The organism is Cereibacter sediminicola, assembly GCF_007668225.1.
Classification (GTDB): domain Bacteria; phylum Pseudomonadota; class Alphaproteobacteria; order Rhodobacterales; family Rhodobacteraceae; genus Cereibacter_A; species Cereibacter_A azotoformans.
This window is the reverse complement of the sequence record NZ_VDEK01000012.1, coordinates 1-55598: the sequence shown is the minus strand read 5'-3', so window position 1 is coordinate 55598 and position 55598 is coordinate 1. Positions and strand designations below refer to the sequence as shown.

Genomic DNA, 55598 nt, shown 5'->3' with positions numbered 1-55598 from the left:
GCCCGCGTCGCTGAGGAAGGCGGTGCCGCCCCGCAGGATCTGCGCATCCGCTGTCGGCACATGGGTGTGCGTTCCCACGACGAGGCTCGCCCGTCCGTCGCACCAGTGGCCCATCGCCATCTTCTCGCTGGTGGCCTCGCAGTGGATGTCGAGGATCGTGGCCTGCACCGCGCCGCCCAGCGGCGAGCCCTTCAGCACCCCGTCCACGGCCGAGAAGGGATCGTCGAAGGGCCGCTTCATGAAGACCTGACCCAGCGCCTGCAGCACCAGCACCTTGCGCCCGCCGACGGTGAAGATCCGCGCGCCCTTGCCCGGCGCTGTCCGGGCGTAGTTCAGCGGCCGCACGATGCGCGGCTCGGTCTCGATGAACTGGAGCATTTCCTTCTGGTCGAAGGCATGGTCGCCCAGCGTGACGCAGTCCGCCCCGGATGCCAGCAGCTTCTTCGCATGGTCGGCGGTGATGCCCGCCCCGCTGGAGGCGTTCTCGCCGTTGACGACGACGAAATCGAGCCCCCATTCCGTGCGCAGCGCCGGCAGCCGTTCCGCCACCGCCGAGCGCCCCGCACGCCCCATCACATCGCCAAGAAAGAGAAGCCTCATGGCGGCAGCGTTAGGGCGCGGGCGTGCCAAGAGCAAGAGGATTCCGCCCCTTCCCGCCCCCGCCCCTGCGCCCTATCCTTTGCGCATGAGCCTCCTGCCGCCGTTCCTTGCGCCCTTTTTCGCCGCCCGTGGCTGGACGCTGCATCCGCATCAGGAAGAGATGCTGGCCGGCGCGGACGCGCCCGCGCTGCTCCTTGTGGCGCCCACCGGCGGGGGCAAGACGCTCGCCGGTTTCCTGCCGACGCTGGCCGAACTGGGCCCGCGGCCCGCGCCGGGCCTGCACACGCTCTACATTTCGCCGCTGAAGGCGCTGGCGGCCGACATCCGCCGCAACCTGCGCGCCCCGATCGAGGGGGCGGGCCTTGCGATCCGGGTCGAGGACCGCACCGGCGACACGGGCAGCCACGTCCGCCGCCGGCAGCGGGCCGATCCGCCCCATATCCTGCTGACCACGCCCGAGAGCCTCGCGCTCTTGCTGTCCTACGAGGATGCGCCGCGGATCTTCGCGGGTCTGCAACGGGTGATCGTGGACGAAATCCACGCGCTGGCCGAATCCAAGCGCGGCGACCAGCTCATGCTGTGCCTTGCCCGGCTCCAGCGCCTCGCGCCTGGCCTGCGCCGCGTGGGCCTGTCGGCCACGGTCGAGGACCCGCCGGCGCTGGCGCGCTTCCTTGCCGCCCATCCCGGCCCCTGCCGCGTGCTGATGGCCGATCCCGGCCCCGATCCCGACATCGCCATGCTCGAGACCGAGGCGCCGCCCCCCTGGGCAGGGGGCGGGGGGCGGCACGCGATTCCCGAGGTGCTGGTCGAGATCCGCCGCCACCGCACGACGCTGGTCTTTCACAACACTCGCGCGCAGGCCGAGCTGTTCTTCCACGCGCTCTGGCTTGCCAACGAGGACGACCTGCCCATCGGCATCCACCACGGCTCGCTCTCGCGCGAGCAGCGCGAGCGGGTCGAGGCGGCGATGGTCGCGGGCGAATTGCGGGCCATCGTCTGCACCGGCTCGCTCGATCTGGGCATCGACTGGGGCGACGTGGATCTCGTGATCCAGGTGGGTGCGCCGAAGAACGTCAAGCGCCTCGTCCAGCGCATCGGACGGGCGAACCACCGCTATAACGCGCCCTCCAAGGCGCTTCTGGTGCCGGCCAACCGCTTCGAGGTGGTCGAATGCCTCGCCGCGCTGGAAGCCGTGCGCGACCATGCGCTCGACGGCGAGCCGCGGGGGCCAGGTCCGCGCGACGTCCTCTGCCAGCACATTCTCATCACCGCGGCGGCCGGGCCCTTCGCGGCCGACGCGCTCTATCAGGAAGTGAAGAGCGCCGGGCCCTACGCCCGCCTCTCGCGCGCGGACTTCGACGCCTGCCTCGATTTCGTGGCAACGGGCGGCTACGCGCTGCGCGCCTATGACCGCTGGCAGCGGATCATGCTGCGGGGCGGCCTCTGGCAACTGCGCGACCCGCGCACGGCCCAGGTGATCCGCATGAACATCGGCACGATCATCGACACCGAGGTGCTCAAGGTGCGGATGCGCGGCCGGGGCGGCGCGCCGCTGGGCGAGATCGAGGAAGGCTTCGCCGCCACCCTCACCCCCGGCGATACCTTCCTGATGGCGGGCCAGGTCGTGCGCTACGAGGGGCTGCACGAGATGACCGTCGAGGTCACGCGAAACCCCGGCCGCGATCCGCGGGTGGCCACCTTCAACGGCACCAAGTTCGCCACCTCCACCCTTCTCACCCACCGGATCCTCGAGCTGTTCCGGCAACCCGGCTGGCCCGGCCTGCCACGCCACACCGCCGACTGGCTGGCCCTCCAGCGCAAGGTCTCGCGCCTGCCCGAGGCCGACCGGCTGCTGGTCGAGAGCTTTCCCCACGACGGGCGCGAGCATCTCTGCCTCTACGGCTTTGCCGGGCGCAACGCGCAGCAGACGCTGGGCCTTCTGCTCACCAAGCGCATGGAGGAAGAGCGCCTCTCACCCCTCGGCTTCGTCGCGACCGACTATGCCACGCTGATCTGGGGGCTGGAGGCCGTGACCGATCCCGCCCCGCTTTTCGAGGCCGAACGGCTGCGCGAGGGGCTCGAGAGCTGGCTCGCCGGCAACGCGGTGATGAAGCGGACCTTCCGCAACTCGGCGATCATCGCGGGCCTGATCGAGCGCACCCACATGGGCCGGCGGCGCACGGGCAGGCAGGCGACCTTCTCCTCGGACATCCTGTACGACACGCTCCTGCGGCACGATCCGGGCCACCTGCTGCTGCGCATCACGCGCGAAGAGGCCGAGCGTGGCCTCGTGGACTTCGGCCGGATCGAGGAGATGCTGGCCCGCACCCACGGCCGCGTGGATTGCCTGCGGCTGGACCGCGTGACCCCGCTCGCGGCGCCGCTCTTCCTCGAGATGGGCCGCATCCCCGTCGAAGGCGCGGGACGCCAGCGGCTGATGGAGGAGCAGGCCGCGGCCCTCATGGCCGCCGCGGGACTGAGCTGACAGCGAAACTCGGCAAGGGCACGCACCGTGCCGAGCCTCTCGCCGGATCCACAAGCCTGCGCTTGCGTGGCGCGCGCGGATGAGACAGGAGCGGGCCATGAACGGCCATACCTTTTTCCTTGCCGATGCGCGGCTGGTGGCGCTGCCCTCAGGGGCCCTCTGGTGGCCCGAGGAGCGGCTGCTCTGCGTCTCGGACCTGCATCTGGGCAAAGCCGAGCGGATGGCGCGGCGCGGCGGCACGCTGCTGCCGCCCTACGAGACGCAGGCCACCCTCACCCGGCTGACCAGCGATCTCGAGGCCACGGGCGCGGCCCGGGTGCTCTGCCTTGGCGATTCGTTCGACGATGCCGAGGCGGCGGGCGCGCTGGCCGGGGCCCAGCGGCTCTGGCTCATGCGGCTGATGGCCGGGCGCGAGTGGATCTGGATCCTCGGCAACCACGACCCGGCCCCCACCGACTGCGGCGGCAGCTACCGGGCCGAGATCACGCTCGGGCCGCTCACCTTCCGCCACATCGCGGCGGGCGAGGCCGAGGTCTCGGGCCATTACCATCCGAAATGCACGCTCGCGGGCCGGGCGAGGCCCTGTTTCCTCACCGACGGCCGACGCCTGATCCTGCCCGCCTACGGCGCCTATACCGGCGGGCTCTGGTGCCACGATCCGGCGCTGGTGGCGCTGATGCGGCCGGGCGCGCTCGCGATCCTCACCGGCACCAAGGCCATCCCGGTGCCCATGCCGCGCCGGGCCCCTCACATCAGGCCGCGCTCTTCCAGCTTTGCGCGGTGAGCGCGGCTGACGGGAATGCGGCTGCCGTCCTTCAGCAACAGGAACAGCTTGCCTGGCTCGCGCTCGACCGCGGTCACGGCCGACCAGGCCACCCAGTGCGAGCGGTGGACCTGCGCCCCCGGCACGCCCTCGGTCTCATCCATTGCGTCCGAAAAGCGCAGCAAGAGGCTCACGAGGCCCGCGCTCGTCATCACATCCACATAATGATCGCGGACCGAGATCGAGATCAGCTCGCCGCGCTGGCCCGGCTCCATCCGCTGCAGAAGGCGCGGGGTGCCGTCCCGGAAGGGCTGCGGCCGCGTGCCCACCCTGATGGCCGAGAGACCCAGCGCCGCACAGAAGAGTGCGGGCGCCACCTCGACCGCGCTTGGCGCCTCGGGGCCGAAGGCGAGGCGCATGAGCCACCAGATCGGCAGCGTGAGGAGCGCCGCCACGGCAAGCGCCAGCCCGGCCCCGCGCCTCAGCTCGCGCAGGCCCGCCGCGGCGAACCAGATCCGAAGGACAAGCCCCAGCCCGAGCGTGATGGCGACCAGCGCGCTCCACAGCAGCAGACGTTCGGGCAGGGCCACGGTCTGATAGCTGCCGAACGGGCCCGAGACGGCGAGACTGACAGAAAGGGCCGCCCAGACGATCCAGGGCAGCGGAGCGGCAAGACATTCGGAATAAAGGCGCGAGAAGGACAAGGAAGCCTCCGCCAAGACCTGAACGAATGACTCGTCGCTACAGGGCCGGCGGGGGCCGATCAACTCCGCCGTGTGACGCAGGCGCGGGGCCGCTCCCCAAGGGCGCGGCATCCGGCCCGGTCCGGCGGGCGCGATGTCAGGCGGTCAGGCCCTGCGGCTCGGGCAGGCCGTTCGCGCGGCAGCAGGCGGTCAGCGTGTTGGCCAGCAGGCAGGCGATCGTCATCGGGCCCACCCCGCCCGGAACCGGCGTGATGGCCCCGGCCACCTCGGCCGCCGAGGCATAGTCCACATCGCCCACGAGCTTCGTCTTGCCGTCGCGCTCGATCCGGTTGATCCCCACGTCGATGACGGTGGCACCCGGCTTCACGAAGTCGCCGGTGATCATCTCGGGCCGGCCCACGGCCGCCACGAGGATGTCCGCACCGCGGCATACAGCGGCCAGATCCTTCGTGCGCGAATGGGCGATGGTGACCGTGCAGCTTTCGCCCAGCAGCAGTTGCGCCATCGGCTTGCCGACGATGTTCGAGCGCCCCACCACCACGGCGTTCAGCCCCGAGAGATTGCCTAGGTGATCGCGCAGCATCATCAGGCAGCCGAGGGGCGTGCAGGGCACCATGCTCTTCTGCCCCGTCCCGAGACGGCCCACGTTCGAGATGTGGAAGCCGTCCACGTCCTTGGCCGGGTCCAGCGCGTTGATCACGAGGTCCGAATTCAGATGCGGCGGCAGCGGCAGTTGCACCAGAATGCCGTGCACCTGCGGATCGCGGTTCAGCCGGTCGATCAGCGCCAGCAGCTCGGCCTCGGAGGTCTCGGCGGACAGGCGATGCTCGAACGAGGCCATGCCCACCTCGACCGTCTGCTTGCCCTTGGCGCCGACATAGACCTGGCTCGCCGGATCCTCGCCCACGAGAACGACAGCGAGGCCCGGCACGAGGCCGTGATCGGCCTTCAGCCGCGCCACATGGTCCGCCACCTGCGCGCGCACGCCCGCCGCAAAGGCCTTGCCGTCGATCCGCTTCGCCGTCATTCCGTCCCCTCCTGCGGGGCGTCGGGCCCCAGAACCTCTTCCTCGCGCGCGATCGACCAGTCGATCAGGATCCGCCAGAGCGTCTCGATCAGCGCCGGATCCAGCCCTTCGGCCATGGCGCGCACACGCACGTTGCGCACCACCTCCTCGACGCGCGACTCGATGCGCGCGGGCAGGCCGATGTCGGTCTTGATCTCGGCGGCACGGTCGATGTAGCCCGCGCGCTGCGCCATGAGCCCGACGATCTGGGCGTCGAGCGCGTCGATCATCGCGCGCAGGTCTTCCATCGAATGGCAATCTTCCGGGGCTCGCACCTTGGTCCTCGCTTCTGGGTCCGGTCCCCGTTTCAGATACGGGGCATCCGAGGTCAAGGGGGCGAAACGCGCTGTCAGAAGAGCCCCTCGATCCGGCCCTCGCCGTTCAGGCGGATCACTTCGGCGGCGGGCTCGCGCGGCAGGCCCGGCATCGTGCGGATCTCGCCGCAGATGGCCACCACGAACCCGGCCCCGGCCGACAGCCTCACCTCGCGGATCGGCACCGAATGGCCCTCGGGGGCACCGCGGATCGCGGCGTCGGTGGTGAAGCTGTATTGCGTCTTGGCCATGCATACCGGCAGCGCCCCGTAACCCGCTTCCTCCCAGGCCCGCAGCTGATCGCGGATCACATGGTCGGCAATCACGTCATGTGCGTGATAGATGCGCCGTGCGACGGTCTCCATCTTCTCGAAAAGCGGCATCTCGTCGGGGTAGAGCGGCGCGAACATCGAAGGCGTCTCGGCCAACTGCACGACCTTGCGCGCCAGATCCTCGATCCCGGCCGAACCCTCGGCCCAGTGACGGCAGAGGATCGCCTCGGCCCCCTGCCCCGCCGCATAGGCGCGGACGGCCTCGATCTCGGCCTCGGTGTCGGTGGTGAAGTGGTTGATCGCCACCACGACCGGCACGCCGAAGCCCTTCACATTGGCGATATGGCGGCCGAGGTTCGCGCAGCCGCGCTTCAGCGCCTCGACATCCTCGCGCCCCAGATCCTCGCGCGCGACCCCGCCGTTCATCTTGAGCGCGCGCACCGTTGCGACCACCACCGCGGCCGAGGGCTTCAGCCCCGCCTTGCGGCACTTGATGTCGAAGAACTTCTCGGCCCCGAGATCGGCCCCGAACCCTGCCTCGGTCACCACATAGTCACCGAGCTTCAGCGCCGTCCGCGTGGCGATGACGGAGTTGCAGCCGTGGGCGATGTTGGCAAAGGGTCCGCCGTGGACGAAGGCCGGATTGTTCTCGATCGTCTGCACGAGGTTCGGTTGCATCGCATCCTTGAGCAGCACCGCCATCGCCCCGTCCGCCTTCAGGTCGCGGCAGAAGACCGGGCTGCGGTCGCGTCGGTAGCCCACCACGATGTCGCCCAGCCGCCGTTCGAGATCCTCGAGATCCTCGGCAAGGCAGAGGATCGCCATGACCTCCGAGGCCACCGTGATGTCGAACCCCGTCTGACGTGGAAAGCCGTTCGAGACCCCGCCGAGGTTCACCACCATGTCGCGCAGCGCCCGGTCGTTCATGTCCATCACCCGCCGCCAGGTGATGCGCCGGGCATCGAGGCCCAGATCGTTGCCCCAGTAGATGTGGTTGTCGATCATGGCCGACAGCAGGTTGTGCGCCGAGGTGATCGCGTGGAAATCCCCGGTGAAATGAAGGTTCATGTCCTCCATCGGCACCACCTGCGCGCGCCCGCCGCCCGCCGCTCCGCCCTTCATGCCGAAGTTCGGGCCGAGCGAGGCCTCGCGGATGCAGATGATCGCCCGCTTGCCGATCCGGTTCAGCCCGTCGCCGAGGCCGACCGTCGTCGTGGTCTTGCCCTCACCCGCGGGTGTCGGATTGATCGCGGTGACGAGGATCAGCTTGCCGTCGGGCCGGTCGGCAATCCCGCGGATGAAGCCCTGCGAGACCTTGGCCTTGTCGTGGCCATAGGGGATCAGATCCCCCGACGGAATGCCGAGGCGCGCCCCGATCTCCTGGATCGGCAGCTTGTTCGCCGCGCGGGCGATCTCGATATCGCTCTGGAATGTCATGCTCTCTCCCTCATGCCCTGCCGGACCTCTCCCCTCCCTTTCATCTAGCGCCCGTCAGGATGAAGGTCGAGGCGGCCGGCGCTAGGCCGTTCGTCGGAGATGGGCGATGGCCTGGATGAGGCAAAGCGCGAAGGCAAGCTCGAGCACCTCCTCGATCCGGCCGGCCCGCAGGCCGATCTCGCGCGGCACGTCGATGCCGAACGGGGCGAGCTTGCGGTCGAGCCCGTCGATCGATTTGGCCAAGGTCACGAGCGCAAGGCCCACGAAAAGCCAGAGGGCGCCGGCCTCGAGCCGGAAGAGCCGCGACAGCCAGTCCGTCAGGTTGTGGCGCAGGAACCGCCACAGGACCACAAGGATCAGCAGGAGAACGAGGCCCCCCACCAGCTTGTCCTCCCATCCGCCGGGGCTGGTGTAGGTCCTGAGCTTCAGGAGCCCCTGGTCAGTCAGACGCTTGTCGAAGTCCAGCTCGCGCGCCGCCATCAGGAGAAGCACCACGGGCACATGCCAGCCGCCAAGGCCGCGGCCCAGTCCCTGCTTGCCGAACCACAGCAGGATGGCCGAGAAGAACAGCACCACCGTCAGCCGCTCGACGCCCTGCCCTTCCTTGAAGAAGAGACCGAGGTCGTCGAGAAAGATCAGATCCCCGAGCAGCAAGGCAAGCGTGAGGGTGACGCTGGCGGCGAAGACGGGAACCGGCTGGAAGGTCATGATGTCGGCTGTGCCACTGAAGAGACGCAAGAAAGACCGCACGGGTCGGGAAATACGGGCCTCCTGTGAAGCACGGAACCCGGCAAAGAACAACCCGGGGATGGCCCCCGCTCGGTGTCAGGCCGGGCGGGTCAGGACGAAGAAGCAGCGCCGGAAGGGAAAGAGCACGCTGCCGTCGGGCCGCAGCGGATAGGCGGCCGCAAGCGCGCTTTCATAGGCCGCGACGAAGGCCAGCGTCTCGTCCGCCGCCAGCCGGGCGATAAAGGGGCGCATGGCGGTGGATTCCGTGAAGCGCCGGACGGGATGGGCGCCGGGGGTAGGCTCGAGGTGCTGCACGAACTCCGTCTCCCAGGCCTGCACCTCGCCCAAGGGGCAGAGCATCTCCCAGTAGTGCAGCGCCGGCGCCACGGGGTGGGCATCCTCCAGCGTGAAGCGGTCGGGGAACATGGCCGCCGCGATGTCGCGCAGGAACCGATGCGAGGGCGCGCCATACTGGCGGGGCATCTGCACCGCAAGCGAACCGCCGGGTGCGATCAGGCCAGCGAGGCGCGGCATCAGCCGGTCGTGGTCGCCCAGCCACTGGAGGGCCGCGTTCGAGAAGATCAGGGCCGGCGTCTCGTCCGGCTGCCACTCGGCGATATCGGCCCGGATCAGCGCGCCATAGGCGCCCGTGCGCCCGGCCTCCGCCATCATCGCGGGAGAGGCATCCACCCCGACAATCCGCCGGTCCGGGAAACGCGAGGCCAGCGCCGGACCGACCGCCCCATCCCCACAGCCGAGATCCACCACGCAGCCCGAAGGCAAGGCCGGGATCCGCGCCAGCAGGTCCAGCGCGGGCCTCAGACGCAAACCCCGAAACCTGGCGTAGGTTTCGGGGTTCCAGTCGCTTATGCCGTTCGCCTCAGACAGAGGGCTCGAGGCCGCCGTCGGCCTTGATGACCTTGGGTCGGGTCTTGGGGATCGCGGCGATCGAGCCGCCGCCCACCGGACGGTCGGCATCATCATCCGAGTCGATCGACTCACCCGCGATGACGCGGCGGATCTGGTCGCCGGTCAGGGTCTCATACTCCAGAAGGCCCTTGGCCAGACGTTCGAACTCTTCCGACTTCTCGGTGAGAATCCGGTAGGCGGTCTGGTAACCCTCGTCGATCAGACGCTTCACCTCGGCCTCGATCATCTTCTTGGTCTCGGCAGAGACCGAGAAGCCGGCGGTGTTGCCCTGATAGCCCTCATGCGCCTCGGCGTAGTCGATGTTGCCCACGACGTCCGACATGCCCCAGCGCATCACCATCGCGCGGGCGAGAGCCGATGCCTGCTGGATGTCGCCCGCCGGACCCGAGGACACGGCCTCCTCGCCGTATTTCAGGATCTCGGCCGCCTTGCCCGCCATGGTCATGGCGATCTTCTGCTTGCCCTCGTCCTTGTGCATGTTCAGCCGGTCCATCTCGGGCAGGCTGACCACCATGCCGAGCGCACCGCCCCGCGGGATGATCGTGGCCTTGTAGACCGGATCGCACTTGGGAAGGTTCAGGCCGACGATCGCGTGACCGGCCTCGTGATAGGCGGTCTTCTCCTTCTGGTCGGCCGTCAGCACCATCGAGCGGCGCTCGGCCCCCATCATCACCTTGTCCTTGGCGTTCTCGAAATCGTCCATCGTGACGAAGCGGCGGCCGACACGGGCGGCCAGCAGCGCCGCCTCGTTCACCAGGTTCATCAGGTCAGCGCCCGAGAAGCCCGGCGTGCCGCGCGCGATCAGGCGCAGGTCCACGTTCGGGCCCAGCGGCACCTTGCGGGCGTGGACGCCCAGGATCTTCTCGCGGCCCTTGATGTCGGGATTCGGCACATGGATCGTGCGGTCGAAGCGGCCCGGGCGCAGCAGCGCCGGGTCGAGCACGTCCTTGCGGTTGGTCGCCGCAACGATGATCACGCCCTCGTTGGCCTCGAACCCGTCCATCTCGACCAGAAGCTGGTTCAGCGTCTGCTCGCGCTCGTCGTTGCCGCCGCCGATGCCCACGCCGCGCGCACGGCCCACGGCGTCGATCTCGTCGATGAAGACGATGCAGGGCGCGTTCTTCTTGGCCTGCTCGAACATGTCACGGACGCGGGAGGCACCCACACCCACGAACATCTCGACGAAGTCCGAACCCGAGATGGTGAAGAACGGCACGCCCGCCTCGCCCGCGATGGCGCGCGCAAGCAGCGTCTTGCCGGTGCCGGGCGGGCCCACGAGCAGCGCGCCCTTGGGGATCTTGCCGCCGAGACGGCTGAACTTCTGCGGGTTGCGCAGGAATTCGACGATCTCTTCCAGCTCTTCCTTGGCCTCGTCGATGCCGGCCACGTCGTCGAAGGTGACGCGGCCCTGCTTTTCGGTCAGAAGCTTGGCCCGGCTCTTGCCGAAGCCCATGGCGCCGCCGCGCCCGCCGCCCTGCATCCGGTTCATGAAGAAGATCCAGATGCCGATCAGCACCAGGAACGGCAGCCAGAGCGAGATCAGCGAGAAGAATCCCGACTGCTCCTGCGCCTCGGCGCGGACTTCCACGCCCTGATTGATCAGACGGTCGGTGACTTCCTCGCCCTGAGGCTTGATCGTCACATATTGCGTGCCGTCCTTGCCGCGCACCATTACCCGTTCGCCATCGAGCGTGACCGAGGAAACCTCGCCGCCATCCACCCGGGCGATGAAATCGGAATAGGAGATGGTGCGCGAACTGCTGGTGGTCTGGCCGCCGCTGAACAGGTTGAACAGCGCCAGGATCAGCAGGAACAGGACCACCCAGAAAGCGATATTTCGCGCGTTGCCCACAAATGTCTCCTTGCAGAGTCTCTCCGCGGGCCCGCCCGCAGGTCATTGCGGCTTAAGATAGACATAAGCGCGGACCGTTCAATGCGATAGTAGTGAAAGAAAATCGCCATTTTGCAGGGGATCGGTCACGGCCACCCATCCGTTTGGCCGGGCCGCAAGCGGGGCTGCCAGCAGATCCTGCCCCCGCCACACCCCCGGCGAGGCGAGCAGGCTGGCCCGCGGCATGTCCGCCGCCCGCCAGTCGGGGCAGCGGTCAAGGCCAGAGATGCCCAGGGCGCGGATCTCAAGCGGCTGAACGGAAATGTCTTCCTGCGGCGGCCCTTGCAGCCTCCAGCGCCCGTCCCACGGCCTGGACACCGGGGCCACGAGATCCCTCACCGCCTGCCACTCGCGCCCGATCCGCAGCCCGTCGCGTCGCCACACCAGCCGGCAGCCGTGGAGCGTCCGCCCCTTCCCCTGCCGCAGGTCGCGCATGAGCCGCGCCAGCGCCGGCCCGCGCGGGCCATATTCCGCCGATGCCACCCACTGAACGGCCGCGCGCAGCAGCCTCCGCAGGATCTCGTCGGGCAGATCGAGAACGCCGGGCGCCATCAGCACGTCGCCGCGGTCCACCCGCACGAGACGCCCTGCCGCCTCGTGCAGTTGCGCATCGAGCGCCGCACGCACCTCGGCCAGATGCCCCGCCACTGCGGCCAGACGGTCGGGACCAAGGCCCAGACCGGCAAGCCCCTGCATCGCCTGCCGCACCCGAACCCGGTCGAAGGCGCGATTCTCGTTGGACGGATCCTCGAACCAGCCCGCGCCCCGGCGGCGCAGATCCTCGCGCAATTCCTCGCGCCCGATCTCCAGCAGGGGCCGCAGCCAGAGCATCCCCTCGGCCCGCCGCTCGGCGCGCATGGCGGCAAGACCGTCCACCCCCGCCCCGCGCGCCAGCCGCATGAGGAAGGTCTCGGCCACGTCGTCGCGCGTGTGACCCAGCGCCACCGCATCGAGGCCCGCCCCTCTGGCCCAGTCCGCCATCAGCCGCAGCCGCGCGCGTCGCGCCTGGTCCATCAGGTTGCCGCGGCCGTCCCAGCCCTCCCAGCGGAGGATGTCGTGCGGCACACCGAGGCGCGCGCAGACGCGGCCCACCTCGAGCGCCTCACCGGCGGCCTCGGGGCGAAGCCCGTGATCCACCGTCACCGCGCGGGCCGCGATGCCCGCCTCGGCCGCAAGATGGAGAAGCGCCATGGAATCGCCCCCCCCGGAAACGGCGAGGCCCAGGGCGCGCACCTCGCGCAGCCCCGGGCCCCTCAGGAACCGTTCGAGAAGCGGCATCAGTTGCAGCCAAGCCCCTGCATCGCCGTGGCCGCCTCGGCCGCCGAGGGGTTGCCGGGGAAGCGGGTGCCGACCTCGGCCAGCGTCACGCAGGCCTCGGGCGTCTGGCGCAGGTCGCCGAGCGCCCGGCCGAGCTTCAGCAGCGCCTCGGGGGCGCGCGGCCCGTTCGGGTCGCCTGAAAAGCTCTCGAGATAGGCGCGGGCAGCGTTCGCGGTCTCGCCCAGCTGCCTCAGGGCCTCGCCCCGCAGATAGTGCGCCTCGTAGGTCAGTTGGCCGCCCGTATAGGTCTCGGCAAAGGTCTTAAAGAGGTCCGAGGCGGTGCGAAAGTCACCTTGACCGAGCACCTCCCGGGCCCGGTCGAAGTCGGCTTTCTCGTTGACGGCGAAGGTTCCGGCAGGATTGGCCGACGGGGCCGGCGCAGGGGTGGCCGCGGGCGCAGCCGAGGCCTGCCCGCCCAGGGGCGCGGTCTCTCCGAGAGCGCCGATGTCACAGCCGTCCTCAAGCTCGCAGACGCGGAACTCGAGATCGCCCACCCGGTTCGTGCCGTCGCTGACCACGCGGTTGATCTTCAGCTCGAGCGCCTCGGCCTTGGCGGTGACCTGCGAAAGCGCGGCCTCCATCGCATCCATGCGCTGAAGCGCCGAGCCGCCGGCCGCCCCCGAGGTCGCGGCGCCGGTCGAGACCAGCTCGCGCTTGAGGTCGTTGAACTGGGCCTGAAGCGTGGACAGCTCGGCCTTGATGTCGGCCAGCGTCTGCGCGCGATCCTGCGCCGCCGCCGGAAGCGGCGCAAGCGCAAGCGCGGCGGCCAGGATCAGGTGGCGCATCGGATCAGACCCCCGCGCCCATCGAGAGAACCGTCACCGCGCGGCGGTTCTTCGAGTAGCACTCCTCGGTCGAGCAGACCTCGACCGGACGCTCCTTGCCGTAGGAGACCGTCTTCATCCGCGAGGGCGCGATGCCCTTAGAGATCAGGTAGTCCTGAACCGCCGAGGCCCGCCGGGCGCCGAGCGCGAGGTTGTATTCCCGCGTGCCCTGCTCGTCGGCGTGGCCCTCGATGATGATGGCGTAGTCGGCGTTGGTCATCAGCCACTGCGACTGCGTGTCGAGCGTGGCGCGCGCCGTGTCGGACAGGGTGCTCTGGTCCACCAGGAAGAACACGCGGTCGCCCAGGGTCTGCTGGAAATAGGCGATGGAGCGCGGATCGCTCGCGCCTCCGAGGCCCTGGCTGTCGATCCCGCCCGCGCCGTAGCCGCCACCGGCACCGTAGCCGCCTGCGCCGCCGGCTCCTCCGGCCCCGCCCGCGCCGTAACGGTCCGGGTTGTTGCAGGCGGCAAGGCCGAGCGCCGCCAGGAGAATCAGGGCCTTCGGAAGATGGGTCATGGAAATGTCCTTCGCAGATCGGGCGCAGTGCGGCCGAAGGTAACAGGTTTGGCCGCCGCGGGAAACGGCGGCCGGCATGTCATGTCACGGCAGAAGCGGCGACCAGGCCGGGTCCGAGGCCGGAACGCTGAGCGGCACCTTCTTGAGGTTCCGCCCCGAGATATCCACCGAATAGAGCGCCGGCTGCCCGCCCGCCCCCGCGCCCTCGCGGGTGAACATCAGCACGCGGCCGTTCGGCGCCCAGGTCGGGCCCTCGTCGAGGAACGAGGCCGTGAGCAGCCGTTCCTCGGAGCCGTCGGTCCGCATCACGCCGATGTGGAAGCGGCCCTGGTGCTGCTTGGTAAAGGCGATGAGGTCGCCGCGCGGGGACCAGACCGGGGTGCCGTAGCGGCCCGCGCCGTTCGAGATCCGCCGCGGCTCGCCCCCGCCCGCCGGCATGATGTAGAGTTGCTGGCCGCCCGAGCGGTCGCTCTCGAACACGATCTGGCTGCCGTCCGGCGAATAGGAGGGCGCGGTCTCGATCGAGGGGGAGTTGGTCAGCTGGCGGCGCGTGCCGCTCGCGGTGTCGAGCGTGTAGATGTCGGTGTTGCCGCCCTGTTCGAGCGAGAAGGCAACCGTCCGGCCGTCGGGCGCAAAGCGGGGCGCGAAGGTCATCGTGCCGGGCTGCTCGGCAAGGCTGCGGGTCGAGAGCGAGCCCACATCCATCAGGTAGATCCGAGGAAAGCCCGTCGAATAGGAGGTGAAGAGGATGCGGTCGCCGGTGGGCGAGAAGCGCGGCGCGAGCACGATCGAGGACGAGTCCGTCAGATACTGCACGTTCGCGCCATCGTAATCCATCACCGCCAGGCGCTTGGCGCGGGCGTTCTTGGGCCCCGATTCCGAGACGAAGACCACGCGGCTGTCGAAATAGCCGCCCTCGCCGGTGATCCGGCTGTAGGCCACGTCGGCCACCTTGTGCGCCATGCGCCGCCAGCCCGAGGCCGAGCCCGCGAACTGCAGCCCCTCGCCGAGCGGCTGGTCGGAGAAGACGTCGTGCAGGCGGAACTTCACCACCACCCGGTCGCCCGAAGCCGAGACCGAGCCGGTGATCAGCGCCTGCGCGTTGATCGCCTTCCAGTCGTTGTAGGCGATCGGCGCGTCAAAGCTGGTCACGCGGCTGATGTGGGCCGAGGCCGGGATCTCGCGGAAGAGCCCGGTGCCCGACAGGTCGGCCGCGATCACGCGGGCCATGTCCTGCGCCAGCTGCGAGGCGCCCGAGGTCTCGGCCACGAAGTTCGGCACGGCGAAGGGCAAGGGCTCGATCACGCCTTCGGTGATCTGGATGCGCAGCGGCCCCTGCTGGGCCAGGGCGGGGGCCGCCGCCGGCAGAAGCAGGGCCAGGGCAAGGCCCATCGGGGCGAGGGATCTGAACAGGTTCATGGAGTCCTCATGCTCTCCGGGTTCCGTTGAACCGGGCCCGAGGCCCGGATACACGCGCGCTGTATCGTCATTTCATCCGCATCCCGTTGGGATCGAACTCCATCTCGACCTCGCGCCACTGGTCATACTTCTCGGGCGGCAGCGGGAAGCCCCGCGCGCCGCAGCGGATGATGGCGCGCCGTGCGGCCTCGAACGCCTGCCGTGCGCCGGCGTCCGTCCCGCCGCGCGATTCGATCATGCGGATCGAGCCGGCATCGGGCTTGCCATCCTGCGCCATGGTCATGGCCACCGTCACCGTCGTGGCCAGCGCCTCGGTCGAAAGCGCGCCCACGTTCCAGCATTGCTGCACGGCGATGCGGAAGGCGTCCTTCTCGCCGCTGGTGACGGGCGGGCCCGAGCGGACGGGCGCCGAGGGCCGCTCGGACGCGGGCTCGGTGCCGCCGCCAAGCGCCTCGGCCAGCGCATCCTCGACCGCGCGGCTGTCGTTCTGGCGCGGGGTCTCGGCCGCGGGCCGCTCGGGGCGCTCGGCCGGCGTCTCGGCGGGGCGCGCCGCGGCGGGCTCGGTGCGGCTGGTCGAGGCCGGGCGCGGCTCTTCGGCCGCCGGTTCCGGCGCACGGGCGCGCTGCGGGCGCACCTTGGGCCGGGCCGAGCTGGTGGGGGCAAGCTGCGCCACCTCCTCGGTCTCGGTCGCCTCGGTCACGATCTCGGTCGTGGCCTCCTCGGGCGCGGCCGGGGGCTGCTCCTCGACCACCTCGGGCGCCGGCGTCTGCGGATCGGGCGCCACCGGCGGGGTCGGCACCTCGGCCACCTCGGCCTCGGGCGGCGGCGCGGGGGCCGGGGTCGGCGCCACGCGCGGCGCGGGCTTGGGCTTGGGGCGCGGCGAGCTTTGCGGCACGAGGATCGGCTGCTCGACCTCGGCCACCGGGGCCAGCGGCTCGGGCGCCTCGGCGATCTCGGGCTCGGGCACCGGCGCGATCTCGGGCGCGGTGGGGGCGGCGTCCGGCTGGGGGGCGGGTTCGGGCCGCGGCTCGGGCGCGGGCGGCGGCGGCGCCTCGGCCACCGGGGCGGGGGCCGGCGCAGGCGCGGCTTCCTCGGGGGGCGGCGCCGGCTGTTCCGGCTCGGCCGAGGGCGTCGGGCGCTGCTCGGAGGGCTGAGTCGCGGCCGAGGTCATGGCGTCGAACTCGGCGCTCGTCATCAGCGAGACCGAGGTCACGGCAACTTCAGGCGCGTGCTGCGGCTGGAAGAACCAGTCGCCGAACAAGAGCCAGAGGATCAGGCTGAAGTGCCCGATGCCGGAGATGATGACCCCCTTGTCCATGCCGGATGGCCTAGCCGCCGCTTCCGCCGAACGTCGGGCCGCCGACATCCGTCACCAGACCGATGTCCTGGAAACCACCCCGGTTGAGCGCCCCCATCACCTGCGCCACGCGCTCGTAGGGGATCGCGCCGTCGGCGCGCAGGAAGACCTTCTTCGAGGTCCGCTCGGCCGCGATGGCCGAGAGCTTGGGGATCAGCTCGGCCTCGGGCGTCTCGGTGGTCTGGATCGTCAGCCGCCCGTCGGCGGCGATCGTGATCGTGAGAGGCTCTTCCTGCTCGGTCGGCAGGGCGTTGGCCGCCGTCTCGGGCAGCTTCACCGGCACGCCCACCGTCAGAAGCGGGGCTGCCACCATGAAGATGATGAGCAGCACGAGCATCACGTCCACGAAGGGCGTGACGTTGATCTCGGACATGGCGGCCGACTGGCCGCGACGCCGCCCGCGGCGTCCTCCGCCGGACTTCTTGATGACCCCCGCCCCCATGGTTCAGGCCGCGTCCAGCTGGCGCGAGAGGATGGTCGCGAACTCGTCCGAGAAGGCCTCGTAGCCGCCGATGATCCGCTCGGAGTCGGCGTTGAGCTTGTTGTAGAAGACCACGGCCGGGATGGCGGCCACGAGACCGAACGCGGTGGCCAGGAGCGCCTCGGCGATGCCCGGTGCCACCACGGCGAGGTTGGTGTTCTGCGAGATCGCGATCTGCTCGAAGGCGTGCTTGATGCCCCAGACCGTGCCGAAAAGGCCGATGAAGGGCGCCGTCGAGCCGGTGGTGGCCAGGAACGAGAGGCCCGCGTTCAGAGTCTCGCTTTCCTTGTCGATGGCCACGCCCATCGAGCGGTCGATGCGCGACTGCGCCCCCGCGATCAGGCCGCCGTCGGTCCGGTGGCTGCGGCGCCACTCGAGCATCCCGGCCGCGAAGATCTTTTCCGAGGCGCCCTCGGGCTGCGGCCCGAGACGCTCGAACAGCTCGTCGAGCGGCTCGCCCGACCAGAAGGCGCGATCGAAGATCGCCGCCTCGCGCCGCGCCCGCCGGAACAGGAGGTGCTTGCGGATGATGATGGCCCACGACCAGAAGGACATGACGATCAGCAGGATCATCACCACCTTCACCGTGAGCGTCGCGCGCGCGAAGAGGGCGAGCATGGAGAAATCAATCTCCTGCGCCATCGCAAGGGTTTCCGTTTCCATCTGCCTGCTCTCTGGTGGCCGTTCTGCGGGCCGTTCTTACTGGTGATTCTATCTCGGTTTTAGAGGGATTGCCAACACATCTGCGTCAAGTGGCAAAGCGGCGCCAACAGGGCCGATCGCGCCGGATCCGGGCCCTCAGCGCAGACGCTGGCGGACTTCCGCCGGAAGGCGGGCCGCCCGCCCCTCGGGTCCGAGGCAGACGAGCACCACGCGGGCGCCAAACAGCGTCTCGGACCCGCGCAGCACATCCTGCTCGAGCACGATCCGCGCGCCCCCCGTCTCGACGAGCCGCGTCTCGACCTCGAGGAGGTCGTCGAAGAGCGCCGGGCGCAGGTAGTCGGCCTCGAGGCGGCGCACGGCGAAGACGATGCCGGATTCGGCCTTCAGGCGCACCTGATCCACGCCCAGCGCCCGTACCCATTCGCTCCGGGCGCGCTCGATGAACTTGAGATAGTTGGCGTAGTAGACGATTCCCGCGAGATCGGTGTCCTCGTAGTAAACGCGCAGGGCGAAACGGTGCAGCATGGGGCGCCTCGGAGGGGGAATCGATCTGGGCCGCGGCCTAGCCCGAAGCGGACGCCCCCGCAAGCAAGATGCGGAAATTGCAGCCGAAATGGGCGCACCTTGGCCCATTTGCCATGCGGTGCGAGTGTATGCCGCACCTTTCGTTGCGCGTTTCTGCGTGAGGAAGCCGCGGCGCATGCTAACTTCGGGACCGCAGGTGCATCCGCATCATCCCGAGGCGTGTTGCGCGTCTGATCATGAGTTCTAATGCCCGTTAGAGGAGAGCACTATGTCTGATATGGAAAAGGCGATGTCGCAGATGCTGACCGACATGACGCCGAAGAAACTGCCCACCAACGAAGAGATCTTCGGCAAGGGCGCCCAGCTTGGCGACGCGAAGGCGATGGGCTTCACCGACATCCTCGATTCCATGACGCCGAAGAAGCTGCCGACCAACGAAGAGATCTTCGGCCAACTCGCCGAACTCGACACGACGGCCTTCGACGCGCTGCTCGAGCTCTTCACCCCGAAGAAGCTGATGAGCTACGATGAGCTCGGGAAGAACCTCGGCCTCAAGTTCTGATCGAGTGAGAGGACGCTGACCCTTCGGGGCCCGAGCGGCCGGCCACAGGGCCGGCCACGTCATTTTCAGCGGGTTCGCCACGGCGGCGGCGGGGACGCAGGCGACCCGGACCGCAATCCGCTGCAAGCCGCGCACGAGGGTTGCAATCGCCCCGGCGCCCGTCCTACCTCCGCTGTGCGTGGCTCCGGCCTCGCATCTCCAGCCGAGAGGAAGCGATGGCGCAGCCCGCGCAGGACGAGATCCCGGAACCCGACCGCGTCGAAGGCGCGCCGCACCCGCGCGAGACGCTGGCGCTCTTCGGGCATGAACGGGCCGAGGACGAGTTCCTCGCCGCCTTCACCATCGGCCGCCTGCATCACGGCTGGCTGATCACGGGGCCGCTGGGGGTGGGCAAGGCCACCCTCGCCTGGCGCATCGCCCGGTTCCTTCTGGCAACACCCGAGGGCGGCGGGCTCTTCGCCGCCCCGCCCCCCGCCTCGCTCGAGGTGCCGGCGGATCACCCCGTCGCGCGGCGCATGGCGGCGCTGTCGGAGGGAAGGTTCTTCCTGCTCCGCCGCGCCTGGGACGAGAAGGCCAAACGGCTCAAGACCCAGATCACGGTCGAGGAGGTGCGGCGGATGAAGGCCTTCTTCGCCCTCTCGGCCGCGGATGGCGGGCGGAGGGTGGCCATCGTCGATCCCGCCGACGAGATGAACGTCTCTGCCGCCAACGCGCTGCTCAAGCTGCTCGAGGAGCCGCCCGAAGGGGTGACGATCCTCCTCGTCTGCCACCAGCCCTCGCGGCTGCTGCCCACGCTCCGCTCGCGCTGCCGCGAGTTGCGCCTGTCCGCGCTTTCGCCCGAGGACATGGCCCGCGCCCTCACCGCGGCGGGGGTCGAGGCGGGCGATCCGCAGGCCCTGGCCGAGCTGGCCGGCGGCTCGGCGGGCGAGGCGATCCGGGTGGCGAACCTCGAGGGGGTGAAGCTCTATGCGGCGCTGGTGGGGCTGCTTTCGACCCTCCCGCGGCTCGACCGGGCCAGGCTCGTGGCGCTGGCGGATGCCGCATCCGGCAAGGGGGCCGAGCCGCAGTTCGAGCTGATGCTCACGCTGATCGACCTCTTCCTCGCGCGGGTGGCGCGGGCGGGCACGCTGCGGCTTCTGCCGCCCGAGGCGGTTCCCGGCGAGGGCGACCTGATCGCGCGGCTCGCTCCCGACGCGCGGGCGGCGCGGCTCTGGGCCGATCTGGCGCAGACGCTCGGCAACCGGGCACGGCGCGGGCGGGCGGTCAACCTTGACCCTGCCGCGCTTCTCATGGATATGGTTCTTCGGATTGACGAGACGGCGGCCCAGCTCGCCTGAAGGTAAGCCTGATGACGCCCGAAACGCCCCCGCAGATCGTCGACAGCCATTGCCACCTGGATTTCCCCGACTTCGACGGCGAACATGCGGCGCTGATCGAACGGGCGCGGTCGGCCGGGGTCACGCGGATGGTCACGATCTGCACCCGCCTGCGCCACGAGCCGCGGGTGCGCGCCATCGCCGAGGCGCATGAGGGGGTCTTCTACGCCGCGGGCACCCATCCGATGAGCGCCGCAGAAGAGCCCATGGCCACCGTCGAGGAGCTGGTGGCGCTGGCCGCCCATCCGAAGTTCGTGGGCATCGGGGAAAGCGGGCTCGACTACCACTACACGCCCGAAAGCGCGCCGGTTCAGCAGGAAAGCCTGCGCATCCACATCGAGGCCGCCCGGCGCACGGGCCTGCCGCTCATCATCCATGCCCGCGATGCCGACGAGGACATGGCCCGCATCCTGACGCAAGAGCATCGCGCCGGCGCCTACACCTGCGTGATGCATTGCTTTTCATCCGGGGCGGCGCTGGCGCAGGCCGCGCTGGATCTGGGCTTCTACCTCTCGATGTCCGGGATCGCGGCCTTCCCGAAATCGGCCGAGCTGCGCGCGATCTTCGCCGCGGCCCCGCTCGACCGCATTCTGCTGGAAACCGACAGCCCCTATCTCGCCCCCCCGCCCTACCGCGGCAAGCGCAACGAGCCCGCCTACACCGCCCACACGGCCGCGAAGGGCGCCGAGGTCTTCGGCCTGAGCCTGTCCGACTTCGCCGCCGCCACCTCGGCCAACTTCGACCGGCTGTTCGCGAAGGCCGCCGCCTGATGGCCCGGCTGCACTGCACCATCCTGGGCTGCGGCTCGTCGGGGGGCGTGCCGCGCCTGGGTGGGCTCTGGGGCGAGTGCGACCCGACCGACCCGAGAAACCGCCGCCGCCGCTGCTCGCTGCTGATCGAGCGGGTCACGGCGGACGGCACGACGCGGGTGCTGATCGACACGACGCCCGACATGCACCCGCAGCTTCTGGATGCGGGCGTGGGAGAGCTGGACGCCGTGGCCTGGACCCACGCCCACGCCGATCATGTCCACGGCATCGACGACCTGCGCCAGATCGTCTTCAACATGCAGAAGCGCCTGCCGGTCTGGGCCGACGCCGATACGCAGCAGGCGCTGCTCACGCGCTTCGGCTACGCCTTTGCGCAGCCCGAAGGCTCGCTCTACCCGCCGATCCTCGACCTCAACATGATCGAGGGCCCGTTCGAGATCACGGGCGCGGGCGGCACGGTCCGGCTCGAGCCCTTCCGCGTCAGCCACGGCCCCACCGAGGCGCTCGGCTTTCGGGTCGGCGCCATGGCCTATCTGCCGGATGTGGTGGCCATCCCCGAAGAAGCCTGGCCCCGGCTCGAGGGGCTCGAGATGTGGGTGCTCGACGCGCTGCGCCGCAAGCCGCACCCGACGCACGCCCATCTCGCGCTCGCGCTGGAATGGATCGCGCGGGCGCGTCCCCGGCGGGCGATCCTGACCAACATGCATATCGACCTCGACTACGCGACGCTGGCGGCCGAGCTTCCGGCGCATGTCGTTCCCGCCTACGATGGGCTGACGTTCGACCTCGCCGCATGAGCGCGCTGATCGACGTCATCCTGCCCGTCTTCCTCGTCATCGGATTCGGATATGCCGCGGCGCGTGCGGGCCTCGTGTCCGAGCTTGCCGTGGATGCGGTGATGCGGTTCGCGCAGAACTTCGCGGTGCCCTGCCTGCTCTTTTCGTCGATCGCGCGGCTCGACCTTGCGGCGAACTACGACCTCGGTCTGTTCGCGGCCTTCTATGTCGGCGCCTTCACGGGTTTCGGCCTCGGCTTTGCCGGCGCGCGCTATCTGGCCCGCCGCCCGGTCGAGGATTGCGTGGCCATCGGCTTTGCCTGCCTCTTCTCGAACTCGCTGCTGCTGGGCCTGCCCATCACCGAACGCGCCTATGGCCCCGAGGCGCTGGCCTCGAACTACGCGATCATCTCGATCCACTCGCCGCTCCTCTACGGCTTTGGCATCACGGTGATGGAGCTTGTCCGTTCGCGCGGGATGGGCTTGTCGAAGGCGCGGCTCGGGCGGCAGGTCGTGACGGCGATCTTCCGGCAGCCGCTGGTGATCGGGATCTCGCTGGGCTTCGTCGTGAACCTCACGGGGCTGGCCCTGCCCGGCGCGCTCTCGGCCGCGGTCGAGATGATGAGCCGCGCGGCGCTTCCCACCGCGCTCTTCGGTCTGGGGGGCGTGCTGCTGCGCTACCGGCCCGAGGGCGACATGAAGCTGATCGGGATGGTCACGATGATCTCGCTGATCGTGCATCCGGGGATCGTCTGGCTTCTGGGCCGGCATGTCGCAAGCCTTGATACGGCGCAGATCCGTTCGGCCGTGGTCACGGCGGCGATGGCGCCGGGGGTCAACGCCTATCTCTTCTCCAACGTCTATGGCGTGGCGAAGCGGGTCACCGCCTCGGCCGTGCTGATCGCGACGGGGGCCTCGATCCTCACCACCTGGTTCTGGCTGCAACTGCTGCCCTGACGCAGCCGTCAGGGACGCTTGCGCTCGGTGACATAGGCCAGCGCGAGCGGCAGCGCGTTCAACTCGCGCGAGGCGGGCCGCGCGAGGCGCAGGGCGGCGGCGGCGGGCGCGATCATGGCCAGCAGCATCGCCATCCGGCGGACCGCCCTCCAGGTTCCTTCGGGCGCATGGTCGAGATAGGCGTTCAGCGCCACCCCCAGAACATCATGCGCGGTCCGGTCGGCGCAGAGGCACGAGTGAATGAAGATCATCACGTCGAGCGCGAAATGCCGCCGTCTCCGCCGCCGGTCGGACCAGTGCGAGAGGCTGATGAAACGCGCCGAGGCGCCGTCCCAGCAGATCGCCCGGACCGTGGGCCGACCGTGGGTAACGCCCGCGCTGTGGAGCAGGGCAAGCGCCTTGCCCGCGGCCGCGAAGGCCGCCGTCCGCTCGCGCGTCCGCACATCGGACGAACGCAGGAGGTGGCGAAGGTTCGCACCCGCATCGCGCGTCACCAGCCAGTCGCCGTGGCCGCCCACCATCGTGCCGACGGGAAGGCCCGCCGCGGCCATCCGCTCGAACGCCTCGCGCTCCCGCCGGAGCAGGCGGCGCATGTCGCCCTTGCGCTGCCAGGAACGGTGGGTCAGATCCTCGATGCGCTTCAGCCAGAGCTGATCGCCGTCCGGCAGAGGCAGGGGCCGGACCCGCACCGGCGGCTCGCAGAGCGCGGCCCGGATCACCTCGGCGAGGGGATCGGCGGAGGAAGAGGCTGCATCGACCTGGGACATGAGGAACACCCCGGCGGCACCGTGCCGTCATGATCCGAGGTTAGCAGCGGATTCCGGCCGGCCGAGAGCGCCTGTTGACGCACCCACGAAAGATTATGTCCCCACCGGGTCTCGAGCGTCCGTGGCCGCCCTTCAGGGTGCCGCGCGACACGCAAAGGGGCGGCCCGAAGGCCGCCCCCGTCACTCCTGCCCGCCGGGCTCAGCGCCAGCTGAAGAAGTCGGCCGGCGCCCGGCCGAGAAGTTCCGAGGCAAGCTCGGCCCCCAGTGCCGCGGCCTCCGGGATGCCGCCCCGGATCTCGCCCGAGATCGACTCGGACCCGTCAGGGCGCAGGATCTCGCCGCGCAGCCAGATCTGGTCGCCTTCCAGCACCGCAAGGCCCGCGATCGGCGTCTCGCACGAGCCGTCGAGCTTCAGCAGGAAGCTCCGCTCGGCCGCGAGCCGGTGGCCGGTCGGCACGTCATGGATCGCGGCCAGCATCTCCTGCGTGCGCGGATCGTCGATCCGCCGCTCGATCCCGATGGCCCCCTGCGCGACGGCCGAGAGCATCTCCTCGGGCTCGATCGCCACACGCGGCACGTCGTCCATCTTCAGCCGGTTCAGCCCGGCCATTGCGAGGAACGTGCCCCGCGCCACCCCGTCATTGAGCTTCTTGAGACGGGTCTGAAGGTTCCCGCGGAACTCGACCACCTGAAGGTCCGGCCGCTTGTTGAGCAGTTGCGCGCGGCGGCGCAGGCTCGACGAGCCCACGGTGGCGCCCTGCGGCAAATCAGCCAACCCGCCCTCGGCGTAGGTGATGAAGGCGTCCCGCGTATCCTCGCGCGGCAGATAGGTGTCGAGGATCAGCCCCTCGGGCTGAAGCGTCGGCATGTCCTTCATGGAATGGACGGCGATGTCGATTCCCCCGTCCAGCAGGGCCTCCTCGATCTCGCGCGTGAACAGGCCCTTGCCGCCGATCTCCTTCAGAGGGCGGTCCAAGACCTTGTCACCCGTGGTTTTTATGACCACGATTTCGAATGCCTCTTCCGGCAGCGAGAAGGCGGCCGACAGGCGGCTGCGGGTCTCGTAGGCCTGAGCCAGCGCAAGCGGCGAGCCGCGCGTGCCGATCTTGAGGGGTTCAGCGGGGGTGGGCATGGAGTGTGTCATGCCGATTTGGTTAGCGATGTCCATTTGCCCTGACAACTCCCCATATTGACATCCCATGCGCAGCTTGGGAACCAGCAGGCAAGCTGAGAAGGAGCACCCCATGACCAAGACGATGCTGCGTGCGCTGCGGGGCGAGACCCTGCCCACGCCCCCGATCTGGCTGATGCGTCAGGCCGGCCGTTACCTGCCGGAATACCGTGCGACGCGCGCCGAGGCGGGCGACTTCCTCTCGCTGTGCTACAACCCCGAACTCGCCGCCGAGGTGACGCTGCAACCGATCCGCCGCTATGGTTTCGACGCGGCGATCCTGTTCGCCGACATCCTGCTTCTGCCGCAGGCGCTCGGCGCGGATCTGTGGTTCGAGACCGGCGAAGGCCCGCGGATGTCCACGATCACCGACATGGCCGGGGTCGAGGCGCTGAAGGGCAAGGATGACATCCACGAGAAGCTGGCCCCGGTCTATGAGACCTGCCGCATCCTCGCCCGCGAGCTTCCCAAGGAGACAACCTTCATCGGCTTCGCCGGGATGCCCTGGACGGTCGCGACCTACATGATCGCGGGCCGCGGGTCGAAGGACCAGGCCGCCGCGCACAAGCTGAAGGACACCGACCGTCCGGCCTTCGAGGCGCTGATGGACCGGATCACCGAGGCCACGATCGAGTATCTCTCGAAGCAGGTCGAGGCCGGCTGCGAGGTGGTCAAGCTCTTCGACAGCTGGGCCGGATCGCTGAAAGGTCAGGACTTCGAGGATTTCGCGGTCGCCCCGGCGAAGAAGATCATCGCCGAGCTGAAGGCCCGCCATCCCGGCCTGCCGATCATCGCCTTCCCGCGCGAGGCGGGCGAGGGCTACATCGGCTTCGCCGAAAAGACCGGCGCCGATTGCGTGGCGATCGACAACTCGGTCAGCCCGGAATGGGCCGCCGAGAACGTCCAGAAGGGCAAGACCTGCGTTCAGGGCAACCTCGACCCGAAATACATGGTGACGGGCGGCGAGGAACTGGTGCAGGCCACGAAGCGCGTCGTCGAGGCGTTCAAGAATGGCCCGCACATCTTCAACCTCGGCCACGGCATCACCCCCGAGGCCGACCCCGAGAACGTGACGCTGCTGATCGAGACGATCCGCGGCAAGTGACCCCTCGGGGGCGGCTCACGCAGGCTTGAGCCGCCCCCCGTTGCCACGGCCCCACGTCCGCGACAGGGTATCCCTTCCCTCTCCCGGAGTTGACCCATGCGGCCCTCCCGACGATCGCTGTCTTTCCCCTGCATCGCGCTGGCGGCGCTGGTGCCGATGCTGCCCGCCGCGGCACTGGCCAAGCCCGAGGCCTGCCTGACCTCGCTGGAGGGCTTTCCGACCGCCCTCGCCTACGACACCGGAGACGAGGAGGTGCGGGCCAACCGCTCGATCCGGGAAAGGTGGCTGGGCGGCTATGGCAGGATCACCTGCCCCGGCTATGTGACGCTGCGCGCGATGACGCCGGGGCTGAACGACCGCGAACGGTCGGTCTTCTGCCTGCAGTTCGACCGCGAGGCCAACACCTACACCGGCTTTGCCGAGGGCAAGCGCGACGCCTATCTGCACTGCGCGAAGCCGTCGGGGGCCTTCTGCGAAAAGGTGAATGCCTCGGCCGAGACGGCGGGCAAGGTCGCGGGCGCGGCCGGCACGGCGCTGAACGGGGTCCGGGCGGTCGAGAACAGCGCAGGCGCCGTGGTGCTGTCGGGAACGACCGGCTCGGTTTCGGCGGCGCTCTCCAACCTGGGCGCGACGGCCCTTGCCACGGTCACCGCCCCGGCCGCCCTCACCGCCGCCGCCGTCACGGTCGTGGCGGTCGGCGGCGCGGTCTATGTCTGCAGCGAGTAGGCCGCCCCGCCGCAGGCGCCGCCCCTGTCAGATCCACTTGGCCAGCGGCGGCAGGCTCATCAGCACGGCATTGGCGTCGTGTCCGGTCTCGAGGCCGAACTTCGTCCCGCGGTCATAGACGAGGTTGTATTCCGCATAGAGCCCGCGATGGATGAGCTGCGCCTCGCGGTCGGCCTCGGTCCAGGGGGTGTCCATCCGCCGCTCGACGAGGGGCACGAAAGCGGGCAGGAACGCCTCGCCCACCGCACGGGTGAAGGCGAAGTCCGCCTCCCAGTCGCCGCTGTTCAGATCGTCGTAGAAGATCCCCCCGACCCCCCGCGCGCGGCCGCGGTGGGGAATGAAGAAATACTCGTCGGCCCAGGCCTTGAAGCGGGGGTAGTAGTCCGCCCCGTGCCCCTCGCAGGCCCGGCGCAGCGTGGCGTGGAAATGCTCGGTGTCCTCGGGATAGTCGAGACAGGGGTTGAGGTCCGAGCCGCCGCCGAACCACCAGGCGTGCGGGGTCCAGAACATGCGCGTGTTCATGTGGACGGCGGGCGCGTGCGGGTTCTGCATGTGCGCCACGAGGCTGATGCCCGAGGCCCAGAATCGCGGATCCTCGGCCATGCTCGGCACGCCGCGCGCGGCCATCGCCTGCTGCGCCCGCGCCGCCAGCGTGCCGTGGACGGTCGAGACATTCACCCCCACCTTCTCGAACACCCGCCCGCCGCGCAGCACGCTCATCAGCCCGCCGCCGCCCGCCTCGCGGGTGGTCTCGGTCACCTCGAACCGGCCCGGCGCCGGATCGGTGGGAGAGCTGCCCGCGGCGGCATCCTCCAGCCCCTCGAAGGCCGCAAGGATCCGGTTCCTCAGCTCGCGGAACCAGTCGGCGGCCCGTGCCTTCGGCCCGTCCATCGCGTCATTCATGCATCCCTCCCGCAGCTTTGCGCACAGGGCTAGCAGCTTTCCCGCCAGCGATCCAGAAAAGGCGGCCCAGAATCCTCTGGCACGGCGCCGGGAATGGGTTAGCTTCAGCCTCATGAGACATGCCGCGCTCCTCCTGCTGCCCCTGCTTGCCGCCTGCGCCACACCGCAGGAACGTTGTGTCCTGCAGGCGACGCGCGATCTGCGCGTGGTGGACGAGCTGATCCAGGAGGGAGAGCGCAATCTCGCCCGCGGCTACGCGATCGAGGAAGTGACGGACTACCGCACCGAATGGGTGCAATGCCGCCCGCCGATCGTCCGCTACAGGCCCGACGGGCGGCGCGTGGTCTATCCCGCGCGGCACTGTTTCGATCAGGTGCCCTACACGGTGCGCCAGCCGCGCGCGATCGACCTCGCAGCCGAGGCCCGCACCCTCGAGCAGCTCAAGCGCAAGCGGGTCGAGCTGGCCCGGACGGCCGGCCCGGCGGTCCAGCAGTGCAAGCTGATCTATCCCGAGACGAACTGACGGCGGGCCGCTGCGCCCGCCGGAACGCTCTCAGTGAACGGGGGCCAGGGCCGGGTCGATCAGGCTGCGCCCCCCGTCCAGCGTCACCACCTGCCCGGTCATGAAGGCCGCCGCGTCGGAGGCGAGGAACTGCACCGTCTCGACGATCTCGGCGGGCGAGGCGATGCGCTTCATCGGCGTGCGCTCGGTGATCTGGGCGCGCATGGCCGGGCTGTCCTTCAGCGCGGTCTGCAGGCTCGCGCTCATGACCGAACCGAAGGAGACGGCGTTGACGCGGATGCCCTTGGGCGCCAGCGCCACCGCCATCGAGCGCGTCATCTGCTCGACCGCGGCACAGCTGATCGAATAGGCCAGCAACTCGGGCTGGGTGCGGATCGCGGCAATCGACGAGAGGTTGATGATCGAGCCGACCTGAGTGGGCTTCTCCTCGCTCTTTTCCGCCCGCGCGATCATGCGCTTGGCGGTCAGCTGCGTGAGGCGCAGGCCGGTCAGAAGGTTCTGCTGCAAGAGCAGCTCGACCGCGTCCTCCTCGATGCAGAGCGGGTCCGAGAGCGCGATCTGCCGGCTGGCGTTCACGAGGATGTCCACCCGGTCGAAGGCGTCCATCGTGGCCGAGAGCAGGTTGGTGATGGTCAGCTTTTCACGCAGGTCGCCCGCGAACATGCGGACGGACCCCTCGTTGCGGGCCTCTTCGCCGATCTGGTCGGCGAGGCGTTCTTCGTCCATGTCCACGAACATCACGTTCGCGCCCTTGTCTACGAAATGCCGGGCCACGGCGAGGCCGATGCCGGCGGCGGCTCCGGTCACGATGGCCGTCTTGCCGGAAATGACGAGCGACATGCGAGGCTCCCCTTATGCAGATGTGCCGCCCGTGCGCTGCGGTCGCGCGGCACGGACGATGCGGAAGGCGGCATCGCCGCCGATCTCCTCCACCTCGCGGAAGAGGGCGCGGAGACCGCGGTCATAGGGCAGATGCCGGTTGGCCACCAGCCAGAGCACGCCGGACGGGGCCAGAAGCCGGGCCGCCGCCTGCAGGAAGCCCATCCCCAGCGTCGGATCGGCCTCGCGCGTGGTGTGGAAGGGCGGGTTGCAGACCACCACATCGGCCGGTTTCGACAGGCGGAAGCGCGTGGCGTCGGCCCAGTGGAAATGGGCGCGCTCGTCGGTGATGTTCAGCCGCGCGCAATCCAGCGCCGCATGCTCGGCCTCGACAAGGTCGATCCGCTTCACGGCCCGCCGCTCGAGCACCGCGCGCGCGAGGAAGCCCCAGCCCGCGCCCAGATCCACCACCCGGCCCGAGAGATCGGCCGGAAGGGCCTCGAGCAGAAGCTGCGAGCCGCGGTCGGGCGCATCGGCCGAGAAGATGCCGGGAAGGGTGCGGAAGCCGCCCGCAATCTCGACCGGACGCGCCGCCCAGTCTTCCAGCCCCGGCTCGGCCGCGAAGGTGAAGAGCTTGCCATGCGCCTTGGAGAGCGTCGCCGACACGGCCAGACGCTCGGCCAGATCGCGCCAGACCGCCTCGATCCCGTCGGTCTTCTGCCCGTCCACGACGATGAGCCCGCCCGGCTCGACGGCGGCGGTGGCCTCGGCCAGCAGCGCCCGCGCCTCGGCCCGCGCGCGCGGCAGGCAGACGACGGCCGCCGCATGGCCCGATCCGCCCGCCACGGCCACGCGGTATCCCTGCGCCGCGAGCGCATCGTGATCGGGCCGGAACCCCTGCACCAGCAGAAGCCGGTCCTTCGGCAGCGCCGAGAGATCATCGGCCGCGCGCGGGCGATAGACGACGATGCTGCCCGTGTCGGGCAGCACGACCGCGCCGGTTTCCAGCGCCAGTGTCAGGCGGGCAGATCGCATCCGCAGGCCCCGGGGCCTATTCCTTTTCCATGGTGCACTGGAGCGGATGCTGGTGGCGCCGCGCGAAATCCATCACCTGGGCCACCTTGGTCTCGGCGACCTCGAACGAGAAGACGCCCACCACCGCCAGCCCCTTCTTGTGGACGGTCAGCATGATCTCGAAGGCCTGCGCATGGCTGAGGCCGAAGAACCGTTCGAGCACATGGACGACGAACTCCATCGGCGTGTAGTCGTCATTGAGCAGCAGCACCTTGTAGAGGGGCGGCCGCTGCGTCTTGCTGCGGGTCTTGGTCAGGATGGACGTGTCGTCGCCGGTGCCGCCCGTCTTGTCGGACATCTGAAGCGGACGAAGTTTCAAGATCGTGGCTCCTGCCGGTGGGCGGATTCGCGGGTTTGCGAGAGAAAAACAGTATAGTCGGTTTTCATCCGTCGGAAAGGGGCGGACATGACGCGGAGAGGCTTGCGGCCGGCGGCGCTTGCGGCTTAATCCGGCAGCGACGGGAGGGGCCATGGACCGGCGCATCACCACCATCGCGTTCGACGCGGACGACACGCTCTGGCAGAACGAGACCTTCTACCGGCTGACGCAGGAGCGATTCGCGGCCCTCCTCGCCGAGCATGTCGAGGCGGACCGGCTGCATGAGCGGCTGCTCGCGGCCGAGCGGCGCAACCTCGGCCACTACGGATTCGGCATCAAGGGCTTCATGCTGTCGATGATCGAGACCGCCATCGAGGTGACCGAGCAGCGGGTTCCGGCCGCGGTGATCGGCGAGATCATTGCCGCGGGCCAGGAGATGCTGGCCCATCCGATCGAGCTTCTGCCCCATGCGCGCGCGGCCGTGGAGACCTTGGCGGCCGATTTCCGTGTCATTCTTGTCACGAAGGGCGATCTTCTCGATCAGGAGAGGAAGCTCGCCCAGTCGGGGCTGGGAGAGATGTTCGACGCGGTCGAGATCGTCTCGGACAAGAATGCGCGCGTCTATGACCGGATCTTCCGGCAGCACGGCGACGGCCCTGAACGCGCGCTGATGGTGGGCAACTCATTGAAATCCGACGTTCTGCCGCCGATCGAGGCCGGGGGATTCGGCGTGCATGTGCCCTACGGCCTGACCTGGGCGCTGGAACATGCCGATCCGCCCGACGGGCATCCGCGCTTCTTCACGCTGCCGGACCTCGCCGGGCTGGCCTCGCTCGTCGAGACCCTTAACGAGAATCCGCCGTAACTTGAGGTTCTTGACCATGCGCGCCCCACTTTTGCCACAGTTGTTAAAAAGGCTGCTGAAAGCCCTTGAAATGGAGGGGTTTTCCTGAATCGCCTCCTGTGCTAGCGTCGGGTCAAATCATAAGATCCCCGGACTGCGTAAACCGGCGGAAACGAGGCAGACAGAAGGACAGGCGACGTGACATCGCAGCTGGGGCAGTACGTCCGGAAAATGCTATTCGTGGTCGCAGCCGTAGTGGTTGCAGCGCAGTCGGCCGTTGCCGCGCCCTACGCGGCCATCGTCATGGATGCGCGGACGGGCGAGACGCTCTACGAGACCAACGCCCGCACGCGCCTGCATCCGGCGTCACTGACCAAGATGATGACGCTCTACATCACCTTCCAGGCCATCCAGAGGGGCGAAATCTCGCTCGATAGCATGGTGACGGTGACGAAGAACGCGGCGTCGGAACCTCCGTCGAAGCTGGGCCTGAAGAGCGGGCAGCGCATCGCGCTGCGCTACCTGATCCGCGCCGCCGCCGTGAAATCGGCCAACGACGCCGCCACCGCGATCTGCGAGGCGGTGGGCGGCTCCGAGGCCGCCTTCACCGAACGGATGAACCGGACGGCGAAGGCCATCGGGATGACCAACTCGACCTTCAAGAACTGCCACGGCCTCACGGCCGAGGGCCATCTCTCGACCGCCCATGACATGAACATGCTGGGCCGGCGGCTCTTCTTCGATTTCCCCCAGTATTACAACATCTTCTCGCGCCGGACGGCGGATGCAGGCGTGACCACGGTCTCGAACACCAACACCCGTTTCCTCGATGCCTACAAGGGCGCGGACGGGATCAAGACCGGCTATACCTCGCCCGCGGGCTACAACCTGACCGGCTCGGCGCAGCGCGGCAACAAGCGCATCATCGCCACGGTCTTCGGCGGCAAGAGCACCGCGCACCGCAACGCCAAGATGGCCGAACTGCTCGATCTCGGCTTTCGTGAGGCGCCGGCGAACGCCACGGTCCGCAAGCCGGCCCCGATCGACACCAACGCCCTTGCCGTCGCCTCGGCTCAGGCAGCCCAGCAGCAGCCGGTCGAGGTGGCGTCGCTGACCCGCTCTCCGCGGCCGCAGGCCCGGCCGGGCTCGTCCGCAGCCGTCGCGGCGGCCGCTGTGGTGAACTCGATGCAGGGCGGGATAGAAAGCGCGCTGGCGCAGGCTTCGGCCGAGGATGTGGTGGCGATGCAGGTGGCGCAGGCGGTCTCGTTCGAGGGCGAGGGCTCCGATTCGGGCGTAGCACCCCGCAGCCGCCCGGCGATGCAGCTGGCGGCCGCCTCGCCTGTGCCCACCTCACCCGAGGTCGTCACCCGCATGTCCACATCGGGCGGGCGCCACTGGGGCGTGAATGTGGGACGTTTCCCGTCACGCACGGCGGCCGAGCGGCAGCTCATGCAGATCGCGCTGGCCGAGACCGGCACCCTCGCCGAGGGCCTGCGCAAGATCATCGAACGCTCTGGCGGGTATGACGCGAACTTCATGGGCCTCACGCAGGACCAGGCCGACCTCGCCTGCCGCCGCCTGCAGGCCCGCGCCATCCAGTGCTTTGCCATCGGCCCCTGAGCCGACAGCCGACCCTCCGACAAAAGGCCCGCGAGGTGACTCGCGGGCCCTTTGTCATGCGCCTCTGGTCCGCCCCTATTGCCGGGGCTGATCGTCGTAATCGGTCTTGAGGATGCGGTTCGCGTCGCCTTCCGGGTCGTCATACTGGCGCGACTTCAGTGACCAGAAGAAGGCGGCCAGCCCCAGCCCCCCGAGGAAGAGCGAGATGGGGATGAGGTAGGCAAGAATGTCCATCACTTCACCCGCAGCGCATTGAGCGAGACGCTGATCGACGAGAGCGACATGGCCAGCGCCGCGGCGAGCGGCGTGGCAAGGCCCACCAGCGCGATCGGAACGGCCACCACATTGTAGAGGCCCGAGATGGCAAAGTTCTCGCGGATCCGCCGACTGGCCTTGACCGCGATCCGGGCGGCATCGGCGATGGGCGCCATGTCCTTGCCCAGAAGCACGATGTCGGAGGCCACCCGCGCCGCATCGAGCGCCGAGGCCGGCGAGATCGACACATGCGCCGCCGCCAGCGCCGCCGTGTCGTTGAGCCCGTCGCCCACCATCAGCACGCGCCGCCCCTCGGCCGTGAGGTCCGAGACGCGCGCGGCCTTCTCGGCCGGAAGCTGGCCCGACCGCCACTCCGCGATCCCGAGCCGCTGCGCCAGATCGGCCACGGCGCCTTCGGTGTCGCCCGAGAGCAGCAGGATGCGCTTGCCCTGCCCCGTCAGCGCGCGCACCGCCTCTTCGGCGCCGGGCCGGAGCCGGTCCGCGAAGGTGATGGCGCGGGTGGCGCCCGCGAGGGACAGGTAGGTGGCGGTCACCGCCTCGGGCGCGGCACCGACCCATTCGGCGCGGCCGAGGCGCACGGTGCGCCCGGCGTGCCGCCCCTCGACGCCGAAACCGGGCACTTCCCGCAGGTCGGTGACGTGGGCGGGGCGCAGCCCCATGTCCCGTGCCGCCGCCGCCAGAGCCGTGGCCAGCGGGTGCGACGAGGCCCCGGCCAAGGCCGCCGCCACCTCCAGCTCGGCCCGCGCGAGCGTCGCCAGATTGGTGGGTTCCGGCGTGCCCAGCGTCAGGGTGCCCGTCTTGTCGAAGACCACCGTATCCACCTCGGCCAGACGCTCGAGCGCCGTTCCGTCCTTTATCAGCAGCCCCTTGCGGAAGAGCCGCCCGCTCGCCGCCGTCACCACGGCGGGCACCGCCAGACCGAGCGCGCAGGGGCAGGTGATGATGAGGACCGCGGCCGAAATGTTGATCGAGGTCCGCAGGTCGCCGTTCGTGATCCACATCCAGACCCCGAAGGCGCTGAAGGACAGCAGATGCACCAGCGGCGAATAAAGGCGCGAGGCGCGCTCGGCCAGCGAGGTGTAGCGGGTCCGCGCGCTCTCGGCCACCGCCACCAGATCGGCCATCCGGTGCAGCGAGCTGTCCCGGCCGGCCGCCGTCACCCGCACGGTGAGCGGGCCGGTCAGGTTCACCTCGCCCGCCGAGACGACCGTATCCGGGCCTGCCGGAACCGGCAGGCTCTCACCCGTCAGAAGCGAACGGTCCAGCTCGGAAAAGCCCTGCGTCACGACGCCATCGACCGGCATCCGCCCGCCCGGACGCACGCGCACCAGATCGCCTGCGGCCAGCTCGGCGATGGGCACGGTGACTTCCTCGCCGTCCCGCAGGAGCGTCGCGCGCGGCACCTCGAGCGCCGCCAGTTCCTCGGCGGCCGAGCGCGCCACGGCGCGGGTGCGGTGATCGAGATACCGCCCGGCCAGCAGGAAGAAGGTCAGCATCACCGCCGCGTCGAAATAGGCGTGGCGGCCCGAGTGGAAGGTCTCGAACAGCGAGATCGTGGAGGCGAGGATGATGGCCAGCGAGATCGGCACGTCCATCCCGAGCCGCCCGGCCCGAAGCGAACGCCAGGCGCTGCGGAAGAAGGGTTGCCCCGCGAAGACGACCGTCGGCAGGGCGATTGCCGCCGAGATCCAGTGGAACAGGTCGCGCGTCGCGGCCTCGGCCCCCGACCAGACCGCCACCGAGAGCAGCATGACGTTCATCATCGAGAAGCCCGCCACGCCCAGCCGCATCAGCAGGTCGCGCCCCTGCCGGTCGGTCTCGGTCGCCGAGAGCATTCCGGCATCCAGCTCATGCGCCTCGTAACCCAGCCGCGACAGGGCCTCGATCAGGACCGGAGCGGTCACCTCGGGGTCGGCATCGACCGACACACGGCGCAGCGTCAGGTTCACACGCGCCGAACGGACACCGGCCAGTTTCTCGAGCCCGCCCTCGACCGTCGTCATGCAGGCGGCGCAATGGGCGGTGGGCAGGGACAGCACGAGCCGCCCGGACGAAAGCCCCGACATGGCCGCCAGCCGCTCGGCCGAAGGCGCCGCGAGGCAGGCCGGGCAGGCCGACGCGCCTCCGGCAGCCTCGGGCTCGGGCAGGTCCATCCGCTCGACCAGCGACATGGCTCAGTCCCGGACGTGCAGATCGAGCCGCTGGCGGAACAGCGTGCCCGATGCGGAGGTGGCCTCGACCCGCAGGATCCATTTGCCCGGCGCGAGATCCTGCGCCGTGCGGAAGGCGCCGTCGCGGAGGAGGAACTCGGGCCGGCGGTCGTCGCGCGCCTCGGTCGAGCGGCCGATCAGGACGTCGAGCGTATGGACGGCGGCCGGTCGGCCCTCGGCGTCGCTGAAGCGCAGCGCGATCTCGCGGGCGGTTTCGTCATAGTCGGCCGCCAGCGACCAGCCGAGGGCCTGTTGCGCCGTCCGCTCGGCGTCGAAGGTCTGGCTGGCCACGTAGGGATTTTGCACCTCGAGCCCCGGAAAGGTCGAGACCGCCTTGAACGCCATGAGCAGGTTCACCGCGATGATGACGCCGAAGGCGCCCACGGTGATGGCCAGAACCTTGCGCCCGGTCATTTCGGCCATGTCAGTTGCCCCTTCCGTTGAAGATCGTGTCGTGATGGACCCGCTGCGCGGCCGAGAGATCCTCGACCCAGAGCCGGACATCGGTGCGCTCGGCCTCGGCGGCCGGGGTGCCACGGCTCGCGATGATATAGACGCGCTGGGTCATGGTCTCGTTCGCGGGGACCGTTACCACGGAACCCGGCACCCCCTCCAGCGAAAGGGCGAGATCGGCGGCGCTGGTCACCGAGATCTGATAGTCGCGCGCCTCGCCCTGCTTGTTGCGCAGCCGGACGTCATAGGTGTTGCGGATCGACCCGTCGGAGAGCGTGACGAAGATCGGGTTGCGCAGCGGGGTCACGTTGATGTCGATCGGCGAGCGCAGGAACAGGGCCACGACGAGCGCCACGCCCACCCCGCTCCAGAGGGCGGTGTAGAACAGGGTCCGCACCCGGAAGATGTGCCGCCAGGCGGACCGGGCCGGCTGGCCCGCACGCTCGGCACGTTCGTCGGTCAGCGCGAGGTAGCCGATCAGGCCGCGCGGCTTGCCGATCTTGTCCATCACCTCGTCACATGCGTCGATGCAGAGCGCGCAGGTGATGCAGGCCAGCTGCTGCCCATCCCGGATGTCGATGCCCATGGGGCAGACGTTCACGCAGGCCATGCAGTCGATGCAGTCGCCCTGCTTCTCCGAGACCGGCTCGCCCTTCTTGAGCTTGCCGCGCGGCTCGCCGCGCCATTCGCGGTAGGCGACGGTGATCGTCTCCTCGTCCATCATCGCGGCCTGGATGCGCGGCCAGGGGCAGGCGTAGATGCAGATCTGTTCGCGCGCGAAGCCGCCGAAGGCGAAGGTGGTGGCGGTCAGGGTCGCCATCGTGATGTAGGCGACGGGATGGGCATTGCCGGTCACCAGATCGACGAGAAGCGTCGGCGCATCGGTGAAGTAGAACACCCAGGCCCCGCCGGTCGCGAGGCCGATCAGCAGCCAGAGCGTCCATTTCGTGAGGTATTTCCGCGTCTTCTCGAAATCCCACCGCTGCCGCAGCAGGCGGATGCGGGCGTTGCGGTCGCCTTCGACCCAGCGTTCGACCAGGATGAAGAGGTCGGTCCAGACCGTCTGCGGGCAGGCGTAGCCGCACCAGACGCGCCCCGCGGCCGAGGTGAAGAGAAAGAGGCCGAGGCCCGCCATGATCAGCAGGCCCGCCACGAAGTAGAATTCGTGCGGCCAGATCTCGATCATGAAGAAGAAGAAGCGCCGGTTCGCGATATCGACGAGGATCGCCTGATCGGGAAGGCTCGGGCCACGGTCCCAGCGGATCCAGGGCGCGATGTAGTAGATCCCCAGCGTCACCGCCAGGATCCACCACTTGAGAGTGCGGAACTGGCCGCTCACCCGCTTGGGGAAGACAGGCTCGCGCTTGGCATAGAGGCTGGACGTTTCGGTATCGGGGCTGGTCACGACGGACTCCGGCTTCGTGGATGTTCCGGGTGCTATCAGACAGGACCGCCTTGGCAACTTGACATCGGTCAAAATTACGCATCCGTGATACATCATTCACGGCACGGACAGGCCCTCCATCTCCCGCTCTGGGGCATGGGAGGCGCCGACCCTCCGCACTCGGAACACGCGAACTGAACCGAGGGCCGGCGTCGGCCCGGGAGATCATCCCCCGGGCCGCTTCAGCACCACTTACTCGCCGCCGCCGAGGCCGTGGACATAGACGGCGACCGACCGGATGTCCGCTTCGGACAGGCGGGTGTTCCAGTTGGGCATCACGCCGAAGCGCGCGTAGGTCACCGACTCGGTGATCTTCTCGCGGCTTCCGCCATAGAGCCAGATCGCGTCCGTCAGGTTCGGGGCGCCCACGTCGCGGCTGCCGGTGCCATCGTCGCTGTGGCAGGCGGCGCAGTTGTCGAGGAAGACCGTCTCGCCTTCCGTGGCAAGAGCGGCGTCATGATCCTGCCCCGAGATCTGCAGGACATATTCGACCACCTGCGAAAGCTGGGCGTCATCCAGCAGGCCGTCGGCGCCAAAGCGCGGCATCTCGGAATAGCGCGCGTTGTCGTCGGTCGTGTTGCGGATGCCGTGCGTGACGGTGGTGTGGATCGACTCGATGTCGCCGCCCCAGATCCAGTCGTCGTCGAGCAGGTTGGGATAGCCCTGCCCCTGCACGCCCGCCGCACCCGAGCCGTGGCACTGCACGCAGTTGGTGCGGAACACGGCCGCGCCGGCGTTGGTCGCATACTGGACCAGATCCGGGTTGGCCGCGATCTCGGTCAGCTCCGTCTCGACGAGCCGCGTGCGGATCTCGGCATTGGCGTCGGCGTAGGCCTGGATCTCGGCGGCCACATCGGCCCGCGTCGATTGGCCGAGGAGCCCCTTGGTGGCGTCGTTCACCAGCGGCCAGGCCGGGTAGAGGATCGAATAGCCGATCGCCCAGATGATGGTGACATAGAAGGTCCACAGCCACCAGCGCGGCATCGGATTGTCATATTCCTCGATGCCATCCCAGGAATGGCCCGTGGTCGGCGGCTCGCCCGGCTTGTGTTTCGTCGGTTTCACACTCATTTCCTCGCCTCCTCGGACGACGACTCCGGGTCGTCATCGGCGGGTTTTGTCTCGTGACGGAAGATCGCGTTGGCGGCGTCCTCATGATGCTTTCGGCTTCTCGGACGCCAGGCCCAGAACACCACGCCCACGAAGAACAGCGTCATCACGACCAGCATCCAGCTGTCCGCAAAGCCGCGCAGCAGGCTGTAGGTCTCCATGCCCCGCCCCTTTACCGGCTGTCGTCGGGCGTGAAGGTCGAGAAATCGACCATCGTGCCCAGCACCTGCAGGTAGGCGATCAGCGCGTCCATCTCCGTCAGCTGCGGCTGGCCGTCGAAGTTGCGCACGGCGGCCTTGCCGTAACGCTCGAGCAGCCCGTCGCTGTCCGCATCGGGGTTGGCCTGCACCCTGAAGTCGGCAACCGCCGCCTCCATCATCTCGTCGGAGTAGGGCACGCCGACGATGCGATGCGTCGCCATCGTGTCACGGATGTAGCGCCCGTCGATCACACGGTCAGACAGGAAGCCGTATTTGGGCATGATCGATTCGGGCACCACCGACTGCGGGTCGGTGAGGTGATCGACGTGCCACTCGTCCGAGTAACGCTCGCCCACGCGGGCGAGGTCCGGGCCGGTGCGCTTGGAGCCCCACTGGAACGGGTGGTCGTACATCGACTCGGCCGCAAGGCTGTAGTGACCATAGCGTTCGAACTCGTCGCGCATCGGACGGATCATCTGGCTGTGGCAGACATAGCAGCCTTCGCGGATGTAGATGTCGCGGCCGGCCAGCTCGAGCGGAGTGTAGGGGCGAACCCCTTCCACCTTCTCGATCGTGTTCTCTAGGTAGAACAGCGGCACGATCTGGACCAGGCCGCCGATGGTCACCACGAGAAAGCTGAAGATCAGCAGCAGCGTGGCGTTCGTCTCGAGGATCTTGTGTTTTGCAAGGATACCCATGGTCCCCTCCGTCACTCAGCGGGAACCGCCGTGGCGCGCACCACCCGGGCGGGGGCGGACGTCACGGTTTTCCACATGTTGTAGCACATGATCAGCGCACCGACGAGGTAGAGCACCCCACCGAGACCCCGCACCACGTTCATCGGGAACTTGGCGGCCACCGTGTCGGCAAAGGCGTTCACGAGGAAGCCGTTCGCGTCCACTTCACGCCACATCAGCCCTTCCATGATCCCCGAGACCCACATCGACGAGGCGTAGAGCACGATGCCGATGGTCGCGAGCCAGAAGTGCCACGAGACGAGGCTGAGACTGTAGAGCCGTTCCTTGTTCCACAGCTTCGGCGTCAGGAAATAGAGGGCGCCGAAGGTGATCATGCCGTTCCAGCCAAGCGCGCCGGAATGGACATGGCCGATGGTCCAGTCGGTGTAGTGCGACAGCGAGTTGACGGCCTTGATCGACATCATCGGGCCTTCGAAGGTCGACATGCCGTAGAAGCCGATCGAGACGACCATCATGCGGATGATCGGGTCGGTGCGCAGCTTGTCCCACGCGCCCGAGAGCGTCATCAGGCCGTTGATCATGCCCCCCCACGACGGCATCCACAGCATGATCGAGAAGACCATCCCCAGCGTCGAGGTCCAGGTCGGCAGCGCCGTGTAGTGCAGGTGGTGCGGACCGGCCCAGATATAGAGGAAGATCAGCGCCCAGAAGTGCACGATCGACAGCTTGTAGCTGTAGACCGGACGCTCGGCCTGCTTGGGCACGAAGTAGTACATCATGCCGAGGAAGCCCGCGGTCAGGAAGAAGCCCACGGCGTTGTGGCCATACCACCACTGCACCATGGCGTCCTGCACGCCCGAGAAGACCTGCACGGATTTCGACCCGAAGAACGAGACCGGCACCGACAGGTTGTTGAAGATGTGGAGCATCGCCACGGTGACGATGAAGGCAAGGTAGAACCAGTTGGCCACGTAGATGTGGGGTTCCTTGCGCTTGATGATCGTCCCGAGGAAGACGGCCAGGTAGCAGACCCAGACGATCGTCAGCCACCAGTCGAGATACCACTCGGGCTCGGCATATTCCTTCGACTGGGTCGCCCCCAGCAGGTAGCCCGAAGCCGCGAGCACGATGAAGAGGTTGTAGCCCCAGAAGACGAACCAGGCGAGGTTGCCCCCCCACAGGCGCGCCGCCGAGGTCCGCTGCACGACGTAGAAGCTCGTCGCGATCAGGGCGTTGCCGCCGAAGGCGAAGATCACCGCGGACGTGTGCAGGGGACGCAGACGGCCGAAGTTCAGATAGCCCTGCGCCCACTCGAAGTTGAGCACCGGAAAGGCCAGCTGGAAGGCGATGAAGACCGCCACGAGAAAGCCGACCACGCCCCAGAAGGCCGTCGCTACCACACCGTAGCGGATGACCCCGTCCATGTATTCGGTCTGGAGCGCCGGCTTCGGACGGATCTCGTCCCCCACCCGGCGCACCTGCCACAGAAAGAGGCCGCCGGCCACCAGCATGACCGTCACGGCGTTTACCAAATATGCCAGGTCGCGCGCATAATTGGCTGCGATCGCGGCGCACAGCGCGATCACGCCGAGCGCGACCAACTTAACGTAATCCCACATCTTGCGTCCCTTCGTCTTCGCTAGGCCGACTCCCCCGGCCGATGCTTATCGACAGGCCGTGTGTGGCGGCATGTCGCGGAATGTGCCTTGATCCATGTCAATGGTTTCGGTCCTGATACTTGATCAGCATCAAGGAACAAAGCCCCATTCGATCACACATTCGAGGCGGATGCTCATCGGCTGGAGGTTGTGAAATGGCCTATAAATCCTTGCTGACGGTGGCCACCTCGCCCGACCGGGTCGAGCCGGCCATCTCGGTCGCCTCGCGGCTCGCCCTGAGCGAGGACGCGCATCTGGACGTGCTGGCCCTTGGCATCGACGGAACGCAGGTGGCCTACTACAACATGGGCGGCACGGCGGTCGTGCTGCAGATGGCGCTGGAACGCGCCGAGCAGGATGCCCAGGCCGTCGAGAAGGCGGCCCATGCGGCGCTCTCGGGGCAGCCTTCGATGCTGCGCCATTCGGTCGAGGCGGCCGTGGCCCAGATGGGCGGGCTGGCCGGTCTCGTCGCGCTGCGCTCGCGCTTTGCCGATCTCGTGGTGCTGTCGCGGCCCTACGGCAAGGGTCGGGGCGCCGAATCCGAAGCGGTGGTCGAGGCGGCGCTGTTCGAGGGCCAGGCCCCGGTGCTGGTGGTGCCCGACGACCCCACGCTCAGCACGAACTTCGGCCGGCGGATCGTCATCGCCTGGGACCAGAGCCGCGAGGCGCTGACCGCGGTGCGCAAGGCGATGCCCTTCCTGCTGCGGGCGGACAATGTGAACATCGTGATCGTGGACCCCGCCGCACATGGGGCCGAGCGGTCGGATCCGGGCGGGGCGCTCTGCCAGATGCTCGTGCGTCATGGCGTGCGGGCCGAAGTGTCGGTGCTGGCAAAGACCCTGCCGCGCGTCTCGGACGTGATCGCGCGCCATGTGCGCGACCAGGACGGCGACCTGCTGGTGATGGGGGCCTACGGCCACTCTCGCTTCCGCGAAGCCATTCTGGGCGGCGCCACCCGCGACATGCTGGAACTGGCCGAGGTGCCGGTCCTGATGGCGCACTGAGGCGCCGGGGTCCGCCCCTCGGGCGGGCCCTTCTCAGACGGGAAGGCCGCCGTCGCTGTCGTCGCCCGCCTCTTCCAGCAGGCGGGCGAAGTCGTTCACGATCACATGCCGCTTGCCCTCGAGCGCGATCACCCCGTCGCGCTTGAGCGCCGAGACCTGACGGCTCACGGTCTCGAGCGTCAGGCCCAGATAGTCGGCCATCTCCTCGCGCGTGAGCGGCAGGTCGAAGGTCAGCGGCCCCTTGGCGTCGCGCAGCTTCAGCGACGCATCGCGCCGGGCGATGATGGCAAGCAGGCTCGCGATCTTCTCGCGCGCGGTCTTGCGGCCCAGAAGCAGCATCCATTCGCGCGCGGCGTCCAGCTCGTCCAGCATCATCTCGAGCAGCCGCTGCCCGACATGGGGCGTCTTCTGCATCATGTCCTCGAACGGCTTGCGCCGGAAGCAGCACATGAGAAGGTCGGTCGTGGCCGTGACATCATAGGCCACCGTCTGCCGGCCCGGACGGCCGACGAAATCCGACGGAAGAAGAAGCCCCACCATCTGCCGGCGGCCATCCTCGAGGGTCTGGGTCAACGTGGCGATCCCGGTCACGACCGAGGCCACGAAATCCATCTTGTCCCCCGACCAGATCACCGTCTGGCCGGCCTGATAGCTGCGGTAATACTTGATCTGCTCAAGGGTCGTCAGCTCTTCGCTGTCGCAGCGCGCGCAGACGGCGCGGTGACGGATCGGGCAGTCGCCGCAGCGGTGGAGGAGGGTTGGCACTTCGTGCAGCGTCATGCTGTTTCCCCGCTTGATCTGAATCAAAGCAATAAACGACTTTCGCCCCTAGCGAAAGCCGATGGAGTCGGTTTCTCATCTTGCAAAACTCGGGCTCTTTGACGCGCGGGTTCCACGCTACACGAGCTACCCGACCGCCCCCCACTTTGGCGAAGGGGTGACACAACAGCTTCATGCCGGATGGATCTCGTCCATTCCTGCCGGAAGTTCAGTGTCCTTGTACCTGCATGTCCCCTTCTGCCGCCGGTTGTGCTGGTTTTGCGCCTGCCGCACGCAGGGCACGAGTTCGGACGCGCCGGTGCGCGCTTATGCCGCAGCCCTCAAGTCCGAGATCGCCCTGATCCGCTCGCGGCTCGCGCCCGGGGTCCGCCTGTCGCGGATGCACTGGGGCGGAGGCACCCCCACGCTCCTGCAGCCCGACCTGATCCGCGAACTGGTGCTGGCGATTCGCGACGCCCTGCCCTACGGGCCCGAGACCGAGTTCTCGGTCGAGGTCGATCCGAACGAGATCGACGCAGCCCGGCTCGATGCGCTCTTCGAGGCCGGCATGAACCGCGTCTCGATCGGCGTGCAGGATTTCGACCCGATGATCCAGAAGGCCATCGGCCGCGAACAGGGCCATGACCTGACCCGGCGCCTCACCGAGGATCTGCGCGCCAGCGGGCTCGAGGGGCTCGACATCGACATGCTCTACGGCCTGCCGCACCAGACCCCGCAGGGCATTGCGGACACGGTGCAGAAGATGCTGGCGCTTTCGCCCGATCGGGTGGCGGTGCTGGGCTACGCCCATGTACCCGCGATCTCGCGGCGGCAGCTGATGATGCCCTCGGCCGCCATTCCCTGCCCGGAAGAACGTCTGCGCCTGTTCGAGACGGCGCGCGACCTGATCCTGTGGGATGGTTACCAGCCCGTCGGCCTCGACAAGTTCGCCCGCGCCGGCGATCCGCTCGCCCACGCCCGCGCCTGCGGCCGGCTGCGCCGCTCGTTCGAGGGCTACACCGATGACCGGGCCGAGACGCTGATCGGGATCGGAGCCTCGGCCATCTCGCGCTTTCCGCAGGGCTTCACCCAGAACGCGCCAAGCACCTCCGATCACCTGCGCGCGATCCGGTCCGGGCGGTTCTCGACCAGCCGCGGCCACGCGCTGACCGACGATGACCGGCTGCGCGGGCGCATGATCGAGCAGCTTCTCTGCGATTTCCGCATCAGCCGCGCCCAGATCCTCGCCCGGTTCGCCATCACGCCCGAGCGGCTCGAGGCCCTGTTCCGCAGCTGCGCGGCCGCCTTCCCCGGCATGGTCGAGATCACGGGCCACGGGCTCGAGATCACCGACGAGGGCCGCCCCCTCACCCGCATGATCGCCCGCACCTTCGACGCCTACGACCAGAGCCGCAGGCGGCCGGACACGGTCTGAACCTGATCACACCGGCTGGTGCCGCTCGACGAACGCCACCAGCCGCGGCAGGCAGACCGTGCGCAGGTCGTAGCGGCCGAGGATCGTGTCGCGCGCGGCCTCGCGCAGCGGCCGGAACCGCTCGGGCTCGGCCAGGGCATGGATCATGGCGCGCGACCAGCCGGCCACGTCGAAGAAATCGACCAGCAGCCCGTTTCGCCCGTGCTCGATGACCTCTTCGACCGGCGCGGTGCGCGAGCCGATCACCAGCGCGCCCGCCGACATCGCCTCGAGCATCGACCAGGAGAGGACGAACGGATAGGTCAGATAGGCATGGGCCCGGCTGACCTGCATCAACGCCCTGAACCTGTCATAGGGCACGCGCCCCACGAAATGCACGCGCGAGAGATCGAGCCCGCTCCCCACCTCGTCGAGGAAACGCTGCTTCCAGCTGCCCGTCGTGGGTGCGGGGCCGTAGCTCACGCCCTCGCCGCCCACCAGCACCACCTGCGCGTCGGGCCGTGCCGAGAGAACCTCGGGCAAGGCGCGCAGGAAGATGTGATAGCCGCGGTAGGGTTCGAGGTTGCGGTTGACGAAGGTCAGCACCTCATCCCCGGGGCGAAGCACGCGCCCGTCCGGCAGCGCGAAGGATGCGCCGGGGTCGGGCGCCATCGACAGGGTATCCACCCCGTCGTGGATCACCTCGATCTGCCGCCGCAGGGCCGCCGGGTAGGTCGAAGCCTGCCAGTGCGTCGGTGACAGCCCGGCGTCGGCATGCAGCAACGCCTGCCCCAGATGCGCCGCCCTGCCCTGCGCGATCATCACCGCGTCAAAGGCGCGCCGATCGAACTCGGGATCGAAGCCCACGTCCTGCCCGGTCCCGCGATAGTAGAACTCGGCATAGATCAGCAGCCGCGCCTCGGGCCAGACCTCCTTCAGGAACAGAGTCTCGCCCCAGCCGGAATGGCCGAAGATGACATCGGGCCTGTAGCCCTTCTGGTCGCGCAGCTGCAGCGCCGCGCGGGCCACCGTCACGCCCCGGTCGCTCATCTGCGTGAAGTTCCGCCCCAGCCGCGTCGCCTGCGGATCGGGGGCGGGGGTCGCGTGGCGATAGCGCAGCACCGGGATGGGCGAGTCGCGCCCGTTGTCCGCGTCGGTCAGGGCCAGGCACTCGTGTCCGGCGCGCTGAAGCGCGGGCGCCAGATGCAGGAACTGGCCGGGAAAGTTCTGGTGGACGAACAGGATCTTCATGGCGCCTCAGGCGGGCTGGCGCACCGGGCCTCCGAAGGCGGCGGCCAGCAGGGTGCGGGTGTAGTCGGTCTTGGGCCGCTCGAAGACCTCGTCGCCCTCGCCAGCCTCCACAACATCGCCGTCCTTCATGACCAGAACCTTGTGGGACAAGGCCCGCACCACCCGCAGGTCGTGGCTGATGAACAGATAGGCCAGCCCCCACTTGCGCTGCAGCGCGCGCAGAAGCTCCACGATCTGGACCTGCACGGTCATGTCGAGCGCGCTTGTCGGCTCGTCCAGCACCACGAAGCGCGGCCGCAGGATCATCGCGCGGGCGATGGCGATGCGCTGGCGCTGCCCGCCCGAGAATTCGTGCGGGTAGCGGCCCATCGCGGCGGGGTCGAGGCCCACCTCGGTCATGATCTCGGCCACCATGTCCCGTCGGTTGCGGCCCTTTTCCACCCCATGCACGCCCAGCCCCTCGGCGATGATCTGCTCGACCGTCATGCGCGGCGACAGGCTGCCATAGGGGTCCTGGAAGACGATCTGCATGTCGCGCCGGATCTCGCGCAGAGCCCGCGCCCGGCGCGACTGGATCTCCTGCCCGAGGAAGGTGATCGGCCCCTGCGACTCGATCAGCCTGAGAATGCCCAGCGCCAGCGTCGTCTTGCCCGAGCCGCTCTCGCCCACCACGCCCAGCGTCTCGCCCTCTCGGATCGAGAGGCTGGCGGCGTTCACCGCCTTCACATGGCCGACGGTGCGCCGCAGGATGCCATGCTGGATCGGGAACCAGATGCGCAGGTCGCGGGTGCGCACGATCTCGGCCGCGCCGGCCGGCACCGGATCGGGCCGGCCCTTCGGCTCGGCCGCCAGCAGCTTCTGCGTGTAGGGATGCTGCGGCGCTGCGAAGATCTGCGCCGCCGGCCCCTGCTCGACGATCTCGCCGCCCTGCATGACGCAGACCCGGTCGGCGATGCGCCGCACCACGCCCAGATCGTGGGTGATGAACAGAAGGCTCAGCCCCTCCTTCGCCTTCAGCTCGGCCAGCAGGTCCAGGATCTGCGCCTGGATCGTCACGTCGAGCGCGGTGGTGGGCTCGTCCGCGACCAGCAGGTCGGGGCCGTTGGCCAGCGCCATCGCGATCATCACCCGCTGCCGCTGCCCGCCCGACAGCTGGTGCGGATAGGCGCCGAGCCGGCTTTCGGGGTCGCGGATGCCCACCTTCACCAGCAGGTCGAGGATGCGCGCCCGCGCCTTCTCGCCGGTCAGGCCCTGATGCAGGGCGAGGCTCTCGCCGATCTGCCGCTCGATCGTGTGCAGCGGGTTCAGCGAGGTCATCGGCTCCTGGAAGATGAAGCTGATGTCGTTGCCGCGCACCTTCCGCAGCGTGGGTTCCGGCGCCCCCACCATCTCGCGCTCGCCATAGCGGACCGACCCCGAGACCTCGGCGCTGTCGGGCAGGAGCGACACGGTCGAGAGCGCCGTCACCGACTTGCCCGAGCCGCTTTCCCCCACCAGCGCCACCGTCTCGCCGCGCCCGACCGAGAAGCTGACGCGCCTGACCGCCTCGACCACGCGGCCGTCCTGCCGGAAGCGGACGGTCAGCTCTTTCACCTCGAGAACGCTCATCGGAAGGTCTTTCGCGGGTCGAAGGCGTCGCGCACGCCCTCGAAGATGAAGACCATCAGCGACAGCATGATCGCGAAGGCGAAGAAGGCGGTGAAGCCCAGCCACGGCGCCTGCAGGTTCTGCTTGGCCTGCAGCGTGAGTTCCCCCAGCGAGGGCGCCGAAGAGGGCAGCCCGAAGCCGAGGAAGTCCAGCGCGGCGAGGCTGCCGATCGTGCCGGTGATGATGAAGGGCAGCATGGTCAGCGTGGCCACCATCGCGTTCGGCAGCACATGGCGGAACATGATGACCAGATCGGACACGCCCAGCGCCCGCGCCGCCCGGACATATTCGAAGTTGCGCGCGCGCAGGAACTCGGCCCGGACGACGCCGATCAGGCTCGTCCAGCCGAAGAGCACCATGAGGCCCACCAGAAGCCAGAAATCCATCTGCCAGATCGCGGCCACGATGATGATGATGTAGAGCGAGGGGGTCGAGCCCCACAGCTCGATCACCCGCTGGAAGATCAGGTCGGTCAGGCCGCCGAAATAGCCCTGCACCGCGCCCGCCGCGATCCCGATGACCGAGGTCAGGAAGGTCACGATCAGCGCGAAGGCCACCGACAGGCGGAAGCCGTAGATCACGCGGGCCAGCACGTCGCGCGCCGTGTCGTCGGTGCCGAGCCAGTGGTTGGCGTCGGGGGGCGAGGGGGCGGCCCGGCCGATGTCGTTGATCGTGTCGTAGCTGTAGGGGATCGGCGGCCAGAGCAGCCAGCCGGCCTCGATGGGCTCGCCATCCACCATGCCCGTGTCGATCTGATCCTCCACCGCCTCGGGATCGTCGAGGCAGGCCTCGAGCCCGCCCGAGCGGATCAGGCAGCGCACCTCGGGGTCGCGGTAGGCGGCCTCGGTCTGGAAATCGCCGCCGAAGACGGTCTCGGGGTAGAAATGGGTGATAGGCGTGTAAAGCCCGCCGCGATAGCTGACCAGGAGCGGCTTGTCGTTGGCCAGGATCTCGGCGAACAGCGACAGGCCGAACAGGATCGAGAAGATGAACAGCGACCAGTAGGCCCGCCGGTTGGCCTTGAAGTTGCGCCAGCGGCGCTGGTTGAGCGGAGAGAGCGCCATCTCAGCCCCGCGTCCCGAAGTCGATCCGGGGGTCGATCCAGACATACATCAGGTCCGACAGGATTCCCATCAGCAGCCCCAGCAGGCCAAAGACGAAAAGCGTGCCGAAGATCACCGGATAGTCGCGCGCCACCGCCGCCTCGAACCCCAGCCGCCCCAGCCCGTCGAGCGAGAAGATCGTCTCGATGATGAGGCTGCCGCCGAAGAAGACCGAGACGAAGACGGACGGAAACGAGGCAATCACGATCAGCATGGCGTTGCGGAAGACATGGCCGTAGAGCACCCGGCCCTCGGTCAGGCCCTTGGCGCGGGCGGTCATCACATATTGCTTGCGGATCTCGTCCAGGAACGAGTTCTTCGTCAGCAGCGTCAGCGTGGCGAAGGCCGAGATGGTCGAGGCCACCACCGGCAGCGTGATGTGCCAGAAATAATCGACGATCTTGCCCCAGAGCGACAGGCTCTCCCAGTTGTCAGATGTCAACCCGCGCAACGGGAACCACTGCCAGTAGGAGCCACCGGCAAACAGCACCAGCAGCAGGATCGCGAACAGAAAGCCCGGGATTGCATAGGCCACGATGATCGCGCCGCTGGTCCAGGTGTCGAAGCTGGTGCCGTCGCGCACCGCCTTGCGGATGCCCAGGGGGATCGAGACCAGATAGGCGATCAGCGTCGACCACAGCCCCAGCGTGATCGAGACCGGCATCTTCTCAAGCACCAGATCCACGACCGAGATCGAGCGGAAGTAGCTCTCGCCGAAGTCGAACCGCATGTAGTTCCACATCATGTCGAGGAACCGCTCCAGCGGCGGCTTGTCGAAGCCGAACTGCCGCTCGAGCTGGGCGATGAACTCGGGCGGAAGCCCGCGCGAGCCGACATAGCGTTCGCCGGCCTGCGCGGTGGGCGTACTGCTGGTGCCGGCATCGCCGCCGCCCGCCACGGTCTGGAACACGTCGCCCTGCCCTTCCAGCCGCGCGAGCACCTGCTCGATCGGGCCGCCGGGCACGAACTGCGTCAGGGCGAAGTTGATGACCATGATGCCGAACAAAGTCGGCACGATCAGCAGCAACCGCCGGAGGATGTAGGCTCCCATCTGGGATGCGACCCCTTAGCGTCTCAGCGCGCCCGCCGCGCGCAAGGCCTCGGCCTTGTCGGGGTTGAACCACCAGAAGTCCAGCTCTCCCAGCGCGTAGGGCGGAAGTTCCTCGGGATGCTCATACATGTCGTAATAGGCGACGGTGTGGCTGGCCTTGTACCATTGCGGCACCCAGAACCGCTGAAGCCGCAGCACACGATCCAGCGCCTTGGTCGCCACCTCAAGCTCGTCCGAGGTCTCGGCCGCCAGCACCATCTCGATCATGCGGTCCACGGCCGGGCTCTTCAGCCCCATCATGTTGAAGCTGGAAACATCGGCGGTTTCCGAGCCGTAATACTGCTTCAGCTCGGAACCCGAGATGTAGTTGGTGCGCGCGTTTCCGGTGGTGATGTCGAAATCGTAGCTCGGTGGCCGGGTGCGGCTTTCCATCTGGGCGTTGTCCACCCGCGTCATCAGCGCGTCGATCCCGAGCGCCCGCAGGTTCTCGACGAACGGGTTGATGACGCGGTCGAAGGTCTGGCTGTCGTTCAGGAACTCGATGCGCAGCACCTCGCCGCCGGCGTTGCGGCGCAGGCCGTCGGCGCCCACCGCCCAGCCGGCATCGTCCAGGAGCTTGCTGGCCGCGCGCAGGTTCCGCCGGTCGAGCTGCCGGTCGCCCGATCCGGCCGGGCTGACGGGAGGCTCGGTCAGGATCGACTCGGGCAGCAGCCCCTCGTCCACCAGCGGCCTCATCAGCGCCACCTCGGCCTCGGAGGGCGGGCCCTCGGCCTCGAGGTAGCTGTTTTCCCAGAAGGAATCGACGCGGGTATAGAGGCCGTAGAAGAGGGTCTGGTTGGACCATTCGAAGTTGAACATGAGGTTCAGCGCCTCGCGCACGCGCGGGTCCTGGAACTTGTCGCGGCGCAGGTTCATCATCCAGCCCTGCCCCGTGGCCTTGGCGCCCGCGGGCAGTTCCACCTTCGTCACATGGCCCGCGCCCACCGCCGGAAAGTCGTAGCCGGTGGCCCAGAGGATCGAGGAGGCCTCGTTGCGGAAGGTGTAGCTGCCGCCCTTGAAGCCCTCGAAGGCCGCGTTGTAATCCGCGTAATATTCGATGCGGATGCGGTCGAAATTGCCCCGCCCGCGGTTGATCGGCAGATCGTTGCCCCAATAGTCGGGGTTGCGGCGATAGACGACCGTCTGGCCCACGTTCATCCGGTCGAGCACATAGGGCCCCGAGCCGAGGAAGGGTTTGAGGCCGCCCTCCTCGAGATCCAGCCCCTCGCGTTCGTAGTGCGCCTTGGACAGCACCGGCAGGCCACCCACGTCCTGCGGCAGGTCGCGGGTGGGGATGCCCGGCTTGAAGGTGAACCTGACCCGGTGGGTGTCGAGCGCCTCGGCGCTTTCGACCTGCTGGGCAAAGACGGTGCGGAAGTCGGTCAGCCCCTTGGTGAGGAAGGTCTCGTAGGAGAAGACCACGTCCTCGGCCGTCACGGGCGTTCCGTCCGAGAACGTCGCCTCGGGGCGGAGGTTGAAGATCACCCAGCTGCGGTCCTCGGGATATTCCAGGGTCTCGCAGAGCAGGCAGTAGGCGGCGCCGATCTCGTCGGCGGTGCCGGTCAGGATCGATTCGTACATGATCGACGAGAGCGCGGCGGCCCGGCCCTTGACCGAGTAGGGGTTCATCGAATCGAACCCCCCGAAGGCCCATTCCGAGATCTCGCCCCCCTTGGGCGCGTCGGGATTCACATAGGAGAGGTGTGTGAAATCGGCCGGATAGTTCAGGTCGCCGAAGGTCGAGATGCCATGCGAGCGGATGATCGTCTCATCCTCCTGCGCGCGAACGGGAAGCGCCGCGGCCGTGACGAGCAGAAGACCAAGCCCCCCCAGAAGCCATGACTGCACGTCGGGAAGTCTCGAGACTGCGACCCTGCCCTGCGCCGTGCGCGCCGCGACTCCACCCATACCGTTCTCCCTGCCACGTTCCGTTCGCCTGGGCCTCAAACGGCCCTGCGGTGGACCATGCTACGGTGCAACCCGCAGCGGCCTCAAGTTGCGATTGCGTGACAGGGGCTGCAAGAGCCCGCCCGGACAGCAAAAAGGCCGCCCGGTGGGCGGCCTGCCGCAGGGCCTGGGCCCCGCGTTACTGAAGCGAGGCGAGATAGGCCACGACGTCCGCCCGATCCTGCTCTTTCGGCAGGCCCGCGAAGGTCATCTTGGTGCCGGGCACATGGCTCCTGGGGTTCTGCACGAAGGCGTCGAGTTCCTCGACCGTCCAGGTCGGCGCATCGGCCGCATGGGCCACCATCGCATCCGAATAGGCAAAGCCGTCAACACCCGCCACCGCGCGATCGATGATCCCGTCGAGATGCGGGCCGGTGGCGTTCGACCCGTCGAGCTTGTGGCAGGCCGCGCATTTCGCATAGACCTTCTGCCCGGCCGCCGGGTCGGCCGCAGCCACCAGCTCGGCGAAGGGCACGGCCTCGGCATCGGGCTCTTCCTCGGCTGCCCCGCCGCCGCCCGTCTCGATCACATAGGCCTGCACGGCATCCTCGCCATGACCCCCGCCGGTGGTGTAGAGCCCGGTGGCCGCCCAGGAACCGAGCAGGAATACCAGGAGCGCGCCGCACCCGGCGCCGACCGCCTTCGTCAGGGTCATCGTGTCGAACATGTCGCATTTACCTCGATTTGGGTCCGCGGGACATGTATCCGCTTCTTCCCCATCCTTTCAAGGTGTAGTAGCGCCGCCGGACGCGGGGACAACCTGTTTTTGATCGCGGAGACCCTAGTCATGACCGGCCGAATCGCTTTCCAGGGGGAACCCGGAGCCTATTCGCACCAGGCCTGCCGGCAGGCCCGGCCCGGGATGGAGGCCGTCCCCTGCCGCACCTTCGAGGATGCGATCGAGATGGTCCGAGCGGGCGAGGCCGATCTGGCGATGCTGCCGGTCGAGAACTCGACCTACGGCCGGGTCGCCGACATCCACACGCTGCTGCCCGGCTCTGGCCTGCGGATCGTGGACGAGGCGTTCGTGCGCGTTCATATCAACCTGCTGGCCGTGCGCGGCACGCCGATCGATCGGATCGAGCGCGCCATGAGCCATACGGTGCTGCTGGGCCAGTGCCGCACCTTCCTGCGCGACCACGCAATCCGCCCCGTGACCGGCGCCGACACGGCAGGATCGGCGCGGCTGGTGGCCGAGAAGAACGACCCCGCGCTCGCGGCGCTCGCGTCCGAGCTTGCGGGCGAGATCTATGGCCTCGACGTGATCGCCCGCCACATCGAGGACCAGTCCAACAACACCACCCGCTTCCTCGTCATGTCGCGCGAGGCGGACTGGAGCCGGCGCGGCCCGGGCAAGATGGTCACGACCTTCACCTTCCGCGTCCGCAACATCCCGGCCGCGCTCTACAAGGCGCTCGGCGGCTTTGCCACCAACGGGATCAACATGACCAAGCTCGAGAGCTACATGGTCGGCGGATCCTTCACCGCGACCGAGTTCTACGCCGACATCGAGGGCCATCCGGAAGATGCGAACGTGGCGCTTGCGCTCGATGAACTGGGCTTCTTCACCAGCCAGTCCGAGATCCTCGGCGTCTATCCGGCCGATCCCGGGCGAGGCTGACCGGCGCGCGGGGCTTCGGCTCAGCCCTGCGTGTCTCTGCGGCGCGCCTTCCAGCGATCCTCGATGTCGGCGGCAAAGCCCGCGATGCGCCGGTCGTATTTCTCCTGCAGCTTGCCCCGCGCAAGCCGCAGCGACTGGATGAAGACCCGCGCGGTCATCGACAGGGGCCGGACCTCCGAGACCACCGTCACCCGCGTCCGGCGCGGGGCGACCTCGTGGAAATCGAGCGTCAGGTCGGCCTTCATCGAATGTCCGACGGCCTCGAACAGCAGGCGCTGGCCGGGCTCGGCGCCGGCGAGGCGCATGTCCACCTCGCGCGGCTTGCCCTGGTATCCGAAGCGGATCAGCCAGGCCATGCCCGGCCCTTCGGTCGGCGCGCCGTCCAGCCGCTGCACCTCGACTCCGCGCCTCAGCGCGGTCCGCTCCCACAGGGTGAAGTCCGAAAGCTGCCCCCAAACGAACTCTATCGGAGCCTCGACGACTTCCTTCGCGCTCAGCCGCATGATCCGTCCCCCTTCGCGTTCCGGCGCCTTCTGGCCTCAATCCAGCCGGTCCGCAAGCCAGTTGGCGATGAGGAAATGCGCGATCGAACCCTCGCGCGCCGGCTTGATCGCGGGATGGCGCCCGGCCATCACCGTCAGCATCTCCTCGCGCGAGACCCAGCAGGCCTGCTCGAGTTCGGCCGGGTCGAGGGTGATCTCGTCCGTGAGGGCGATCCCGTGGCAGCCCATCATCAGCGACGCCGGAAAGGGCCAGGGCTGGCTTGCGAGGTAGCGCACGGGGCCGACGGTCACGCCCGCCTCCTCCAGCACCTCGCGGCGCACGGCGGCCTCGATCGTCTCGCCCGGCTCGACAAATCCCGCCAGACAGGAGTGGACGCCCTCGGGCCAGCCGGGCGAGCGGCCGATCAGCGCGCGGTTTCCGTGGGTCACGAGCATGATGACCACCGGATCCGTCCGCGGAAAATGCTGCGCCGCGCAGGCGGTGCAGCGGCGGTGCCAGCCGCCCTCGGTGGGCGCCGAGGGCGCGCCGCAGGCCGAGCAGAAGCGGTGGCTCCGGTGCCACTGGACCAGCGCCTTGGCCGTCGCCGCAAGCTCGGCCTCGCGGGGTGAGAGCCGCAGCATGACACCGCGCAGTTCGCCGAAGCCCAGGGCCCCGGGCAGCGCCGGATGGGTCTGGAACGAGGGATCGAAGAAGCCCGCCTGCACCGCCTCGGCCCCCGCTTCGGGCGACCAGTGCGAGATGTCGGCGGCAAAGCGGGGCAGGTCTCCGTCGAGCCCGAGAAAGACGGGCGCATCGGCCCCGGCCAGCACCGGATGGCCGGCCTCGAGCCAGCCCAGGTGCCCGCCATCTGCGCAGAGCGGGCGGCCACGCCAGACCGGCAGGATCCACCCTGCCCCGAGCAGATCCGCCAGCCCCTCGACATCCGCCCTGAGCCGCCCTGCCCGATCCAGCCCCGAGCCTCCGAAGGTCACCGTTTCCGCGATGCGCATTCCGCCCTCCCACAGCCGGCGCCCCCGCCACCCGTCGGCCGTCATGCCACGCCGCGCCCGCCCGGCCAAGGGGCTCGGAGGCGCCTTGCGGCCGGGCCGCCGCGACAGCATTGCCTCGGGCGCGGCGCATGAGCCCCGAGACATGCTGCGTTTCCGGGGCGCTTGCAAATGCGGGCCGCCCGGCCTATATCGGCCGCGAGAGGTTGGCGCGGGCAGGCGCCTCGCCAACCCGGTCAGGTCCGGAAGGAAGCAGCCGTAACGAGCCCCGTCTGGGTCGATGTCCAGCCTCTCACCTAGCACCCCCTCAAGCCACTGATCGCGCTGGTAACCCTTGTTCTTCAAGGGAATGTGCCCCAAGTTCTGCTACAAGAACTGCTACAAAACGGGCCGTGGCTGAGCATGAAGAACGTCCAGATGGTGCGCGGGAAGTGGCGCGCACGCCTCACGGTTCCCGAGGAGCTCCGAGGCCTTGTCGGCAAGCGCGAGCTGGTGGCCGACCTGCCAGGCGACAAGAACGACCGCGACCGCCGGGCGCTCGCCGTCCTGAACGGCTTCCACGCGATTCTGGACGATGCTCGCGAAGCACTCGCAGCGCAGCGCCCGACCCTCTCGACCGCCGCCAAGGCGCACTACCAGGCCGAGCTGGATGCCGACGACCTCGGTCGCCGCGCGCGCACGTCCGGGCTGGAAGACGACGAACGGCGGAGTCGGTCTGTCTACGCAAACAGGCTTCGACTGGTGGCGGCTGGCAAGGCTTCACCTGAAGAGGCCGAGGCGCTGATCGGCTTTGGCGCCGATGAGCTGCACCGCAAGGGACAGGCGCCGGACACGTCCCGCGCCGATCTGCTGCGCGCCCTGGCCGAGGTGCAGCTTGAAGCGCTTGCCCGCTTCGAAGAACGTGACGCCGGGCAGGTGAAGCCGAGCGAGCCGAGAAGCGAGCTGCTGACCGCGCCGGATCCTGAAACCACCAGGACCGCCGATGTCGGTGCCACGGGCGGCCTCTTGCTGTCCCAGGCCCTCGCCGGCTTTCACAGGGAGCGCACGGCGGGCGGGCGGACCCTCGCCCCGAAGACGATGGAGGAGCACGGACTTGCCGTCCGCATGTTCTCCGAGTTCATGGGTGGGGACATGCCCGTCAAGACCATCATGAAGCGGGACGTTATCGCTTATAAGCAGGCGCTTCTTGAAACCCCGAACCGCTACACGATGCGCTTCCGGGGTCTGACGCTTCCGCAGGCAATCAAGGCGAACAAGAAGCGGAGCGAGCCGTTCGCGACGCTGCAGCCGAAGACCATCAACATGAAGTGGCTGTCGCACCTGTCCACCGTCTTACAGTGGGCCTCGAACAACGGCCACGTCGAGGCAAACCCGGCCCTCGGCATCCGAGTGGACACTGGCAGCAAGGTTCACCGGGAAGCGACCCGGCTGCCGTTCACCCGCGACGAGCTCAAGCAGATCTTCGGACACCCCCTGTTCGCCGACCCCGGGGAATACGGTCTGAACCAGTGGGCAACACTGATCATGCTCTACACCGGCGTTCGAAACTCATCGGAAATGTCGCTGGTTTTGCCCCCGTTTCACCGGACACTCAGGCGTTTGCGGTTTGGGCTGCGAT

At 68.7% G+C, this 55598-nt stretch carries 55 protein-coding genes and 1 other RNA gene (1 of these 56 running past the window's edge); 17 read left to right on the top strand and 39 right to left on the bottom strand.

Annotated features, from left to right (window positions below; genetic code table 11):
• A protein-coding gene (locus FG154_RS10200) for a TIGR00282 family metallophosphoesterase (RefSeq protein WP_145107310.1) crosses the window boundary here: on the bottom strand, nt 1–600 show its 5' portion. The gene continues 210 nt to the left of window position 1, outside the view; only the first 600 of its 810 coding nucleotides appear in the window; its start codon is at nt 598–600; its stop codon lies beyond the left edge, outside the window.
• Nucleotides 601–685: 85 nt separating this feature from the next.
• Between FG154_RS10200 and FG154_RS10195 the strand changes: the two genes are divergently transcribed.
• Together FG154_RS10195 and pdeM are read left to right on the top strand one after the other, a co-directional pair.
• Complete coding sequence (locus tag FG154_RS10195; protein ID WP_145107307.1) at nt 686–3085, top strand: ligase-associated DNA damage response DEXH box helicase; 2400 nt, start codon at nt 686–688, stop codon at nt 3083–3085.
• A gap of 97 nt (nt 3086–3182) precedes the next feature.
• A complete protein-coding gene (pdeM, locus tag FG154_RS10190) occupies nt 3183–3869 on the top strand; it encodes a ligase-associated DNA damage response endonuclease PdeM (protein WP_145107305.1) in 687 nt (228 codons plus the stop codon).
• Here pdeM and FG154_RS10185 read toward each other — a convergent pair.
• From FG154_RS10185 to ybgC, 15 genes are all read right to left on the bottom strand, one after another.
• Nucleotides 3833–4552 (bottom strand): LytTR family DNA-binding domain-containing protein, encoded by a 720-nt coding sequence (locus FG154_RS10185; RefSeq protein WP_145107302.1) that lies wholly within the window; start codon nt 4550–4552, stop codon nt 3833–3835. The two genes, pdeM and FG154_RS10185, sit on opposite strands and share 37 nt — an antisense overlap.
• Nucleotides 4553–4688: 136 nt before the next feature.
• Nucleotides 4689–5579 carry a bifunctional methylenetetrahydrofolate dehydrogenase/methenyltetrahydrofolate cyclohydrolase FolD gene (folD, locus tag FG154_RS10180; RefSeq protein WP_145107299.1) on the bottom strand — a complete coding sequence of 297 codons (891 nt, stop codon included), beginning with the start codon at nt 5577–5579 and terminating at the stop codon, nt 4689–4691.
• Nucleotides 5576–5893 (bottom strand): chorismate mutase, encoded by a 318-nt coding sequence (locus FG154_RS10175; protein WP_011907626.1) that lies wholly within the window; start codon nt 5891–5893, stop codon nt 5576–5578. The genes folD and FG154_RS10175 overlap by 4 nt, the downstream gene beginning before the upstream one ends.
• Before the next feature lie 74 nt (nt 5894–5967).
• Nucleotides 5968–7641 (bottom strand): formate--tetrahydrofolate ligase, encoded by a 1674-nt coding sequence (locus FG154_RS10170; protein ID WP_145107296.1) that lies wholly within the window; start codon nt 7639–7641, stop codon nt 5968–5970.
• Between the two features lie 81 nt (nt 7642–7722).
• Complete coding sequence (locus FG154_RS10165) at nt 7723–8349, bottom strand: hypothetical protein (protein WP_145107294.1); 627 nt, start codon at nt 8347–8349, stop codon at nt 7723–7725.
• 117 nt (nt 8350–8466) lie between these two features.
• Nucleotides 8467–9198, bottom strand: coding sequence for a methyltransferase domain-containing protein (locus FG154_RS10160; protein ID WP_484051827.1), 732 nt, complete (start codon nt 9196–9198; stop codon nt 8467–8469).
• A 52-nt stretch (nt 9199–9250) separates the two neighbouring features.
• Nucleotides 9251–11152, bottom strand: a complete 1902-nt coding sequence (ftsH, locus tag FG154_RS10155) for an ATP-dependent zinc metalloprotease FtsH (protein WP_145107290.1) — start codon at nt 11150–11152, stop codon at nt 9251–9253.
• Between the two features lie 78 nt (nt 11153–11230).
• Nucleotides 11231–12469 (bottom strand): tRNA lysidine(34) synthetase TilS, encoded by a 1239-nt coding sequence (tilS, locus tag FG154_RS10150; RefSeq protein ID WP_145107288.1) that lies wholly within the window; start codon nt 12467–12469, stop codon nt 11231–11233.
• Nucleotides 12469–13293, bottom strand: a complete 825-nt coding sequence (gene ybgF, locus FG154_RS10145) for a tol-pal system protein YbgF (RefSeq protein WP_145107285.1) — start codon at nt 13291–13293, stop codon at nt 12469–12471. The genes tilS and ybgF overlap by 1 nt, the downstream gene beginning before the upstream one ends.
• 4 nt (nt 13294–13297) lie before the next feature.
• Entirely contained in the window at nt 13298–13849 is a 552-nt protein-coding gene (gene pal, locus FG154_RS10140) for a peptidoglycan-associated lipoprotein Pal (protein ID WP_145107283.1), read from the bottom strand.
• 84 nt (nt 13850–13933) lie between these two features.
• Nucleotides 13934–15268 (bottom strand): Tol-Pal system beta propeller repeat protein TolB, encoded by a 1335-nt coding sequence (gene tolB / locus FG154_RS10135; protein WP_145107280.1) that lies wholly within the window; start codon nt 15266–15268, stop codon nt 13934–13936.
• A gap of 67 nt (nt 15269–15335) precedes the next feature.
• Nucleotides 15336–16586 carry a cell envelope biogenesis protein TolA gene (locus tag FG154_RS10130; protein ID WP_145107278.1) on the bottom strand — a complete coding sequence of 417 codons (1251 nt, stop codon included), beginning with the start codon at nt 16584–16586 and terminating at the stop codon, nt 15336–15338.
• Nucleotides 16587–16596: 10 nt separating this feature from the next.
• Entirely contained in the window at nt 16597–17067 is a 471-nt protein-coding gene (tolR, locus tag FG154_RS10125) for a protein TolR (RefSeq protein WP_011907616.1), read from the bottom strand.
• A 3-nt stretch (nt 17068–17070) separates the two neighbouring features.
• Nucleotides 17071–17769, bottom strand: coding sequence for a protein TolQ (gene tolQ, locus FG154_RS10120; protein WP_145107276.1), 699 nt, complete (start codon nt 17767–17769; stop codon nt 17071–17073).
• A 135-nt stretch (nt 17770–17904) separates the two neighbouring features.
• Nucleotides 17905–18294 carry a tol-pal system-associated acyl-CoA thioesterase gene (gene ybgC / locus FG154_RS10115; RefSeq protein WP_145107273.1) on the bottom strand — a complete coding sequence of 130 codons (390 nt, stop codon included), beginning with the start codon at nt 18292–18294 and terminating at the stop codon, nt 17905–17907.
• Between the two features lie 268 nt (nt 18295–18562).
• Between ybgC and FG154_RS10110 the strand changes: the two genes are divergently transcribed.
• The 5 genes from FG154_RS10110 (at nt 18563) to FG154_RS10090 (ending at nt 22734) form a co-directional block, all read left to right on the top strand.
• A complete protein-coding gene (locus tag FG154_RS10110) occupies nt 18563–18856 on the top strand; it encodes a hypothetical protein (protein ID WP_145107271.1) in 294 nt (97 codons plus the stop codon).
• Nucleotides 18857–19071: 215 nt separating this feature from the next.
• A complete protein-coding gene (locus FG154_RS10105; RefSeq protein WP_145107268.1) occupies nt 19072–20193 on the top strand; it encodes a DNA polymerase III subunit delta' in 1122 nt (373 codons plus the stop codon).
• A gap of 11 nt (nt 20194–20204) precedes the next feature.
• The gene (locus FG154_RS10100; protein ID WP_145107265.1) at nt 20205–21002 is read left to right on the top strand and encodes a TatD family hydrolase; all 798 of its coding nucleotides are present in this window, start codon (nt 20205–20207) and stop codon (nt 21000–21002) included.
• Nucleotides 21002–21799, top strand: coding sequence for an MBL fold metallo-hydrolase (locus FG154_RS10095; RefSeq protein WP_145107262.1), 798 nt, complete (start codon nt 21002–21004; stop codon nt 21797–21799). The genes FG154_RS10100 and FG154_RS10095 overlap by 1 nt, the downstream gene beginning before the upstream one ends.
• Entirely contained in the window at nt 21796–22734 is a 939-nt protein-coding gene (locus FG154_RS10090; protein ID WP_145107259.1) for an AEC family transporter, read from the top strand. Before FG154_RS10095 ends, FG154_RS10090 begins: the two co-directional genes overlap by 4 nt.
• Before the next feature lie 8 nt (nt 22735–22742).
• Here the strand turns inward: FG154_RS10090 and FG154_RS10085 are convergent, their stop codons facing one another.
• Nucleotides 22743–23501: a serine/threonine protein phosphatase gene (locus tag FG154_RS10085; RefSeq protein ID WP_145107256.1), complete on the bottom strand. Its 759-nt coding sequence runs from the start codon at nt 23499–23501 to the stop codon at nt 22743–22745.
• 199 nt (nt 23502–23700) lie between these two features.
• Nucleotides 23701–24669 carry a hydroxymethylbilane synthase gene (gene hemC, locus FG154_RS10080; RefSeq protein WP_145107253.1) on the bottom strand — a complete coding sequence of 323 codons (969 nt, stop codon included), beginning with the start codon at nt 24667–24669 and terminating at the stop codon, nt 23701–23703.
• Between the two features lie 76 nt (nt 24670–24745).
• On the opposite strand from hemC, the gene hemE reads away from it, so the two are divergent.
• A complete protein-coding gene (gene hemE, locus FG154_RS10075) occupies nt 24746–25777 on the top strand; it encodes a uroporphyrinogen decarboxylase (RefSeq protein WP_145107250.1) in 1032 nt (343 codons plus the stop codon).
• Nucleotides 25778–25873: 96 nt separating this feature from the next.
• Complete coding sequence (locus tag FG154_RS10070; protein ID WP_145107248.1) at nt 25874–26503, top strand: hypothetical protein; 630 nt, start codon at nt 25874–25876, stop codon at nt 26501–26503.
• 27 nt (nt 26504–26530) lie between these two features.
• Here the strand turns inward: FG154_RS10070 and hemF are convergent, their stop codons facing one another.
• Complete coding sequence (hemF, locus tag FG154_RS10065) at nt 26531–27406, bottom strand: oxygen-dependent coproporphyrinogen oxidase (protein ID WP_145107245.1); 876 nt, start codon at nt 27404–27406, stop codon at nt 26531–26533.
• Between the two features lie 112 nt (nt 27407–27518).
• Here hemF and FG154_RS10060 point away from each other — a divergent pair, with 112 nt between their 5' ends.
• A complete protein-coding gene (locus FG154_RS10060) occupies nt 27519–27929 on the top strand; it encodes a hypothetical protein (RefSeq protein WP_145107242.1) in 411 nt (136 codons plus the stop codon).
• 30 nt (nt 27930–27959) lie between these two features.
• On the opposite strand, the gene FG154_RS10055 is transcribed toward FG154_RS10060, so the two are convergent.
• The 3 genes from FG154_RS10055 to clpS are packed head-to-tail and all read right to left on the bottom strand — an operon-like array spanning nt 27960 to nt 30120.
• Entirely contained in the window at nt 27960–28769 is an 810-nt protein-coding gene (locus FG154_RS10055; RefSeq protein ID WP_145107239.1) for an SDR family NAD(P)-dependent oxidoreductase, read from the bottom strand.
• Nucleotides 28770–28781: 12 nt separating this feature from the next.
• On the bottom strand, nt 28782–29783 hold the full coding sequence (locus tag FG154_RS10050; RefSeq protein ID WP_145107237.1) for a class I SAM-dependent methyltransferase: 1002 nt from the start codon (nt 29781–29783) through the stop codon (nt 28782–28784).
• 16 nt (nt 29784–29799) lie between these two features.
• Nucleotides 29800–30120: an ATP-dependent Clp protease adapter ClpS gene (gene clpS, locus FG154_RS10045; RefSeq protein WP_044247789.1), complete on the bottom strand. Its 321-nt coding sequence runs from the start codon at nt 30118–30120 to the stop codon at nt 29800–29802.
• A 172-nt stretch (nt 30121–30292) separates the two neighbouring features.
• Here clpS and FG154_RS10040 point away from each other — a divergent pair, with 172 nt between their 5' ends.
• Both FG154_RS10040 and FG154_RS10035 read left to right on the top strand, forming a co-directional pair.
• Entirely contained in the window at nt 30293–31006 is a 714-nt protein-coding gene (locus FG154_RS10040; RefSeq protein ID WP_145107234.1) for an HAD family hydrolase, read from the top strand.
• A 210-nt stretch (nt 31007–31216) separates the two neighbouring features.
• Complete coding sequence (locus tag FG154_RS10035; RefSeq protein ID WP_246100214.1) at nt 31217–32605, top strand: D-alanyl-D-alanine carboxypeptidase family protein; 1389 nt, start codon at nt 31217–31219, stop codon at nt 32603–32605.
• Between the two features lie 75 nt (nt 32606–32680).
• Here the strand turns inward: FG154_RS10035 and ccoS are convergent, their stop codons facing one another.
• The 8 genes from ccoS to ccoN all read right to left on the bottom strand — a co-directional run bounded on the left by ccoS (nt 32681) and on the right by ccoN (nt 40615).
• Nucleotides 32681–32839, bottom strand: coding sequence for a cbb3-type cytochrome oxidase assembly protein CcoS (ccoS, locus tag FG154_RS10030; protein WP_011907597.1), 159 nt, complete (start codon nt 32837–32839; stop codon nt 32681–32683).
• Nucleotides 32839–35052 (bottom strand): heavy metal translocating P-type ATPase, encoded by a 2214-nt coding sequence (locus tag FG154_RS10025; protein WP_145107230.1) that lies wholly within the window; start codon nt 35050–35052, stop codon nt 32839–32841. Before FG154_RS10025 ends, ccoS begins: the two co-directional genes overlap by 1 nt.
• A gap of 3 nt (nt 35053–35055) precedes the next feature.
• Nucleotides 35056–35514 (bottom strand): FixH family protein, encoded by a 459-nt coding sequence (locus FG154_RS10020; RefSeq protein WP_145107227.1) that lies wholly within the window; start codon nt 35512–35514, stop codon nt 35056–35058.
• Nucleotide 35515: 1 nt separating this feature from the next.
• Complete coding sequence (gene ccoG, locus FG154_RS10015) at nt 35516–36949, bottom strand: cytochrome c oxidase accessory protein CcoG (protein WP_145107225.1); 1434 nt, start codon at nt 36947–36949, stop codon at nt 35516–35518.
• Between the two features lie 231 nt (nt 36950–37180).
• On the bottom strand, nt 37181–38059 hold the full coding sequence (gene ccoP / locus FG154_RS10010; protein ID WP_145107223.1) for a cytochrome-c oxidase, cbb3-type subunit III: 879 nt from the start codon (nt 38057–38059) through the stop codon (nt 37181–37183).
• Complete coding sequence (locus FG154_RS10005; RefSeq protein ID WP_011907592.1) at nt 38056–38259, bottom strand: CcoQ/FixQ family Cbb3-type cytochrome c oxidase assembly chaperone; 204 nt, start codon at nt 38257–38259, stop codon at nt 38056–38058. The genes ccoP and FG154_RS10005 overlap by 4 nt, the downstream gene beginning before the upstream one ends.
• Before the next feature lie 11 nt (nt 38260–38270).
• A complete protein-coding gene (gene ccoO / locus FG154_RS10000; RefSeq protein WP_145107221.1) occupies nt 38271–38996 on the bottom strand; it encodes a cytochrome-c oxidase, cbb3-type subunit II in 726 nt (241 codons plus the stop codon).
• A gap of 11 nt (nt 38997–39007) precedes the next feature.
• Nucleotides 39008–40615, bottom strand: coding sequence for a cytochrome-c oxidase, cbb3-type subunit I (gene ccoN / locus FG154_RS09995; protein ID WP_011907590.1), 1608 nt, complete (start codon nt 40613–40615; stop codon nt 39008–39010).
• A gap of 194 nt (nt 40616–40809) precedes the next feature.
• On the opposite strand from ccoN, the gene FG154_RS09990 reads away from it, so the two are divergent.
• Nucleotides 40810–41658, top strand: coding sequence for a universal stress protein (locus FG154_RS09990; RefSeq protein WP_145107218.1), 849 nt, complete (start codon nt 40810–40812; stop codon nt 41656–41658).
• 33 nt (nt 41659–41691) lie between these two features.
• Here FG154_RS09990 and fnrL read toward each other — a convergent pair whose 3' ends face one another.
• The gene (fnrL, locus tag FG154_RS09985; RefSeq protein WP_145107216.1) at nt 41692–42438 is read right to left on the bottom strand and encodes a transcriptional regulator FnrL; all 747 of its coding nucleotides are present in this window, start codon (nt 42436–42438) and stop codon (nt 41692–41694) included.
• 61 nt (nt 42439–42499) lie between these two features.
• Here fnrL and hemN point away from each other — a divergent pair, with 61 nt between their 5' ends.
• Complete coding sequence (gene hemN, locus FG154_RS09980; protein ID WP_145107214.1) at nt 42500–43852, top strand: oxygen-independent coproporphyrinogen III oxidase; 1353 nt, start codon at nt 42500–42502, stop codon at nt 43850–43852.
• Between the two features lie 6 nt (nt 43853–43858).
• Here the strand turns inward: hemN and FG154_RS09975 are convergent, their stop codons facing one another.
• The 6 genes from FG154_RS09975 to FG154_RS09950 form a co-directional block, all read right to left on the bottom strand.
• On the bottom strand, nt 43859–45082 hold the full coding sequence (locus FG154_RS09975) for a glycosyltransferase family 4 protein (protein ID WP_145107212.1): 1224 nt from the start codon (nt 45080–45082) through the stop codon (nt 43859–43861).
• Nucleotides 45083–45088: 6 nt separating this feature from the next.
• Complete coding sequence (locus tag FG154_RS09970) at nt 45089–46690, bottom strand: ABC transporter ATP-binding protein (protein ID WP_145107210.1); 1602 nt, start codon at nt 46688–46690, stop codon at nt 45089–45091.
• Nucleotides 46687–47793, bottom strand: a complete 1107-nt coding sequence (locus FG154_RS09965) for an ABC transporter permease (protein WP_145107207.1) — start codon at nt 47791–47793, stop codon at nt 46687–46689. Before FG154_RS09965 ends, FG154_RS09970 begins: the two co-directional genes overlap by 4 nt.
• A gap of 1 nt (nt 47794) precedes the next feature.
• Complete coding sequence (locus FG154_RS09960) at nt 47795–48883, bottom strand: microcin C ABC transporter permease YejB (RefSeq protein ID WP_145107205.1); 1089 nt, start codon at nt 48881–48883, stop codon at nt 47795–47797.
• Between the two features lie 15 nt (nt 48884–48898).
• Nucleotides 48899–50830 carry an extracellular solute-binding protein gene (locus tag FG154_RS09955; protein ID WP_145107202.1) on the bottom strand — a complete coding sequence of 644 codons (1932 nt, stop codon included), beginning with the start codon at nt 50828–50830 and terminating at the stop codon, nt 48899–48901.
• Nucleotides 50831–51008: 178 nt separating this feature from the next.
• Nucleotides 51009–51536 carry a c-type cytochrome gene (locus tag FG154_RS09950; RefSeq protein WP_145107200.1) on the bottom strand — a complete coding sequence of 176 codons (528 nt, stop codon included), beginning with the start codon at nt 51534–51536 and terminating at the stop codon, nt 51009–51011.
• Between the two features lie 120 nt (nt 51537–51656).
• On the opposite strand from FG154_RS09950, the gene FG154_RS09945 reads away from it, so the two are divergent.
• Nucleotides 51657–52490: a prephenate dehydratase gene (locus FG154_RS09945; RefSeq protein WP_145107198.1), complete on the top strand. Its 834-nt coding sequence runs from the start codon at nt 51657–51659 to the stop codon at nt 52488–52490.
• Between the two features lie 20 nt (nt 52491–52510).
• Here FG154_RS09945 and FG154_RS09940 read toward each other — a convergent pair whose 3' ends face one another.
• Together FG154_RS09940 and nudC are read right to left on the bottom strand one after the other, a co-directional pair.
• Nucleotides 52511–52993: an SRPBCC family protein gene (locus FG154_RS09940; RefSeq protein WP_186312329.1), complete on the bottom strand. Its 483-nt coding sequence runs from the start codon at nt 52991–52993 to the stop codon at nt 52511–52513.
• 36 nt (nt 52994–53029) lie between these two features.
• Nucleotides 53030–53983, bottom strand: a complete 954-nt coding sequence (nudC, locus tag FG154_RS09935; RefSeq protein ID WP_145107192.1) for an NAD(+) diphosphatase — start codon at nt 53981–53983, stop codon at nt 53030–53032.
• Nucleotides 53984–54179: 196 nt separating this feature from the next.
• Between nudC and ffs the strand changes: the two genes are divergently transcribed.
• Nucleotides 54180–54278, top strand: an RNA gene (gene ffs, locus FG154_RS09930) — signal recognition particle sRNA small type.
• Nucleotides 54279–54382: 104 nt separating this feature from the next.
• The coding region (locus tag FG154_RS09925) for a site-specific integrase (RefSeq protein ID WP_145107190.1) at nt 54383–55598 on the top strand (1216 nt) is incomplete at its 3' end.

What these genes read in the sequence shown, in the direction of transcription:
- FG154_RS10170 (WP_145107296.1), bottom strand. Translation starts at nt 7,641, where the DNA reads ATGACATTCCAGAGCGATATCGAGATCGCCCGCGCGGCGAACAAGCTG.
- ccoO (WP_145107221.1), bottom strand. Translation starts at nt 38,996, where the DNA reads ATGGGTATCCTTGCAAAACACAAGATCCTCGAGACGAACGCCACGCTG.
- pal (WP_145107283.1), bottom strand. Translation starts at nt 13,849, where the DNA reads ATGACCCATCTTCCGAAGGCCCTGATTCTCCTGGCGGCGCTCGGCCTT.
- hemF (WP_145107245.1), bottom strand. Translation starts at nt 27,406, where the DNA reads ATGAATGACGCGATGGACGGGCCGAAGGCACGGGCCGCCGACTGGTTC.
- FG154_RS09955 (WP_145107202.1), bottom strand. Translation starts at nt 50,830, where the DNA reads ATGGGTGGAGTCGCGGCGCGCACGGCGCAGGGCAGGGTCGCAGTCTCG.
- FG154_RS09960 (WP_145107205.1), bottom strand. Translation starts at nt 48,883, where the DNA reads ATGGGAGCCTACATCCTCCGGCGGTTGCTGCTGATCGTGCCGACTTTG.
- FG154_RS10100 (WP_145107265.1), top strand. Translation starts at nt 20,205, where the DNA reads ATGACGCCCGAAACGCCCCCGCAGATCGTCGACAGCCATTGCCACCTG.
- FG154_RS09940 (WP_186312329.1), bottom strand. Translation starts at nt 52,993, where the DNA reads ATGCGGCTGAGCGCGAAGGAAGTCGTCGAGGCTCCGATAGAGTTCGTT.
- fnrL (WP_145107216.1), bottom strand. Translation starts at nt 42,438, where the DNA reads ATGACGCTGCACGAAGTGCCAACCCTCCTCCACCGCTGCGGCGACTGC.
- clpS (WP_044247789.1), bottom strand. Translation starts at nt 30,120, where the DNA reads ATGTCCGACAAGACGGGCGGCACCGGCGACGACACGTCCATCCTGACC.
- nudC (WP_145107192.1), bottom strand. Translation starts at nt 53,983, where the DNA reads ATGCGCATCGCGGAAACGGTGACCTTCGGAGGCTCGGGGCTGGATCGG.
- FG154_RS09950 (WP_145107200.1), bottom strand. Translation starts at nt 51,536, where the DNA reads ATGTTCGACACGATGACCCTGACGAAGGCGGTCGGCGCCGGGTGCGGC.
- FG154_RS10090 (WP_145107259.1), top strand. Translation starts at nt 21,796, where the DNA reads ATGAGCGCGCTGATCGACGTCATCCTGCCCGTCTTCCTCGTCATCGGA.
- FG154_RS10110 (WP_145107271.1), top strand. Translation starts at nt 18,563, where the DNA reads ATGTCTGATATGGAAAAGGCGATGTCGCAGATGCTGACCGACATGACG.
- tolB (WP_145107280.1), bottom strand. Translation starts at nt 15,268, where the DNA reads ATGAACCTGTTCAGATCCCTCGCCCCGATGGGCCTTGCCCTGGCCCTG.
- FG154_RS10130 (WP_145107278.1), bottom strand. Translation starts at nt 16,586, where the DNA reads ATGGACAAGGGGGTCATCATCTCCGGCATCGGGCACTTCAGCCTGATC.
- FG154_RS10055 (WP_145107239.1), bottom strand. Translation starts at nt 28,769, where the DNA reads ATGTCGCTCGTCATTTCCGGCAAGACGGCCATCGTGACCGGAGCCGCC.
- FG154_RS10040 (WP_145107234.1), top strand. Translation starts at nt 30,293, where the DNA reads ATGGACCGGCGCATCACCACCATCGCGTTCGACGCGGACGACACGCTC.
- pdeM (WP_145107305.1), top strand. Translation starts at nt 3,183, where the DNA reads ATGAACGGCCATACCTTTTTCCTTGCCGATGCGCGGCTGGTGGCGCTG.
- FG154_RS10025 (WP_145107230.1), bottom strand. Translation starts at nt 35,052, where the DNA reads ATGTCGCTGGTCGAGCGGATGGACCTGCCCGAGCCCGAGGCTGCCGGA.
- tilS (WP_145107288.1), bottom strand. Translation starts at nt 12,469, where the DNA reads ATGCCGCTTCTCGAACGGTTCCTGAGGGGCCCGGGGCTGCGCGAGGTG.
- FG154_RS09970 (WP_145107210.1), bottom strand. Translation starts at nt 46,690, where the DNA reads ATGAGCGTTCTCGAGGTGAAAGAGCTGACCGTCCGCTTCCGGCAGGAC.
- ybgF (WP_145107285.1), bottom strand. Translation starts at nt 13,293, where the DNA reads ATGCGCCACCTGATCCTGGCCGCCGCGCTTGCGCTTGCGCCGCTTCCG.
- FG154_RS10050 (WP_145107237.1), bottom strand. Translation starts at nt 29,783, where the DNA reads ATGCGATCTGCCCGCCTGACACTGGCGCTGGAAACCGGCGCGGTCGTG.
- FG154_RS09975 (WP_145107212.1), bottom strand. Translation starts at nt 45,082, where the DNA reads ATGAAGATCCTGTTCGTCCACCAGAACTTTCCCGGCCAGTTCCTGCAT.
- FG154_RS10060 (WP_145107242.1), top strand. Translation starts at nt 27,519, where the DNA reads ATGAGACATGCCGCGCTCCTCCTGCTGCCCCTGCTTGCCGCCTGCGCC.
- FG154_RS10105 (WP_145107268.1), top strand. Translation starts at nt 19,072, where the DNA reads ATGGCGCAGCCCGCGCAGGACGAGATCCCGGAACCCGACCGCGTCGAA.
- ccoS (WP_011907597.1), bottom strand. Translation starts at nt 32,839, where the DNA reads ATGGACATTCTTGCCTACCTCATCCCCATCTCGCTCTTCCTCGGGGGG.
- FG154_RS09965 (WP_145107207.1), bottom strand. Translation starts at nt 47,793, where the DNA reads ATGGCGCTCTCTCCGCTCAACCAGCGCCGCTGGCGCAACTTCAAGGCC.
- FG154_RS10035 (WP_246100214.1), top strand. Translation starts at nt 31,217, where the DNA reads ATGCTATTCGTGGTCGCAGCCGTAGTGGTTGCAGCGCAGTCGGCCGTT.
- FG154_RS10195 (WP_145107307.1), top strand. Translation starts at nt 686, where the DNA reads ATGAGCCTCCTGCCGCCGTTCCTTGCGCCCTTTTTCGCCGCCCGTGGC.
- ybgC (WP_145107273.1), bottom strand. Translation starts at nt 18,294, where the DNA reads ATGCTGCACCGTTTCGCCCTGCGCGTTTACTACGAGGACACCGATCTC.
- hemN (WP_145107214.1), top strand. Translation starts at nt 42,500, where the DNA reads ATGGAGTCGGTTTCTCATCTTGCAAAACTCGGGCTCTTTGACGCGCGG.
- tolQ (WP_145107276.1), bottom strand. Translation starts at nt 17,769, where the DNA reads ATGGAAACGGAAACCCTTGCGATGGCGCAGGAGATTGATTTCTCCATG.
- FG154_RS10020 (WP_145107227.1), bottom strand. Translation starts at nt 35,514, where the DNA reads ATGGCCGAAATGACCGGGCGCAAGGTTCTGGCCATCACCGTGGGCGCC.
- FG154_RS10165 (WP_145107294.1), bottom strand. Translation starts at nt 8,349, where the DNA reads ATGACCTTCCAGCCGGTTCCCGTCTTCGCCGCCAGCGTCACCCTCACG.
- folD (WP_145107299.1), bottom strand. Translation starts at nt 5,579, where the DNA reads ATGACGGCGAAGCGGATCGACGGCAAGGCCTTTGCGGCGGGCGTGCGC.
- hemE (WP_145107250.1), top strand. Translation starts at nt 24,746, where the DNA reads ATGACCAAGACGATGCTGCGTGCGCTGCGGGGCGAGACCCTGCCCACG.
- FG154_RS10085 (WP_145107256.1), bottom strand. Translation starts at nt 23,501, where the DNA reads ATGTCCCAGGTCGATGCAGCCTCTTCCTCCGCCGATCCCCTCGCCGAG.
- ccoP (WP_145107223.1), bottom strand. Translation starts at nt 38,059, where the DNA reads ATGAGTGTGAAACCGACGAAACACAAGCCGGGCGAGCCGCCGACCACG.
- FG154_RS10070 (WP_145107248.1), top strand. Translation starts at nt 25,874, where the DNA reads ATGCGGCCCTCCCGACGATCGCTGTCTTTCCCCTGCATCGCGCTGGCG.
- FG154_RS09990 (WP_145107218.1), top strand. Translation starts at nt 40,810, where the DNA reads ATGGCCTATAAATCCTTGCTGACGGTGGCCACCTCGCCCGACCGGGTC.
- hemC (WP_145107253.1), bottom strand. Translation starts at nt 24,669, where the DNA reads ATGGACATCGCTAACCAAATCGGCATGACACACTCCATGCCCACCCCC.
- FG154_RS09945 (WP_145107198.1), top strand. Translation starts at nt 51,657, where the DNA reads ATGACCGGCCGAATCGCTTTCCAGGGGGAACCCGGAGCCTATTCGCAC.
- FG154_RS10095 (WP_145107262.1), top strand. Translation starts at nt 21,002, where the DNA reads ATGGCCCGGCTGCACTGCACCATCCTGGGCTGCGGCTCGTCGGGGGGC.
- FG154_RS10005 (WP_011907592.1), bottom strand. Translation starts at nt 38,259, where the DNA reads ATGGAGACCTACAGCCTGCTGCGCGGCTTTGCGGACAGCTGGATGCTG.
- ccoN (WP_011907590.1), bottom strand. Translation starts at nt 40,615, where the DNA reads ATGTGGGATTACGTTAAGTTGGTCGCGCTCGGCGTGATCGCGCTGTGC.
- tolR (WP_011907616.1), bottom strand. Translation starts at nt 17,067, where the DNA reads ATGGGGGCGGGGGTCATCAAGAAGTCCGGCGGAGGACGCCGCGGGCGG.